The sequence below is a fragment of the Streptomyces sp. NPDC045701 genome, assembly GCF_056432045.1.
Map to the genome: position 1 here is coordinate 54,714 of NZ_JBWKJV010000020.1, position 55,807 is coordinate 110,520.

The 55,807-nt window shown below is 73.2% G+C and carries 53 protein-coding genes and 1 pseudogene (2 of these 54 only partly in view); 25 read left to right on the forward strand and 29 right to left on the reverse strand.

The window, feature by feature from the left end; translation table 11 throughout:
* On the reverse strand, nt 1-284 hold the 5' portion of the coding sequence (locus tag AC07DW_RS21135) for a GNAT family N-acetyltransferase (RefSeq protein ID WP_478859200.1). Its footprint begins 226 nt before the window's first position; only the first 284 of its 510 coding nucleotides appear in the window; its start codon is at nt 282-284; its stop codon lies off the left edge, out of view.
* 43 nt (nt 285-327) lie between these two features.
* On the opposite strand from AC07DW_RS21135, the pseudogene thpR reads away from it, so the two are divergent.
* Nucleotides 328-899: pseudogene (gene thpR, locus AC07DW_RS21140) on the forward strand (RNA 2',3'-cyclic phosphodiesterase).
* A 126-nt stretch (nt 900-1,025) separates the two neighbouring features.
* On the opposite strand, the gene AC07DW_RS21145 reads toward thpR, so the two are convergent.
* Both AC07DW_RS21145 and AC07DW_RS21150 read right to left on the reverse strand, forming a co-directional pair.
* Nucleotides 1,026-2,012 (reverse strand): aldo/keto reductase, encoded by a 987-nt coding sequence (locus AC07DW_RS21145; RefSeq protein ID WP_478859201.1) that lies wholly within the window; start codon nt 2,010-2,012, stop codon nt 1,026-1,028.
* A gap of 111 nt (nt 2,013-2,123) precedes the next feature.
* Nucleotides 2,124-2,633: a MarR family winged helix-turn-helix transcriptional regulator gene (locus AC07DW_RS21150; RefSeq protein ID WP_478859202.1), complete on the reverse strand. Its 510-nt coding sequence runs from the start codon at nt 2,631-2,633 to the stop codon at nt 2,124-2,126.
* Between AC07DW_RS21150 and AC07DW_RS21155 the strand changes: the two genes are divergently transcribed.
* Complete coding sequence (locus AC07DW_RS21155) at nt 2,632-3,162, forward strand: carboxymuconolactone decarboxylase family protein (protein WP_478859203.1); 531 nt, start codon at nt 2,632-2,634, stop codon at nt 3,160-3,162. The genes AC07DW_RS21150 and AC07DW_RS21155 overlap by 2 nt on opposite strands.
* On the opposite strand, the gene AC07DW_RS21160 is transcribed toward AC07DW_RS21155, so the two are convergent.
* Complete coding sequence (locus tag AC07DW_RS21160; protein WP_478859204.1) at nt 3,149-3,637, reverse strand: MarR family winged helix-turn-helix transcriptional regulator; 489 nt, start codon at nt 3,635-3,637, stop codon at nt 3,149-3,151. The genes AC07DW_RS21155 and AC07DW_RS21160 overlap by 14 nt on opposite strands.
* 153 nt (nt 3,638-3,790) lie before the next feature.
* On the opposite strand from AC07DW_RS21160, the gene AC07DW_RS21165 reads away from it, so the two are divergent.
* Entirely contained in the window at nt 3,791-4,951 is a 1,161-nt protein-coding gene (locus AC07DW_RS21165) for an alpha/beta hydrolase family protein (RefSeq protein WP_478859205.1), read from the forward strand.
* Nucleotides 4,952-5,159: 208 nt separating this feature from the next.
* Here AC07DW_RS21165 and AC07DW_RS21170 read toward each other — a convergent pair whose 3' ends face one another.
* The 6 genes from AC07DW_RS21170 to AC07DW_RS21195 all read right to left on the reverse strand — a co-directional run bounded on the left by AC07DW_RS21170 (nt 5,160) and on the right by AC07DW_RS21195 (nt 9,654).
* Entirely contained in the window at nt 5,160-5,723 is a 564-nt protein-coding gene (locus AC07DW_RS21170; RefSeq protein WP_478859206.1) for a hypothetical protein, read from the reverse strand.
* 56 nt (nt 5,724-5,779) lie between these two features.
* On the reverse strand, nt 5,780-7,033 hold the full coding sequence (locus tag AC07DW_RS21175) for a DUF7224 domain-containing protein (protein ID WP_478859269.1): 1,254 nt from the start codon (nt 7,031-7,033) through the stop codon (nt 5,780-5,782).
* Between the two features lie 5 nt (nt 7,034-7,038).
* Nucleotides 7,039-7,767, reverse strand: coding sequence for an ATP-binding cassette domain-containing protein (locus AC07DW_RS21180; protein WP_478859270.1), 729 nt, complete (start codon nt 7,765-7,767; stop codon nt 7,039-7,041).
* Nucleotides 7,768-7,861: 94 nt separating this feature from the next.
* On the reverse strand, nt 7,862-8,230 hold the full coding sequence (locus tag AC07DW_RS21185) for a hypothetical protein (protein ID WP_478859207.1): 369 nt from the start codon (nt 8,228-8,230) through the stop codon (nt 7,862-7,864).
* 342 nt (nt 8,231-8,572) lie between these two features.
* Nucleotides 8,573-8,833, reverse strand: coding sequence for a DUF397 domain-containing protein (locus tag AC07DW_RS21190; protein ID WP_478859208.1), 261 nt, complete (start codon nt 8,831-8,833; stop codon nt 8,573-8,575).
* Nucleotides 8,830-9,654 carry a helix-turn-helix domain-containing protein gene (locus tag AC07DW_RS21195; protein ID WP_478859209.1) on the reverse strand — a complete coding sequence of 275 codons (825 nt, stop codon included), beginning with the start codon at nt 9,652-9,654 and terminating at the stop codon, nt 8,830-8,832. The genes AC07DW_RS21190 and AC07DW_RS21195 overlap by 4 nt, the downstream gene beginning before the upstream one ends.
* Nucleotides 9,655-9,736: 82 nt before the next feature.
* On the opposite strand from AC07DW_RS21195, the gene AC07DW_RS21200 reads away from it, so the two are divergent.
* A complete protein-coding gene (locus AC07DW_RS21200; RefSeq protein WP_478859210.1) occupies nt 9,737-10,147 on the forward strand; it encodes a hypothetical protein in 411 nt (136 codons plus the stop codon).
* Between the two features lie 423 nt (nt 10,148-10,570).
* Here the strand turns inward: AC07DW_RS21200 and AC07DW_RS21205 are convergent, their stop codons facing one another.
* Nucleotides 10,571-11,260 (reverse strand): GDSL-type esterase/lipase family protein, encoded by a 690-nt coding sequence (locus AC07DW_RS21205; protein WP_478859211.1) that lies wholly within the window; start codon nt 11,258-11,260, stop codon nt 10,571-10,573.
* Between the two features lie 59 nt (nt 11,261-11,319).
* On the opposite strand from AC07DW_RS21205, the gene AC07DW_RS21210 reads away from it, so the two are divergent.
* The gene (locus AC07DW_RS21210; protein WP_478859212.1) at nt 11,320-12,303 is read left to right on the forward strand and encodes a WD40 repeat domain-containing protein; all 984 of its coding nucleotides are present in this window, start codon (nt 11,320-11,322) and stop codon (nt 12,301-12,303) included.
* A gap of 49 nt (nt 12,304-12,352) precedes the next feature.
* Here AC07DW_RS21210 and AC07DW_RS21215 read toward each other — a convergent pair whose 3' ends face one another.
* Entirely contained in the window at nt 12,353-13,240 is an 888-nt protein-coding gene (locus AC07DW_RS21215) for a LysR family transcriptional regulator (protein WP_478859213.1), read from the reverse strand.
* Nucleotides 13,241-13,324: 84 nt separating this feature from the next.
* Between AC07DW_RS21215 and AC07DW_RS21220 the strand changes: the two genes are divergently transcribed.
* Nucleotides 13,325-14,185: a PhzF family phenazine biosynthesis isomerase gene (locus AC07DW_RS21220; RefSeq protein WP_478859214.1), complete on the forward strand. Its 861-nt coding sequence runs from the start codon at nt 13,325-13,327 to the stop codon at nt 14,183-14,185.
* A 14-nt stretch (nt 14,186-14,199) separates the two neighbouring features.
* Here AC07DW_RS21220 and AC07DW_RS21225 read toward each other — a convergent pair whose 3' ends face one another.
* The 3 genes from AC07DW_RS21225 to AC07DW_RS21235 form a co-directional block, all read right to left on the reverse strand.
* Complete coding sequence (locus tag AC07DW_RS21225; protein WP_478859215.1) at nt 14,200-14,805, reverse strand: class F sortase; 606 nt, start codon at nt 14,803-14,805, stop codon at nt 14,200-14,202.
* Between the two features lie 36 nt (nt 14,806-14,841).
* Nucleotides 14,842-15,618, reverse strand: coding sequence for a hypothetical protein (locus tag AC07DW_RS21230; protein WP_478859216.1), 777 nt, complete (start codon nt 15,616-15,618; stop codon nt 14,842-14,844).
* Between the two features lie 539 nt (nt 15,619-16,157).
* Complete coding sequence (locus tag AC07DW_RS21235) at nt 16,158-16,937, reverse strand: TetR/AcrR family transcriptional regulator (protein ID WP_478859217.1); 780 nt, start codon at nt 16,935-16,937, stop codon at nt 16,158-16,160.
* A gap of 87 nt (nt 16,938-17,024) precedes the next feature.
* Here AC07DW_RS21235 and AC07DW_RS21240 point away from each other — a divergent pair, with 87 nt between their 5' ends.
* Both AC07DW_RS21240 and AC07DW_RS21245 read left to right on the forward strand, forming a co-directional pair.
* A complete protein-coding gene (locus AC07DW_RS21240; RefSeq protein ID WP_478859218.1) occupies nt 17,025-17,996 on the forward strand; it encodes an ATP-binding cassette domain-containing protein in 972 nt (323 codons plus the stop codon).
* Entirely contained in the window at nt 17,993-18,823 is an 831-nt protein-coding gene (locus AC07DW_RS21245) for an ABC transporter permease (protein WP_478859219.1), read from the forward strand. Before AC07DW_RS21240 ends, AC07DW_RS21245 begins: the two co-directional genes overlap by 4 nt.
* A gap of 56 nt (nt 18,824-18,879) precedes the next feature.
* Here the strand turns inward: AC07DW_RS21245 and AC07DW_RS21250 are convergent, their stop codons facing one another.
* From AC07DW_RS21250 to AC07DW_RS21285, 8 genes are all read right to left on the reverse strand, one after another.
* Nucleotides 18,880-19,539: a DUF4360 domain-containing protein gene (locus AC07DW_RS21250; RefSeq protein ID WP_478859220.1), complete on the reverse strand. Its 660-nt coding sequence runs from the start codon at nt 19,537-19,539 to the stop codon at nt 18,880-18,882.
* Between the two features lie 205 nt (nt 19,540-19,744).
* Nucleotides 19,745-20,863 (reverse strand): phosphoserine transaminase, encoded by a 1,119-nt coding sequence (gene serC / locus AC07DW_RS21255; protein ID WP_478859221.1) that lies wholly within the window; start codon nt 20,861-20,863, stop codon nt 19,745-19,747.
* Between the two features lie 71 nt (nt 20,864-20,934).
* Entirely contained in the window at nt 20,935-22,185 is a 1,251-nt protein-coding gene (locus tag AC07DW_RS21260) for a cytochrome P450 family protein (protein ID WP_478859222.1), read from the reverse strand.
* A gap of 5 nt (nt 22,186-22,190) precedes the next feature.
* Entirely contained in the window at nt 22,191-23,408 is a 1,218-nt protein-coding gene (locus AC07DW_RS21265) for a cytochrome P450 (RefSeq protein ID WP_478859223.1), read from the reverse strand.
* The gene (locus tag AC07DW_RS21270) at nt 23,405-24,004 is read right to left on the reverse strand and encodes a GTP-binding protein (RefSeq protein WP_478859224.1); all 600 of its coding nucleotides are present in this window, start codon (nt 24,002-24,004) and stop codon (nt 23,405-23,407) included. The genes AC07DW_RS21265 and AC07DW_RS21270 overlap by 4 nt, the downstream gene beginning before the upstream one ends.
* Nucleotides 23,985-24,362 (reverse strand): DUF742 domain-containing protein, encoded by a 378-nt coding sequence (locus AC07DW_RS21275; RefSeq protein ID WP_478859225.1) that lies wholly within the window; start codon nt 24,360-24,362, stop codon nt 23,985-23,987. The genes AC07DW_RS21270 and AC07DW_RS21275 overlap by 20 nt, the downstream gene beginning before the upstream one ends.
* Entirely contained in the window at nt 24,359-24,766 is a 408-nt protein-coding gene (locus tag AC07DW_RS21280; protein ID WP_478859226.1) for a roadblock/LC7 domain-containing protein, read from the reverse strand. Before AC07DW_RS21280 ends, AC07DW_RS21275 begins: the two co-directional genes overlap by 4 nt.
* Nucleotides 24,763-26,394, reverse strand: coding sequence for a sensor histidine kinase (locus tag AC07DW_RS21285; protein WP_478859227.1), 1,632 nt, complete (start codon nt 26,392-26,394; stop codon nt 24,763-24,765). The genes AC07DW_RS21280 and AC07DW_RS21285 overlap by 4 nt, the downstream gene beginning before the upstream one ends.
* 168 nt (nt 26,395-26,562) lie before the next feature.
* On the opposite strand from AC07DW_RS21285, the gene AC07DW_RS21290 reads away from it, so the two are divergent.
* The 10 genes from AC07DW_RS21290 to AC07DW_RS21335 all read left to right on the forward strand — a co-directional run bounded on the left by AC07DW_RS21290 (nt 26,563) and on the right by AC07DW_RS21335 (nt 40,555).
* Nucleotides 26,563-29,355 carry an FAD-binding and (Fe-S)-binding domain-containing protein gene (locus tag AC07DW_RS21290; protein WP_478859228.1) on the forward strand — a complete coding sequence of 931 codons (2,793 nt, stop codon included), beginning with the start codon at nt 26,563-26,565 and terminating at the stop codon, nt 29,353-29,355.
* 110 nt (nt 29,356-29,465) lie between these two features.
* A complete protein-coding gene (locus tag AC07DW_RS21295) occupies nt 29,466-30,434 on the forward strand; it encodes an EamA family transporter (protein WP_478859229.1) in 969 nt (322 codons plus the stop codon).
* 78 nt (nt 30,435-30,512) lie between these two features.
* A complete protein-coding gene (locus tag AC07DW_RS21300; protein ID WP_478859230.1) occupies nt 30,513-31,301 on the forward strand; it encodes a TIGR03084 family metal-binding protein in 789 nt (262 codons plus the stop codon).
* Nucleotides 31,298-32,974: an acyclic terpene utilization AtuA family protein gene (locus AC07DW_RS21305; protein WP_478859231.1), complete on the forward strand. Its 1,677-nt coding sequence runs from the start codon at nt 31,298-31,300 to the stop codon at nt 32,972-32,974. The genes AC07DW_RS21300 and AC07DW_RS21305 overlap by 4 nt, the downstream gene beginning before the upstream one ends.
* On the forward strand, nt 32,971-34,569 hold the full coding sequence (locus tag AC07DW_RS21310; RefSeq protein WP_478859232.1) for an acyl-CoA carboxylase subunit beta: 1,599 nt from the start codon (nt 32,971-32,973) through the stop codon (nt 34,567-34,569). Before AC07DW_RS21305 ends, AC07DW_RS21310 begins: the two co-directional genes overlap by 4 nt.
* A 10-nt stretch (nt 34,570-34,579) precedes the next feature.
* A complete protein-coding gene (locus tag AC07DW_RS21315) occupies nt 34,580-36,490 on the forward strand; it encodes an acetyl/propionyl/methylcrotonyl-CoA carboxylase subunit alpha (protein ID WP_478859233.1) in 1,911 nt (636 codons plus the stop codon).
* Nucleotides 36,487-37,620 (forward strand): acyl-CoA dehydrogenase family protein, encoded by a 1,134-nt coding sequence (locus tag AC07DW_RS21320; RefSeq protein ID WP_478859234.1) that lies wholly within the window; start codon nt 36,487-36,489, stop codon nt 37,618-37,620. The genes AC07DW_RS21315 and AC07DW_RS21320 overlap by 4 nt, the downstream gene beginning before the upstream one ends.
* A 45-nt stretch (nt 37,621-37,665) precedes the next feature.
* Complete coding sequence (locus AC07DW_RS21325; protein ID WP_478859235.1) at nt 37,666-39,243, forward strand: 4-coumarate--CoA ligase family protein; 1,578 nt, start codon at nt 37,666-37,668, stop codon at nt 39,241-39,243.
* Nucleotides 39,240-39,977, forward strand: coding sequence for an enoyl-CoA hydratase family protein (locus AC07DW_RS21330; RefSeq protein WP_478859236.1), 738 nt, complete (start codon nt 39,240-39,242; stop codon nt 39,975-39,977). The genes AC07DW_RS21325 and AC07DW_RS21330 overlap by 4 nt, the downstream gene beginning before the upstream one ends.
* Entirely contained in the window at nt 39,965-40,555 is a 591-nt protein-coding gene (locus AC07DW_RS21335) for a TetR/AcrR family transcriptional regulator (protein ID WP_478859237.1), read from the forward strand. Before AC07DW_RS21330 ends, AC07DW_RS21335 begins: the two co-directional genes overlap by 13 nt.
* Nucleotides 40,556-40,620: 65 nt before the next feature.
* On the opposite strand, the gene AC07DW_RS21340 is transcribed toward AC07DW_RS21335, so the two are convergent.
* Nucleotides 40,621-41,721 carry a citrate synthase 2 gene (locus tag AC07DW_RS21340; RefSeq protein WP_478859238.1) on the reverse strand — a complete coding sequence of 367 codons (1,101 nt, stop codon included), beginning with the start codon at nt 41,719-41,721 and terminating at the stop codon, nt 40,621-40,623.
* 282 nt (nt 41,722-42,003) lie between these two features.
* Here AC07DW_RS21340 and pdxH point away from each other — a divergent pair, with 282 nt between their 5' ends.
* Complete coding sequence (pdxH, locus tag AC07DW_RS21345) at nt 42,004-42,633, forward strand: pyridoxamine 5'-phosphate oxidase (protein WP_478859271.1); 630 nt, start codon at nt 42,004-42,006, stop codon at nt 42,631-42,633.
* A gap of 813 nt (nt 42,634-43,446) precedes the next feature.
* Nucleotides 43,447-44,760: a PAS domain-containing protein gene (locus AC07DW_RS21350; protein ID WP_478859239.1), complete on the forward strand. Its 1,314-nt coding sequence runs from the start codon at nt 43,447-43,449 to the stop codon at nt 44,758-44,760.
* A gap of 50 nt (nt 44,761-44,810) precedes the next feature.
* On the opposite strand, the gene AC07DW_RS21355 is transcribed toward AC07DW_RS21350, so the two are convergent.
* A complete protein-coding gene (locus AC07DW_RS21355) occupies nt 44,811-45,578 on the reverse strand; it encodes an SIS domain-containing protein (RefSeq protein WP_478859240.1) in 768 nt (255 codons plus the stop codon).
* 154 nt (nt 45,579-45,732) lie between these two features.
* Between AC07DW_RS21355 and AC07DW_RS21360 the strand changes: the two genes are divergently transcribed.
* The gene (locus AC07DW_RS21360; protein ID WP_478859241.1) at nt 45,733-46,425 is read left to right on the forward strand and encodes an iron-dependent transcriptional repressor DtxR; all 693 of its coding nucleotides are present in this window, start codon (nt 45,733-45,735) and stop codon (nt 46,423-46,425) included.
* A gap of 575 nt (nt 46,426-47,000) precedes the next feature.
* On the forward strand, nt 47,001-47,870 hold the full coding sequence (locus tag AC07DW_RS21365; protein ID WP_478859242.1) for an alpha/beta fold hydrolase: 870 nt from the start codon (nt 47,001-47,003) through the stop codon (nt 47,868-47,870).
* On the opposite strand, the gene AC07DW_RS21370 is transcribed toward AC07DW_RS21365, so the two are convergent.
* The 3 genes from AC07DW_RS21370 to AC07DW_RS21380 all read right to left on the reverse strand — a co-directional run bounded on the left by AC07DW_RS21370 (nt 47,857) and on the right by AC07DW_RS21380 (nt 50,996).
* A complete protein-coding gene (locus tag AC07DW_RS21370; protein ID WP_478859272.1) occupies nt 47,857-49,455 on the reverse strand; it encodes a transporter in 1,599 nt (532 codons plus the stop codon). The two genes, AC07DW_RS21365 and AC07DW_RS21370, sit on opposite strands and share 14 nt — an antisense overlap.
* The gene (locus tag AC07DW_RS21375; protein ID WP_478859243.1) at nt 49,434-50,225 is read right to left on the reverse strand and encodes an ABC transporter ATP-binding protein; all 792 of its coding nucleotides are present in this window, start codon (nt 50,223-50,225) and stop codon (nt 49,434-49,436) included. Before AC07DW_RS21375 ends, AC07DW_RS21370 begins: the two co-directional genes overlap by 22 nt.
* A 93-nt stretch (nt 50,226-50,318) precedes the next feature.
* Entirely contained in the window at nt 50,319-50,996 is a 678-nt protein-coding gene (locus AC07DW_RS21380; protein ID WP_478859244.1) for a bifunctional DNA primase/polymerase, read from the reverse strand.
* A gap of 375 nt (nt 50,997-51,371) precedes the next feature.
* Between AC07DW_RS21380 and AC07DW_RS21385 the strand changes: the two genes are divergently transcribed.
* Nucleotides 51,372-52,754 carry a transcriptional regulator gene (locus tag AC07DW_RS21385; protein WP_478859245.1) on the forward strand — a complete coding sequence of 461 codons (1,383 nt, stop codon included), beginning with the start codon at nt 51,372-51,374 and terminating at the stop codon, nt 52,752-52,754.
* Nucleotides 52,755-52,896: 142 nt separating this feature from the next.
* Nucleotides 52,897-54,288, forward strand: a complete 1,392-nt coding sequence (locus AC07DW_RS21390) for a hypothetical protein (RefSeq protein ID WP_478859246.1) — start codon at nt 52,897-52,899, stop codon at nt 54,286-54,288.
* Nucleotides 54,289-54,364: 76 nt separating this feature from the next.
* On the opposite strand, the gene AC07DW_RS21395 is transcribed toward AC07DW_RS21390, so the two are convergent.
* Nucleotides 54,365-55,636, reverse strand: coding sequence for an ABC transporter substrate-binding protein (locus AC07DW_RS21395; RefSeq protein ID WP_478859273.1), 1,272 nt, complete (start codon nt 55,634-55,636; stop codon nt 54,365-54,367).
* A gap of 169 nt (nt 55,637-55,805) precedes the next feature.
* Here AC07DW_RS21395 and AC07DW_RS21400 point away from each other — a divergent pair, with 169 nt between their 5' ends.
* Nucleotides 55,806-55,807, forward strand: partial view of an SCO4402 family protein gene (locus AC07DW_RS21400; RefSeq protein WP_478859274.1) — a 2-nt sliver only. It continues 445 nt past the right edge of the window; a 2-nt sliver of its 447-nt coding sequence is all that appears in the window; the start codon is cut by the window's right edge — 2 of its three bases fall inside, at nt 55,806-55,807; its stop codon lies off the right edge, out of view.

The following is a 55,807-nucleotide window of genomic DNA, read 5'->3' on the forward strand; positions in this document are numbered from 1 at the left end:
CGCACGTACTGCTCCGGCTCGCCGGCGGGGGCCACGTCGGGCCCGGGGAACGGCGTCAGCGTGAGCGTCCCGGCCGGTACGCCGCCGATCTCGGCGATCCACGGCGAACCCTCCGTGACCGTCTCCCGCACCCGTCGCACGGCCCGGGGCTTCGACGACCACGGCTCGGTGCCCCACTGGGCGGTGATGCCGCGCGCGTTCAGCCAGACGACCGCGCTGTCCAGCATGCCGAGTATCGCGGGGACGTCCTCCGCCGTGCCCTTCCTGATCTCCACCGTGTCCATCGGCCGAGGATACGGGGCGGGTGGATCATGCCAGACTCGCGGTATGAGGCTTTTCGCCGCCGTACTGCCGAGCCGTGCGGCCGTGACGAACTCGGCGCCGAGGTGGACCTGCTGCGCGCCCTGCCGGGCGCCGGCGACCTGCGCTGGACGGGCCGTGCGGCCTGGCACTTCACGTTGGCGTTCATGGGCGAGGTGGACGACGCGCTGGTGCCGGAGCTGAGCGCCCGGCTCGCCCGCGCCGCGCACCGCACCGGCCCCTTCCCGCTGCGCCTGCGCGGCGGCGGCCGGTTCGGCCGGCGCGTGCTGTGGGCGGGCGCGGCGGGCGGGCTGGACGAGCTGCGGCTCCTCGCCGACCGCGCGGACGCCGCCGCCCGCCGCTCCGGCGTCCCGATGGACGAGCACCGCCGGTACCGGGCCCACCTGACGGTGGCCCGCAGCCGTACGGACGCCACGGACCTGCGCCCCTTCGTCGAGCGGCTGCGGGACTTCGAGGGCAGCCGCTGGGACGTGGCCGAGCTCGCGCTCGTCCACAGCGACCTGCCCGGCGGAGGCGCCGCGGGCCGGGTACCGCGCTACGAGACGGTCGGGTCCTGGCCGCTGGAAGGGGCCAGCTAACCTCGGAGCGTGGACCCGAAGACCCGTAACCGGATCATGGCCGGTGTGCTCGTGCTGATGTTCGTGATCGTCGCCGTGGCGGCCGCGCTCGGCTGACCCCGGGCGCGGCCGTCCGGTGACGCCGGGTCACCAGGCGAAGGCCTCCGGGGACGGACCCGTGCCCGGGAAGATCGCGTCCAGTTCCTTCAGGACATCGTCCGACAGCTCCAGCTCCACCGCCCGCAGCGCGGAGTCGAGCTGCTCGGCGGTGCGCGGCCCGACGATCGGCCCCGTCACCCCCGGCCGGGTGAGCAGCCAGGCCAGCGCCACCTCGCCCGGCTCCAGCCCGTGCTTGTCCAGCAGGTCCTCGTACGCCTGGATCTGGAGGCGTACGTCGGTGTCGGCGAGCGCGTCCGCCGAACGGCCGCTGGTGCGGCGCCCGCCCGTGGCCTCCTTCTTGATCACCCCGCCGAGGAGTCCGCCGTGCAGCGGCGACCAGGGGATGACCCCCAGGCCGTAGTCCCGCGCGGCGGGGATGACCTCCATCTCGGCGCGGCGCTCGGCGAGGTTGTACAGGCACTGCTCGCTGACGAGTCCGACCATGCCGCGCCGGGCGGCGGTCTCGTTCGCCTGGGCGATCTTGTAGCCGGGGAAGTTCGACGAGCCCGCGTAGAGGATCTTGCCCTGCTGGATCAGGACGTCGATGGCCTGCCAGATCTCCTCGAACGGCGTGTGCCGGTCGATGTGGTGGAACTGGTAGAGGTCGATGTAGTCGGTGTTCAGCCGCTTGAGGCTGGCCTCGACGGCCCGCCGGATGTTCACGGCGGAGAGCTTGTCGTGGTTGGGCCAGACCGGCCCTTCGGCCGCCATGTTCCCGTACACCTTGGTGGCGAGCACGACCTTGTCCCGGTCGCCGCCCCGGGCGAACCAGGAGCCGATGATCTCCTCGGTACGACCCTTGTTCTCACCCCAGCCGTACACGTTGGCGGTGTCGAAGAAGTTGATGCCCGCGTCGATGGCGGCGTTCATGATGGCGTGACTGCCGGCTTCGTCGGTCTGCGGCCCGAAGTTCATCGTGCCGAGGACGAGTCGGCTGACCTTGAGTCCGGTGCGTCCGAGCTGCGTGTACTTCATGGTCGTACAGCCAACGCCTTGGAGCGCGCTCGAAGCAAGGGGGCGCCGGGCACGGCGCGGGCGGTCGCGTGTCGGTCGCGGGGGTAGCCGGAGGTGCCGAGGGCTGGGCGGTCACGCCCCGCCCAGCCACCCCGCCGCGTCGAGCCGGAAGGCGTCGGCCGGGACGACGGTCCGCAGCGCGGCCTCCATGTCCCGGACGCGGTCGGCCCCGAGGGTGTGCGCCCAGTCCGCCCGCAGTTCGTCGAAGATCGCGGCCGATCGGGCCAGGGCGTCCAGGCCGCGCGGGGTGAGGCGGACCAGCTTGCGGCGGGCGTCGGCGGGGTCGTCGGCGCGCTCGGCGTACCCGAGGGCCACGAGCCGGTCGACGGTCTTGCCGGCCGCCTGCTTGGACACGCCGAGCCGCCGTCCCACCTCGCTGGCGGTCGCGCCACCGACCCCGACGGCCTGCATGGCGAACCCGTGCGCGGGGCGCACGTCCGGGTGGCCCTGGCGGGCGAGTTCGGTGTGCAGCCGGTCGATCAGGGTGCGGAAGCCCGCGAAGAGGAGCAGCGGCAGCTCGTGGCCCCGGCCGTCACCCTTGCCCAGATCGACAACCTGGTTTACCTTTTTGTCGTCAACCATGTTGTCCATCTTAGGAGCGGCCGTGTTCACCGACCACACCCTGGAGACCGCCCCGCCGGCCGCCCGTCCGGTGATGGAGGCCGTCGCCCACCGCATGGGCGGCCACGTCCCGCCGGCCGTCGCCCGCATGGCGGCCTCACCGGAACTGCTGGAGGGCTTCATGACCCTGACCGCCATGTTCGACCGCACCACCCTGGACCCGGTCGCCCGTGAGACGGTCGTCATGACGGTCGCCACCCGCAACGGCTGCCAGGTCTGCCTCGACCTCCACACCCGCAAGCTCCGAGCCCTGGGCGCGGACCCCGCCGTCGTCGCCGCCCTCCGCGACGGGAGCCCGCTGCCCGACGAACGCCTCGACGCCGTACGGCGGTTCGTCGACGTCGTGTACGCCACGGCGGGCGCGGTCCCCGACGGCGACCTCCGCGCCTTCCTCGCCCACGGCTACACGGAACGCAACGCCCTGGAGGTCGTCATGGGCATCGGCGCGTACACCATGTCGACGTTCGCCAACCGCCTCACGCGGGCGTGACCGCCGCGACGTTGTCGGCCATGCGGCGCAGCACCTTCAGCGCGGCGACGTACTCGTCGTCGGTGACGCCGTCGTGGAGCTGTGCCCGGATGCCGGTGACCAGCTCCTTGATCCGGGCCTTGGCGGCGCGGCCCTCGCCGGTGAGGTGGAGGCGCTCGTCTTCGTCGACGCGCAGCCAGCCCCGGTGGAGCAGGTGGTCGACGGCGCGGGAGGCGTCGTGCGGGGTGTCGGCCACGTCGGCGAGCGCGGCGGCGACCACCTCGCGGGTGACGTGGCCGCCGGCGTCCACCCGGTTGATCGTCCACCACATGGGCTGGGTGACGTCCACGCGGGCCATGGCGTCGCGGATGTGACGGGTGACGGCCCGGTGGACGACGCCGCTCCAGTAGCCGATGGGCTGCGAGGCGAGCTCGGCGTCGGTGGCCGCGGGGTTGGCGGGGTTCACGGGGGTGGGGACAGTCGGTGTCGTCGTCATGGGGTCGACCGTAGGACCTCGACCGCGATTGAGGTCAACGTTCTCAGGGTGGTTGTCGGCCGGTGGGTGGAGATCGCCGTACGTCCGGCGGCCGACCCCGTTCAGGCTGTGGGGGGACGCCCGGGGCGGGTCCCGCTGCCTAGCCTCGGCGGTATGAATCATCTGCCTCGCGGCGCTGCCGCTTTACTCGGCCTGTCTCTCGCCCTGCTCGGTACGGGCGTCGCCTCCGCCGCCCCGGCCACGCCGGTGGCCCCGGCCGCCGCCGAGGCGGCGCGCGTACGCCCGCAACTCCCGGTGCCCACCGGGGCGTACGCCGTCGGACGTGACACCCTGCACCTCGTCGACACCAGCCGGCCCGACCCATGGGTCCCCGAGGCGGGGGCGCGGGAGCTGATGGTGTCGATGTACTACCCGGCCCGGCCCGGCGGTGGCCGGACGGCCCCGTACATGACCAGGGGCGAGGCCCAGGCCTTCATCGACGACCGCGAACTGACCGACGTCGTGTCCGCCGCGACGCTCAGCGGTACCCGCACCCACGCCCGTCCGGCCGCCGCGCCCGTGCGCGGGACGTTCCCGCTCGTGGTGCTGTCACCCGGGTTCACCGTCAACCGCTCCACGCTGACCCTGCTCGCCGAGGAGCTGGCGAGCCAGGGGTACGTCGTCGCCGCCGTCGACCACGCCTACGAGACGGTCGGCACCGCCTTCCCCGGCGGGCGGCTCCTCACCTGCGTCGCCTGCGACAAGATCAAGCCGGGCGGGTACGGGGTGGTGCCCCAGGGCCGGGCGCAAGACGTGTCCTTCCTCCTCGACCGGCTCCTCGCCGGCAAGCACCCCGCCTGGCGGCACGCCCGCATGATCGACCGCGAGCGGATCGGCATGGCGGGGCACTCCATCGGCGGCGCCTCCGCGATGTCCACCATGGTGCGCGATCCGCGTGTCCTCGCCGGGGCCGACATGGACGGGTCCTTCATGGAGCCGGTACCGGCCCAGGGCCTGGACGGGCGCCCGTTCATGATGCTCGGCACCGGCGACGACGACCGCTCCTGGGTCCGCGACTGGCCCCTGCTCGACGGCTGGAAGCGCTGGATCAACGTCACCGGCTCCGGCCACTTCACCTTCACCGACACCCCGGTCCTCGCCGACCAACTGGGCCTCCTGTCCCCGGACGAGCCCCTGTCGGGCAAGCGGTCGCAGGAGATCACGCGCGCTTACGTGGCGGCCTTCTTCGACCTGCACCTGAAGGGCGTCGACCGGAAGCTACTGGACGGCCCGACCGCCGAGCACCCGGAGGTGGTCTTCCACAAGGAAGGCTGACCGAGCGGAATCCCTTGTTCCGCGCCTCGCTCCGACGCCGACCGTTGAGCCTGCTCAGGGAGCCCCACGCGAGCGAGCCCGACGAGGTGGCGGATCCCCAGAAATCGACGCTTCGGCCTCGGTCCTGATCAGCGACGTCACGGACGACAGGGAGAGGTGCCTCTACCCGTATCGGGTCCGAGGCACCTCTCCTGGCACAAGGGCTGTTTCACCGGCCTCTTCGCTTCACACTGATGCGCCTGGCTCGCCGACCGGCACGGGCACCAAGTAGATGCGCTGACACGCCGATACCGAAGAGGCAAAGGGCCGTGGCAACGGCGAGCGCTGAAGAGGCCTCGTGCAGGGGCCAGGTCCATGCAAATGGACGCCCGGTCGGCGCTAGCCCGACAAGCGCGCAGACCACCGGCACGGTCGCTACGGAAAGGGGTCCGTATCCGGGGCCGGCGAGCCGCTGGACGACAAGGCCGACTCCCAGATACCCCGCCAGGTTCCTGGCTACAGCGAAGGCCATGGGGAAGTCGATCAGGTAGTTCTCGGCGCCGGCGAGTACCGCCGCGGCGATACACGCCGCAAGGAGCATGCCAGCCCGGTATCGCTGCACCGGTCTGACGGCGATCGTCTGGTAAGCCTCCGGCACCTGGTTCACCGCGTGGAGCACGATGGCCGCGGGGATCACGGGGAGCACCAGCGGAATGGGGATGCCGTTGGCGACTCCAGAGAACAGCGACGGGATGGGAAGTGCCGACCCCGCGAGCAACGGGGCCAGGAGCATCGTCCCGACGAGAGTCGCCGCGCAGAGGAGTGCCAGGTGGGCGCGAAGCCACCACTTCACGAGGCATCCGCTCGTGGTGCCGTGTATGAGCCTGGAGCGAGGTCGGGTTCGACCGAGCAGTCACGTACCGCTCGCATGTTGCGTTCGTACCAACGATGTTGCGTATCGACCGGCAGTTGTCTGACCTGCTGGGAGAGTGCTACGGCCTGAGGGGACCAGCGGCTACGCAGGTCCGGTTCGGGCACGCCTCCGGTGAGAGCCAGCCAGGCGTAGATGACCGTGGCGGCCTCGCCCCCCGGGTACTTCGCTCCCGGCGAGAGGGCGCACGCAGGTGGTTCAGAAGGCAAGGGGCTGGTTGCAACGTTCGAAAGGACACTTGACTCGGACGGCCGGACTTCGCCGAACTCGATCTGCGACGCCGGTGTCACGTTCACGGTCTTCAGCCGTAGGCTGGCTTGTTGTGCCCAGCGGGCGATCTCCTCCTGTCGGCTGGACTGCTCGGGCCACAGGCAGACTGCGGGAGCAGTTCCAGTGCACTCGCGCAGTGCGGTGTCACGGGGCTCGTCGCCGTCGAAGTCCAGCGGGATCGCCAGGGTGAGGCTGACGGCCAGGGCGATTCCGAAAGTGCCGAAGGAAGCCAGAATGCGTCGAGATCTCTGCCGGAAGGTGGCAGTGAGTACGGCGGCAGCGATGATGCCGACGGCCAGCGTGACGGTGGCAGCCATGCTACGGGTCGAGGGGGCCGCGTCCAGGCCGCAGCACTCGATGAACCCCTGACCGTTAAGGTGCCGCAGCCAGGCCATGGAACCGAGTGCCGCGGGCCAGAATCCCCACACATAGCCGAAAAGCAACATGCACGCAGCTCCGAGGGTCCGCGGCATGCGGGCGCCGGCCAGCCAACCCAACGCCATGTGCGACAACACCACGACGTAGGCAGTGCCCAAGATGCCGAGACTCGGAAACCCTTGGCTCGGCGGCACGGCTACGGCATGGACTGCCAGCGAGGCGATAATTCCCGCCAGGCCGAGCACGGCCACGGGAAGCAGGTGCGGTCCCGCGATGGCAAGAAGGCCGCGCGCCGGTGCGAGGGCGAGGACGTCACCCTGCCGAAGTCGAGCGGATTCCCAGGCGGCAGCTGCCCCGCAGGCGGCGTTGACAAAGCCGAGTACCAAGGTGGACTGAGCGCTGACAGAAGTCCAGGAGGCGATTACGGAGTCCGTGTTCTGCGCTCCGATCCACACCAACACAGGTATCAGGACTATGGCGAGCCAAGGAGCGGGGCTGGTGCGGAGCAGGGTGACGACGCGCATATCGGTCACGCCTCCCCGCGCACGAGGCTGCGGTATGCGACCTCGGCACGTCGATCCGCCGGGGTGGAGGCCGGCGCCGTGGTGAAGAACGCGGGGACGCTGCCCTGGAAGACCGGGCTTCCTTGGTCGAAAACCACCACGGTGTCGTAGATATCAGCGAGATCTTCGGTCTGGTGAGTGGAGACGATGAAGTGCATCGATTCGGCGAGTTCGGCCAGCAGGTCGCGGAAGACACCGCGCTGCACCGGATCGAGGCCGGCGGTGGGCTCGTCCAACAGAACAACCTCCGCGCTGTGCACGAGGGTTTGAGCGATGCCCAGGCGCCGGAGCTGACCACCGGACAGTTCGTGACTTCCGCGGTGTCCGAGGTCGGCAAGGCGTACTCGTTCCAGTGCCCGCGCTGAACGGTCCCATGCCTCACTCCGGGACAGACCCTTCAGCCATCCCACGTAAGCCGCCTGTTCACGGACGGTCAAGGACGGAATGGGATGGACTTGTTGTGGGAGCCATCCCACTCGCTGCCGGTACTGACGTCGGGATCTCCCACGAGTGCCGTCCAGTCGCCCCAGGAGAACACTCCCCGAAGCTGGAACCAGCGATGTAGCGCCAATGGACAACAGGGTCGACTTTCCCGCCCCGTTAGGCCCTAGAAGGACTGTGCAACCTGGAGGGAACTGCATGGTCAAGGAATCCAGCACAGGTGAACCCGCTCGATAGGAGAACGAGCAGGCCATGTATTGCAGCGGCACGTGAGACCCCGAAGTGGACGGTGGAGAAACGGAGCCGGTGCGACCGGGCCGACGTCACGACTCCGGCCGCACCCACGCGTCAGTAGGCGACGACGACCTGGTTAACAGTCAGCGCAGCAAATGCGGTCGCCTCACCGTTGAGGTTCGAGTAGGTGAAATAGTACTTGCCTGCTGCCTTGTCGCCGTAGTAGACGGTATTGCAGGCGTTGTTTGCGCGGCCGACAACAGGGTCCGGCAGCCAGTCACGGTCCTGCTTCAACTGCAGGCCGGCGTAACGAAAAGTGCCGGCGGACACGGAGCAGCCGGAGAACCTGATATAGGTGGAAACACTATCTCTGTTGTTGTCGTTCCAACGGCTCGACTCCTTGCCCGTCAACCAGCCGCCGATGGAACTGCTCCAGTATCCCTCGGCATAGGCGGGTGCGGCGCCAAGGCTGACCGCTGCCACCGCCCCCATCGCAGCGGCAGTTATTTTCCGCGACTTACCCACAGTCCCCCCTCGCAGCGCGCCCCGGAAACCCGATGAGGTTTTCATAGGTCTGGGGGCGCGTGTCTGACGTTCAAGCGTGCTTCGTGAGTCCACTCTGTATAAAGAAGGCGGATGGTCGGGTCCGACTTCGATAGACTCGTCAAACCGTAGGGTCGTAAGACCGGCCTGAACAGATGTTCATCGTTATCGGCCAACTTTTCCTCAAGCTTGACCGATAAGGCATGGGCTGGTTCGGATGGGCGGTCCCGCACGACCAGTGCGAGATCCGCTGGCAGACATCTCTGGCGGGCCTCCGGCTTGTCAGCCAGCCTGGCCGAAGTGCCGGGAGGGCCCGTCCGATACGAAGGCCGACCAGGCGGCGGGGGAGAGGGTCAGGGCGGGGCGGGTCACGTCCTTGGAGTCACGGACGTGGACGATGTGGGGGCAGGTGGCCACCTCGACGCAGTTGCCGCCCTGGTCGCCGCTGTAGCTGGACTTCGTCCAGGCGAAGGCGATCTCGACGCAGGCGCCCTGCTGGTCACCGCTGTAGCTGCTCTTGAACCAGTTGAGGTCGCTTCTCATAGCTCTTGGGCCACCTGTTCGACGAGTTCGGCGGAGTCTTCCGGAGTGAGGGCCTGTGCCCGCAGAATGCCATAGCGCGCGAACACATCGCCCACGTCAGGCTGTTCGCTCAGGAAGTAGCGTCCACTCTGACCTTCGACGTAGACAAGCTGGCTCCGCCGCCCAGCTGTCTCCAGCAAGATGAATGGCCCGTTCAGCCCGGCGTGCGTGCGCCGCTCGTGCGGCATCACTTGGATCTCCACATTGCTCATCCGTGAGATGCCCAGCAGGTGCAGCAGGTTCTCCTTGAGGATCGCTGGTCCGCCAATGGGCCGGGTAAGCGCCGCTTCCTCAAGTACGAAGCTGACCAGCGGTGCGGGTCTGCGGTGGAACAGGCGTTGCCGTGCGATCCGCGCAGCAACCGAGGCCTCGATCTCATCGTCGAGTGGCGGGCACGCGCAGGCGAAGACTGCCCTGGCATAGGCATCGGTCTGAAGCAGGCCGGGAATCAGGTGGTTCTCGTACCAGTGGATGCCTGCGGCCTTCGCCTCCTCCTCCAGGTAATCCTCGAACCATGCCGCCACACCGCTCGCGGTGAGCTCCTTCGCGACCTCCAGCAGTGCACCTTGTGCACCAAGCAACTCGTCCGCCAGCTCGACAAAGTTGCCCCTCGGGCGGCGCTCGCCGCGCTCGATCATGGCCACCTGGGACTTGGAGTAACCGGTCTCCCGGCCCAGCACCTCCTGGGAGACCTTCGCCCGTTCGCGGTGGAAGCGCAGCAGCCTGCCGAACGCCTTCGCGGCGCCCGGAGTGCCGTTGTTGCCGATGTTGCCGATGTTCACGCCCGCCCTCCCTGGGTGCACAGTCCCGCACAGACGCCCTGTGGTGCTGGTCACGGTAGGACCGGACCGCGAAGCTGGCCGCATGAATCCGTGCAACTCACCCCATGGGGATACGTCCTGGATCCCCGCCTCCGGGCACGCCCTGCGGCATGCGGGCATCCACTTCGACGCCGTACGCGTCAGAGGGCTGTTCGGCGAGGAAGTGGCCTACATGCTCATGGAGTTCACGCACTTCGAGGCCGGGCCGATCGTCCGGGAGCTGGCGGGGGAGCGGAACATGTACTTCCTGCTGCCACCGCGGACGGCGGCCGGGTACGCGTGGCCGGCCGGGGCGCGGGCGTTGAGCCGGAGCGGGCGGAGTGCCGCGTTCGTGGGCATCCCCGCGCTCGTCGGGCTGACCTGGCCGCTGGACTGGAGGTCGCGGCCCACGGCGGAAGTGCCGTTCGTGGAACCGGACTTGTTGTACGAAATGGTGGGTCGTGCGCTACGGTGACCGCATCATCACGCTCTGTGTGCACACATGGAGCGGTCCCCGGCGGTGCGCCAACACCGTCCGAGGACCTTCACCACTAGTGGAGCTAGAGGTCCACCAGAAATGCTTCGGCATGCTATCGCGCCCGTTCGGCGCTTCACCAAGGTCTCGCACGATCTCGTACGGCACCGTCGCCTCGGCAGCGACGCGAAACTGCTGGTCATCTATGTGCAGGGGCTTCCCGAATCCGAGGCCGCGAAGCCGCTCGGCGAGCATGCCGACCATCTGGGCATGAAGCCCCGGGCCTTCCAGCGGGCCAAGGAAGAGCTGCTCGCGAACGGGTTCTTCCACCAGTGGCGCCGGCAGTGCGGCCGGGGCCGGTGGATCACCGACCAGCTCCTGTCCAACGTCACCCTCACGGGCGAGGGGGCGAACCGGCTGCGACTACGGGGTGCGCGGGGCGTACGGCCCGCCCAGCCCCCACGCCTGGTGCATCGCCGTCGCGAAGGCGGCGGCGAGCTTGTGCTCGCCGGACGGGCCGGGGTGCGTGCCGTCGTAGGTGTCGGTGGCGATGTCGTACGCCTCCGGCACCGAGGCCAGCAGCAGCGGGGAGCCCGGCGCGTCGAGGTCGGCCACCGCCTTGGCCAGCAGCTCGTTGAAGCGGGCGCACTCGGCGGCGAAGGGCGCGTCGTACTGGGCCCGCACGTTCGGGATCACGGGCAGCAGGACGGCCCGGACGTGCGGGTTCGCGGCGCGGGCCTCGGCGACGAAGGCACGGACGTTGTCGGACGTCTGGTCGCTGTTGGTGTAGAAACCGAGGTCTATCAGGCCCAGGGACACCAGCAACACGTCCGCCCCGGTCGTGGTGACCGCGTCGCCGATCAGCGGCGCCATGTGCAGCCAGCCCTCGCCCCAGCCGGACAGGTGCCTGCGGGCGGGGGCGGGGAAGGCGGGGTCGGCGTACGCGTGCGAGACGGCGGCGTCGGCGGTCGCCTCGTACAGCCCGGTGCGCGGGCCCACGATGCCGTACCGCCCGTGGAGGGTCGCTTCGAGGTGCTGCCACATCCGGTAGCGCCAGGTGTAGTCGCCGGCGCGTCCGATGGTCATGGAGTCGCCGACGAACATGAAACGCATGGGGGTCATCATCGCCGACCGGGGCTCTGGTGTGCGATGTGACCATGGACACTGGGGGCATGCGTTCGTTGCGTACGACCCTGGGGGCGGCCCTCGCCGCGGTGGTGCTGGCCGCCGCCCCGGCCATGGCCGAGGGCGAGGACGACGGGTTCACCGTCGAGGACCCCCGGATCACCGAGTCGAGCGGTCTCGCGGCGAGCCGGGCGCACCCGGGCGTCTACTGGACGCACAACGACCAGGACGGACCCCGTGTGTTCGCCGTCGACGGGAGGACCGGCCGCACCGTCGCCACCGTCACCCTGCGCGGCGTCGGCACCCCGCGCGACATGGAGGCCGTCTCGGTCGGGCCGGACGGCGCGGTGTACGTCGGCGACATCGGCGACAACCTCGACGGGTCGTGGGACCACGTGTGGATCTACCGCTTCCCGGAGCCGAAGCGACTGCGCGACCAGAGCGTCGACGCCACGCAGTACACGGTGCGGTACGCCGACGGGCCCCGTAACGCCGAGGCGCTGATGGTGCACCCGAGGACCGGGCGGGTGTACATCGCGTCCAAGCACGAGGACGGCGGCGGCCTGTACGAAGGGCCCGCGCGGCTCTCGGCGGGCGGCCCGAACGTCTTCCGGCGGGTCGGCGAGGTGCCCTGGGTCACGGACGGGGCGTTCTCGCCGGACGGCGGGGAGCTGGTGCTGCGCGGGTACTTCAGCGCGCGGGCGTACGCGTGGAAGGACGGGCGGCTCGGCGCCGAGAAGCGGCTGGACGCGCCGATCCAGCGGCAGTCGGAGTCGGTGACGTACACGGTGGACGGCAAGGCGCTGATGTACGGCTCGGAGGGCACGCGCAGCGAAGTGGTGCGGGTGCCGGTGGAGGAGGACGCGCGCCCCGCGCCCGGCCGGAGTCCCGGCGGCAGCGGTACGCCCGCCCCCGCGCCCCCGGGCGGTGACGGCGCCACCGGCGACGGCGACGCAACGGTCGGCGCGCTGGTGCTGGCGGGGGCCGCCGTGCTGGCCCTGCTGTGGCGGCGGGCGCGGCGCCGGGACTGACCTCGGGGCGCGGGGCGCAGGGGCGGCACCCGGTGGGGCGCCGGACCGGTCAGCCCGCGACGTGCCGTACCAGCTCGCGGGTGAAGGCCTCCGCGGCCGGGGCGACCCACCGCTTGCGGTGGCGGGCGAGCCGCAGGGGGACGTCGGGGAAGCGCGGGCCGCGCACCCGCGCCAGCCGCCCCTGCCGCAGGTGGTCCTCCACCGTCGTGAGCGGCAGCAGGGCCAGGCCGAGGCCGGCGGCGACGCAGCTGCGTGCCGCGTCGACGCTCCCGAACCGGGTGAGCCGGGGCCGGGCGCCGGGTACCGCGAGCAGCCGCCGCTCCAGGTCGTCGCTGTAGGAACAGCCCTGCTCCAGCAGGAAGAAGCTCTCCGCCGCGAGGTCCTCCCAGGACGCCGGGCGCGTGCGCGAGGCGAGCGCGTGGCCGGTGGCGCACAGGAGGGCCAGCGGTTCGCGGGCGATCGGCTCGGACACGACGTCGGGGAAGTCCGCCTCGTCCTCCAGCAGCAGGGCCACGTCGAGGTGGCCGGACCGCAGGCCCTCGACGCACCGCCCGGTGCCGGCGGGGTGGAGGTCGACGTCCACCTCGGGGTGGCGGGTGCGCAGGGCGGCCAGGACACCCGGCAGCCGGGTGGAGCACAGCGACTCGGGGGTGCCGACGACCACCTGGCCCCGTACGGCGCCGTCGCTCCGGGCCCCGGCCCGCAGCCGCACCACCGCGTCGAGGACGTTCTCGGCCTCCTCCAGCAGCCGCCGCCCCGGCTCGGTGAGCACCGCGCCGGTGGGGAGGCGGTCGAAGAGCCGGACCCCGAGCTCCCGCTCCAGCGCGCGGACCTGCACGGTCACCGTGGACTGGGCCAGGTGCAGCTCGCCGGCGGCGGCGGTGAAGCTGCCGGTGCGGGCGAGGACGGTGAAGGTGCGCAGCAGCCGGGTGTCCACCCGCCCAGGGTATGCGGGAGTCGCATGGGGATCATCGGAAACCATTGTTGGACGTGATGGCGCCGTGGAGGCCAGCATGGGCGCATGACCTCCACCGAATCGCCTCTGCGGTACACCGCGTTCACCAGCGACCCCGAGGGCGGCAACCCCGCCGGTCTCGTGCTGGACGCCGCCGGGCTCGACGACGCGGCGATGCTGGCGATCGCCGCCGGACTCGGGTACTCGGAGACCGCGTTCGTCACCCGCCGGGACGACGCCGCACGGCGGTTCCGGGTCCGCTACTTCAGCCCGCTGGCGGAGGTGGCGTTCTGCGGGCACGCCACGGTCGCGCTGGCCGTCGCGCTCGCCGAGCGGCTGGGCGCGGGCGACCTGCTGCTCGACACCCCCGTGGGCGAGATCCCCGTGGCCACCACGCAGGACGGCACGGGCACGGTCCTGGCCACGCTCACCAGCGTGCCCACCCACAGCCGGCCGGCCGGGAGCGCGGAACTGGACGCCACCCTGCGCGCGCTGCGCTGGTCCGCCGCCGACCTCGACCCGGACCTGCCGCCGCACGTCGCCTTCGGCGGCAACGACCACCTGGTCCTGGCCGCCGCCTCGCGCGAGCGCCTGGCGGACCTGGCGTACGACTTCGAGGCGCTGGCCGCGGTGATGCGCGAGCAGGGGTGGACGACCGTGAACCTGGTGTGGCGCGAGTCGCCGGAGCGCTTCCACGCCCGCAACCCCTTCCCCGTGGGCGGCGTCGTGGAGGACCCGGCCACCGGAGCCGCGGCGGCGGCGCTCGGCGGCTACCTGCGCACGCTGGGCCTGGTCACCGGGGAGACGACGATCGCGATCCGCCAGGGCGAGGACATGGGCCGCCCGAGCGACCTGCTGATCGGCGTCTCCCCGACCGACACCCGCACCCGCGTCACGGGCCGGGCGGTGCCGCTCGGCCAGGGATGAAAGTAACCCACTTGCTACGTTCCGGGCCGTGCGCTGATGACGAGGTTGGCGCGGTAGGCGTCGGCTTCGTCGTCCCAGTCGGCGCAGGTGATCAGGGTGAGGTGCGGCTGGGCGGTGGGCCCGTATATCGCTTGGGAGGGGAAGGCGTCCTTGGGGTGGACACGCAGGTCGGCGACGGTGAAGACGGCGTCGCGGCCGTCGCGGCGTTCGATGGTGATGCGGTCGCCTTCGCGCAGGGCCCCCAGGCCGTAGAACGCGGCGGGGCCGGTGGTGGAGTCCAGGTGGCCGGCCAGGATGGTGTTGCCGCGCTCGCCAGGGGCAGGGGAGCCGGTGTACCAGCCGGCGTGATCGGCGTCCGTGGGCATGGCGATCGAGCCGTCGCGGGCGATGCCCACCGGCTCCACGCGCGCGTCCAGTCCTATGCGCTCGGCGGTGACGCGGACGGGCTGGGACGGCGGCAGCACCGCTCCCTCCCCGCCCTCGGTGGCGGGTGGATGGGAGTCATGGTGGGTGCGGGCGGAGACCGGGGGCGCGGGTGGGGGCGCCTGGCCGGGTACGAACGCCAGGGCGAGCATCGCCAGCCCGGTGGCGGCGAAGGTGGTGGCCGCCGCGGTGCACACACCGCGACGGCCTGTTCTCCACGTGCCGGGCATGGACTACGGCTGGCGGTTGGCGCGGCGGCGCACGGCGTACGCTCCCGCAGCGGCAGCCAGGAGGGCGGCTCCGGCGGCGGCCGCGGTGGTGTCCATGGCGCTCTGGGTGCCGCCCTGACCGCCGTGGACGGCGCCCTTGGCGGCCATCTTCAACGGCCCGCACAGCGCGGGGTTGGTGGCCTCGGAGGGCAGCTTGGGGTCGAGGTCACTGGGGCCGAGGTTGTCGTCGTACTTGCCGTTGCCGTTGAAGTCGATGCCGTGCACGACGACGACACCGGTGCCCTCTCGCAGGCTCTTGGCGGCTTCGTCACTGAGGTGGACGGTGCGCTCGTAGTGGACCTTGTCGCCGACGGGGAAGCGGTCCACCGCGAGCCCGGAGGACGGGCTGGTGTCGCCGGTGGTGGTCAGCGAGGTGCCGATGGCGCCGTAGAAGGGGGCGCCGTCGGTGGTGTTCAGGAACACCTTGCCGTTGCGCTCCTTGGCGACCGTCTCGGGCGGGCAGACGCCCTTGGCGGCGATGTGGAAGTGCTGAGCGTGCGGGGCGCCGGCCAGCAGGCCGCTGTGCTTGACCGTGACGTGAGCCTTGTTGCCTTCCAGATGCACTATGGCGGTGCCCGACCCGGTCACCTTGTTGACCTTGAACGGGCTGAGCGTCGCGTGCAGCGTGATGTCCCGGTCATGGCCGTGGGAATCATCACCGGCCACGGCGGCGGGGGCCAGCGCCACGGCGGGCGCCAGGGCAGCCAGCGCGGCGATCGCGCAGGCGATCTTCTTCGTCATTTTCTCTCCACTGCGGGGACAGGCGCGGACATCAGTTCCCAGGGGAGCTGATCAGGGGCAGTTGTTGCCACCAACCGAAACGTGCCTTTCGACACGCCGGCCCGCCACCGCAGCCGGACCGCCGGGCGGCTCGTCCGCGTCGCGCGGGCAGCCGGCAAGCGGCTCCGGACCTGGAGCTATTCGGCCCAGCCACTGACTCCCGGACGGGTCGGGCGGTTGATCCGGATGAGGTAATCGAGGGCGGGGGCGGTCCGCCGGCCGGGTCCGACCGGGTGGAGAGCGCCTGTCGACGCGAACTGCCGTCCGTCGCACGTGAATGGCGGCGGCCGGCAGGCGCGGGACCTGGTGCACGTCGACGACGTCGCCGAGGGCACCTTGCGATCCCTCGCCGGACCGAGGGCCACTACGTGAAGCGGGTCGAGGCGTTCCGGCCGCAGCTCCGGACCGGCTCCGGCAGGCCGCTGCCGTCCGGGTGACCGGCGGGCGGCCGAGCCGGGTGAGCCGCCACACGTCCGCCACCGCATGGGCAGAGCCGCCGGCTACCCCTGTGCCGCTTCGGCCACCATCGCTTCGAATCCGCCCAGCAGGGCCCGCAGGCCGAATGCGAAGTGGTCGAAGTCGGGGGAGAAGGCGTCCGGGGAGAGCGCCGCCGTCAGGGGGTACTCGCCGGTTCTCATGGCGCGGTCGAGGTAGGGCTCCTGCCGGGTCCAGAACTCCTCGTCGCTGACGCCGGTCTCCTTTGCCGCCTCGACCGTCTCGGCCTCCATGCGCGCGACGCCGGCGACGAAGCTCTGGACGGCGATGATCACGGAGATGAGTTCGGGGTCGGTGAGGCCCATGCCCTTCAGGCCCGTCAGGGCGAGTTCCAGGCCGCGCAGGGCGCTGGGGCCGAGGACCGCGCGGGTCTGGTTGACCTTCAGCAGCCAGGGGTGGCGGCGGTGGAGGTCCAGTTCGGCGCGGGCCAGCGCGTCGACGGCGGCGCGCCAGTCGCGGGGATCGGCCGGCGGAGGTTCGCGCATCGCGCCGCGCACCCGGTCGAGCATCAGGTCCAGCAGCTCGGCCTTGCCGGGGACGTAGCGGTAGAGCGACATCGTGCCGACGCCGAGGTCGGCGGAGAGCCGTCGCATCGAGACGGCGTCCAGGCCCTCCGTGTCGGCGACCGCCACGGCGGCGGTGACGATCCGGTCGAGGGTCAGCCCGCGCTTCGGGCCCCGGGACGGGGGCTCGCCGGTTCCCCAGAGCAGCTCCAGGCTGCGGAGGATGTCGCCGCTCCCGCTGGTCGCCGCCGACTGGGCGGATGTCCTGTCACTGCTGCTCATGGCGTCAGCGTAAATCACTGGACGAAAACTGAGTACGCTGTACGCTCCTGTGGGTACGGTGTACTCGGTTTCGGTGGGAGGGGCGTCATGGACGACTGGGCGGTACGGGCCGATGGCCTGGAGAAGCGGTACGGGGAGAAGCGGGCGCTGGACGGGTTCGACCTCGCCGTGCGGCCCGGCACGGTCCACGGCCTCCTCGGCCCCAACGGGGCGGGCAAGACCACCGCCGTACGGGTGCTGGCCACGCTGCGCCGCTTCGACGGCGGCCGGGCCGAGGTCGCCGGGGTCGACGTGGCCCGCGACCCGCGCCGCGTACGCGCTCTGATCGGCCTCACCGGCCAGTACGCGGCCGTGGACGAGATCCTGACCGGTCGTCAGAACCTGGAGATGTTCGGCCGGCTGTTCCACCTCGGCGGGCGCCGGGCCCGCTCCCGCGCCGCCGAACTGCTGGAGCGGTTCGGGCTGACCGAGGCCGCCGACAAAGGCGTCGAGGGGTACAGCGGCGGCATGCGGCGCCGCCTGGACCTCGCCGCCTCGATGATCCTCGCGCCCCGCGTGCTGTTCCTGGACGAGCCGACGACCGGTCTGGACCCGCGCGGCCGCGGCGAGGTGTGGGACGCGGTGCGGGACCTGGTGGCGGGCGGGACGACGGTCCTGCTGACCACGCAGTACCTGGAGGAGGCCGACAAGCTCGCCTCCCGCGTCACCGTCATCGACCGGGGCCGCGCCATCGCCGACGACACGCCCGAGGCGCTGAAGGACCGGGTGGGGGGCGACCGCATCGAGGTCGTCGCCGTCGACCCCGCCGACCTGCCGCGCGTGGCCAAGGCCGTCGCCCGCGTGTGCGAGGGCGAGCCGCACGTGGACGAGCGGCAGCGCCGCGTCCACGCGCCGGTCGCCGACCGGGTCCTGGCGCTCACCGAGGTCGCCAGGACCCTCCAGGACGAGGGCGTACCGGTCGAGGACATCGGGCTGCGCAGGCCGAGCCTCGACGACGTCTTCCTGCGCCTGACCGGCCACGCGGCCGACGAGGAGAACAAGGAAGGAGCGGTCGCGTGACCACCTCGCTGGAGCCCCTCGCCGGGCGCGGACGGGCCTACTGGGCGCTCGCGGACTGCTGGAACGTGGTGCGCCGGACGCTCACCCACTACCGGCGCAAGCCCGTCCACATCGCCTGGCAGCTCGGCTTCCCAATCCTGTCGGTCCTGCTCTACGGGTACGTCTTCGGTGGCGCGATGAAGCCGCCGGGCGGCGGCGGGGCGGCCGACTACCGGGACTTCCTGATGCCGGGCATGTTCGTGATGACGATGGCCTTCGGGTTCATCAACACCGCGACCGCCGTGGTCACCGACGCCGACAAGGGCGTCATCGACCGGTTCCGCTCCATGCCCATGGCGCCCTCCGCGGTGGTCACCGGGCGCGGCGTCACCGATGCGATCATCGCCTGTGCCGAGCTGACCAACCTGGCGGCGACCGCGTTCGCGATGGGCTGGCGCTCGGACGGCGGGTTCCCCGGCGCCGTGGCGGCGTTCGGCCTGCTGCTCCTGTTGCGCTACAGCCTGACCTGGGTCGGCATCTGGCTCGGACTGCTGGTGCCGGATCCGGAGGCTGCGGGCGGGCTGTTCGCGGTCGCGTTCCCGCTCACCATGATCTCCAGCGTGTTCGTCCAGCCGGGCACGATGCCGGACTGGCTGGGCGCGGTCGCCGCCTGGAACCCGATCTCCTCCACGGCGGCGGCCACCCGTGAACTGTTCGGCAACCCCGGTGCCGGGGGCGGGAGCTGGGTCGAGCAGCACGCCGTGCTGATGGCGGTGGTGTGGCCCGTGGTGATCACGGCGGTGTTCCTGCCGCTCGCTGTCCGGCGCTTCCAGCGGCTGAGCCGGTAGCACCTGCCGGAGGGTGGGCCCGCGGAGGGGGTGCGGGCCCACCCGGTCACCGGGGCCTACTTCGGGCACTCCTTCCAGGCCAGCCGGTAGACCGTCCTGATGTCCCCGTCCGTGGAGTCCATGGCGATGAAGCTGTTGGTCCTCGCCGGGTCCGAGGTGCCGGCGCTCACCCGCAGTTCGGTGTTGATGTTGAAGTTGCGCTTGGCGCCGCAGGGCGCCCAGACCAGCTGGCCCCAGTCGGTCTGGTCGGTGGCCTGCCAGTTGTTGTCGTACGGGCCCTTGTACGGGTGGCTCTTCTGGGCAGTGTCGGGCGAGCCCTGGAAGTAGTAGGACGCCTTCTGCACGGCGGTGGCGCCCGGCTCCAGCTTGGCGTAGCCCCGGTAGTCGGCGCTCGCGACGGCGTAGGTGAAGCCGCCCGGGACGTGGACGATCAGGTTGAGCTGGCAGTTCTTGCGGAAGTCGGTGGGTGTGGACCCGACGCCCACCTGGGCGAGGTACTCGCTGTACGTCACGGTGAAGGCGGTGTTGTCCGGGGCCACGGCGACGGCGGCCGTGCCCTGGGGGCAGCCCGAGCCGTTGACGGTCGCGATCTCGATCACGATCTTGTCGGGCGGGGCGACGATACCCGCCGCCGCGGGGGTCGGGGTGAGGGTGGTCGCCGCCAGGGCCGCGGAAGCGGCGGCGGCGGCGTACAGGGCTCGGGGTCTTCTGGACATGGGTCTCCGATCGGTTGCCGGTCGAAGTGGGGGGTCCAACCGTGGATGTTGTGCACATGTCAACCACATCCGGTAGTGGTGCCTCCGGAGTGCTACGGATGGTAGGGACCGGCGAGGGCGCCCGATAGAGCGGTTATCGGCCGCGTACGGAAGGGCCCCGTTCCCATCGAATGGGAACGGGGCCCTCCTCGTGCCGGCCGACCGGCTACAGCTTCTCGATGACGTGGTCGACGCACGCCGTCAGCGCCTCGACGTCCGCCGGGTCGACCGCCGGGAACATCGCGATCCGCAGCTGGTTGCGGCCCAGCTTGCGGTACGGCTCGGTGTCGACGATGCCGTTGGCGCGCAGCACCTTGGCGACCGCCGCCGCGTCGATCTCGTCCGAGAAGTCGATCGTGCCGATGACCTGCGAGCGCTTCGCCGGGTCGGTGACGAACGGCGTCGCGTACTTGGACTCCTCGGCCCAGCCGTACAGCGTGCGCGCGGAGGTCGCGGTGCGGCGCACCGACCAGTCCAGACCACCCTGACCATTGATCCACTTCAACTGCTCGTTCAGCAGGAACAGCGTGGAGAGGGCCGGGGTGTTGTACGTCTGGTTCTTCAGCGAGTTGTCGATCGCGGTCGGCAGCGAGAAGAACTCCGGGATGTGCCGGCCCGACGCGTGTACCCGGGCGGCCCGCTCCAGCGCCGCCGGGGAGAACACACCGATCCACAGACCGCCCTCGGAGGCGAACGACTTCTGCGGGGCGAAGTAGTAGACGTCCGACTCGGTCACGTCGACCGGCAGGCCGCCCGCGCCGGAGGTCGCGTCCACCAGGACCAGCGCGCCCTCGTCGGCGCCCTCGACGCGCTTGATGGGCGCGGCGACACCGGTGGAGGTCTCGTTGTGCGTGAACGCGTACACGTCGACGCCCGCCTCGGCCGCCGGCTCCGGGTGCGTACCCGGGTCGGAGGAGATGACGGTCGGCTCGGCCAGCCACGGGGCCAGCTTCGCCGCCTTGGCGAACTTGGACGAGAACTCGCCGAACGTCAGGTGCTGCGACTTGTTCTCGATCAGCCCGTGGGTCGCGATGTCCCAGAAGGCGGTGGAGCCGCCGTTGCCCAGGATCACCTCGTAGCCCTCGGGGAGGGAGAACAGGTCACGCACACCGGCGCGGACCTCGCCGACCAGGTTCTTGACCGGAGCCTGGCGGTGGGACGTGCCCAGGAGGGAGGTGCCGGTGGCGGCCAGGGCGTCCAGCGCCTCCGTACGCACCTTGGAGGGGCCCGCGCCGAAACGGCCGTCGGCGGGCTTGATGTCAGCGGGAATCCGGATCTCAGCCACGAATCGGAGCCTATCCGCTCAGGGACACGGCCGAAGACCGTGTCCGTCCGATGAGACACCGGACGGCGGGCTCAGCGCCGGGCCGGACCCAGCCGGACGGGCAGCTCGAAGAGGTCGTTCTGCGTGACGACCGGCTTGTTGCGCAGCTCGGAGGCGGGCACCGCGAGCGTGAGGCCGGGGAAGCGCGCGTACAGCGCCGGCAGGGCCACCCCCGCCTCCAGCCGGGAGAGCGCCGCCCCGGGGCAGACGTGCGGCCCGTGGCCGAAGGAGATGTGCCGGTTGGGCGAGCGGGTGATGTCGAACACCCCGGCCGTCGGGCCGTGCTGCTCCTCGTCGCGGCCGATCGCCCCGTACGACACGATCAGCGCGTCCCCCGCGGGCAGGATCCGGTCGCCGACCCGTACGTCCTCGGTGGCGAACCGGATCAGGACGTGGGAGGTGGGGGTGGAGTACCGGAGGGTCTCCTCGACCACCGCGTCCCAGCCCGCCTCGCCGGAGCGGACGAGGGCGAGCTGCTCGGGATGCGCGGCCAGGTTGACGACGGCGTTGACGATCAGCGAGATGGTCGTCTCGTGCCCGGCCGCCACCATCAGCTGGAGGGTGGAGACGATCTCCTGGTCGGTGAGGTGGTCGCCGTCCTCGGACGCGGCGATCAGCGCGCTGGTCAGGTCGTCGCCCGGCTCCGCACGGCGGGCGGCCACCACCTTGCCCATCATCTCCGCCAGCTCCCCGAGGGTCGCCACGACCTCATCGGGCGGCGTCTGGGTGGAGAAGAACTTGTCGAACAGCACCTTCAGGCGCGGATGGTCCGCCGGGTCGATGCCCATCAGGTCGCTGATCACGTACATCGGCAGGGGGTAGGCGAACGCGGCCTTCAGGTCGACCGTCTCGTCCGGCCCGTGCGCGGCCAGAGCGTCCAGCAGGCCCTCCGTCAGCTCGGTGATCCGCCCCCGCATCAGCTCCACCCGGCGCGGGGTGAGCGCCTGCGCGACCAGCGCCCGCATCCGGCGGTGGTCCTCGCCGTCCACGGTCAGCATCGACCGGCCGGGGTTGGCCAGGCCGATCAGCGGCCAGTCCAGCGGTATCTCGCCGCGCCGCCAGGCGCCCCACACCTCGATGTCCTTCACCAGCCGCCTGTCGGTGAGCAGCTCGCGCGCCTCCGCGTGGCGGGTGACCGCCCACACCGGCACCCCGCCCGGCAGGATCACCCGGGCGAGCGGTCCGGCCGCGCGCAGCGCCGCGCTCTCGCCGTCGAGGTCGGTGACGAAGGGGTCGAGGGCGATGGGCTCGCCCGCGCCGGCTGCTTGGGCTGCTTCGGTCACGGGGATCACGGGGTGCCTCCGAGAGCGGGGGTCGGGGTGAAGGTCACGGGCAGGTCGGTCAGGCCGCGCAGCCAGGGCGACGGGCGCCTGGTCAGGGCGTCGGCCCCGGTCGCCAGGTCCAGGTCGGGCAGCCGGTCCAGCAGCACCTCGATGCCGGTACGGGCGATGACCTCGGCGATCTCCTGGGCGGGGAACGGGCAGCGGTGCTCGCCGTGCCCGAAGGAGAAGTGGGCGCTGTTGCCGCCGGTGAGGGCCGCGTTGTCGATGTGGACCTGCGGGTCGGCGTTGGCGGCGGCGAGGCCCAGCAGGAGCAGGTCGCCGGCCTTGATGTGCCGCCCGCCCAGGTGGGTGTCGCGCGACGCCCACCGGCCGGCCACGTTCTGGCTGGGGGTGTCGGCCCACAGCACCTCGTTCATCGCCTCGGCGACGCTGTGCCGGCCGCCGGACAGGGACGCCGCGAACCGGTCGTCGGTCAGCATCAGCCGCAGCGAGTTGCCGATCCAGTCGGCCGTCGGCTGGTGCCCGGCCGCCATCATGACCATCAGGTCCTGGGCCATCTCCTCGAGCGTGAAGCCGGACGGGTCGGCCAGCATGCGGGAGGCCACGTCGTCGCCCGGGTCGGTCCGCTTGGCGGTGAGGAGGCCGAATATCGCCTCGCCCAGGTGCCGTTGGCCGTCCAGCGCCCGTTCCCGTCCGTCGATCATGTCGTTGAGCGCGGTGACCAGGCCGGGGCCCTGCTCGTCGGGCACGCCGTAGATCTTCACCAGCACGCGGACCGGCAGCAGCATGGCGTACTGGGCGATCAGGTCGGCCTCGCCCTTGCCGCAGAACGCGTCGACGAGCCCGTCCGCGAACCCCTCGGCGTACCGGCGCAGGGTGAAGGGGTCGACCGACTCCAGGGCGGTCGCGATCATCCCGGCGCGCAGGCGGTGGCGTTCGCCGACCGTGTAGAGGATCGACGGCTGCTTGCGGCCGATCATCGGCAGCAGCGGCCAGTCGTCGGGGATGCGGTCCCACTGGTTCCACAGGTCGGAGTCCCGGCTGAAGAGCACCGGGTCGCCGGTGACCTGGTGCAGCTCGCGGTAGTCGAGCACCAGCCAGGCCGGGACGTCCCCGTCGAGGAGGACAGGGGCGACGGCTCCGTGCTCGCGCCGCATCTCCCGGTACAGCTGGGCGGGTTCGGTCTGGAACCGGGGCCCGGAGAGGGGTACGGGGGCGGTCATGTTCTGGTCTCCCGGAGGGCGTGCAGGCGTTGGAGGTGGGTGACGAGGGTGATCAGTACGTACTTGCTGGACGAGCGGTCGCGGGCGTCGCACTCGACCAGCGGTACGTGGTCGGCGAGATCGAGCGCCTCGCGGATCTCCCGCTCGGTGTGGGCCGGGCCGCCGAAGTCGTTGCAGGCGACGATGAACGGCATGCCGTGGTGTTCCAGGCGGTCGATCGCGTACCAGGAGTCGGCGAGGCGGCGGGTGTCGACGAGGACGACCGCGCCGAGGGTGCCGGAGAAGAGGCGGTCCCACAGGAACCAGAAGCGTTCCTGGCCGGGGGCGCCGAAGAGGTACAGGACGTTGTGCGCGTCGAGCGTGATGCGGCCGAAGTCGAAGGCGACGGTGGTGGACGTCTTGGTGTGGATCTGGGCGACGTCGTCGACGGCCTCGCCCGCGCGGGTCATCGTCTCCTCGGTGTTGAGGGGACGGATTTCGCTGACCGAGCGGACGAGGGTGGTCTTGCCGACACCGAAACCGCCGACGATGACGATCTTGAGACCGTTGTCGGCGGTGCTGGTGAGCGGTGTCCGTTCAGAGATTGCGGAGTCCAACGAGCACCTGCTCCAGGAGGTCGGGATCGGGGAGGCTGTACGAACCCGGCCGGTCGTCCGGTCCGGTCGTACGGGGGTGGCGGACGCTGATGCGGCCCGTGCCGAGCAGGTCGGCGAGGAGGATCCGCACGATGCCGACCGGTAGCGCGAGTTCGGCCGCCACCTCGACGACCGCCGCGGGGCGGCGGCACATACGGAGGATCGCGGCGTGCTCGGACTGCATGCCGGGCGCCGGGTCCGACTCCGCCACCACCAGGCTCACCAGGTCGAACGGCGCGTCCGGGGCGGAGCGGGTGCGGCCACCGGTGAGGGTGTACAGCCGGTCCGGGGACTCGTCCCTGTGGCTGCCGGGGGTCACGGAGTGCGGGGCTCGGCGTGCAGGTACTCGCCCAGCTGCTCGACGAGTTCGCTCATGTTGTGCCCGACCAGGCCGACGTCGGAGTCCTCCGCGGCGACCACCGCGAGGTGCGCGCCCTCGCCGGCCTCGACGATGAGCAGGACGCCGCCGTAGAACTCGGCCATCGCCGACCGCACGCCGCCGGTGCCGTCACCGAACTCCATGGACGCGCCGTGGGACAGGCTCTGGATGCCGGCCGCTATGGCGGCCAGCTGGTCGGCCTGGTCGACGGACAGCTCCGGCGTGCGGCACAGCTTGAGGCCGTCCCGGGACAGCACGAGCGCGTGCCGGGCCCCGGGCGTGCGCTGGAGGAGGTTCTCCAGGAGCCAGTTGAGCTTCTCGTCGGTGGTGGTACCGGTGGTCATCGGGAGGTGCCTTCCGTGGTGGTGCGTACCGCTTGGCGGAAGCTGCTGAAACGGGACGCCGACCGGGTCCGCGAGGCGGGATCGGTGGACTCGGCGGGGGTGGTGGGGGTGCCGTCGGGGTGGGCGGCGGCGAGCGTCTGGCCCCGGCGGCGCTTGGGGAGGCCGCCGGGCGAGCGCGTCGCGGGGTCTTCGGGGGCGCCGGCAGCCGGGGAACCGGCTTCGATGGCGCCGGCTCGCATGGCGCCGGCTTCGGGGGTGGCGAAGGGGGAGGCGGGGCGCTCGTGGACCGCGTGGGGTTCCTGGGGCCGGTCGGCCCGGTGGGTCTGCTGAAGTGCCCGGGACGGGAGGGACTCCGGGTGCCCGGCGGCGGGAGCGAGTGCCAGGGCGGGGGCCCGCGGGGGTGCCGGGGCGGGCGGGATCTCGCGGCGGGTACGGGCGATCAGTTCGTGCGGGATCATCATGAGCGCGCCGGTGCCGCCACGGGCCGACGGGCGGAAGGACACGGTCAGGCCGTGCTTGCGGGCCAGCCGCCCGACGACGGCCAGGCCCAGGCGCGTACCCGACAGGCCGGTCAGGTCGGTCCCCTCGGCGGGGTCGACGGCCCGCTCGGCACGGCGCAGCTGGACGTCGCTCATGACCAGGCCGCTGTCCTCGACGGTGATCACCAGACCGGCGGGGACCTCCTCGACGTACACGTGCACCTCGGCGGTGGGCGGGGAGAAGTTCGCCGCGTTGTCGAGGAGCTCGGCCAGCGCGTGCATGACGCCCTCGGCCGCGTGGCCGGCGATCGCGGCGTCGCTGGTGGTGTGGAGCCGTACCCGCTGGTAGCCGCCGATGCGGCCCATGGCGCCGCGCAGGATGGACTCGACCACGATCGGCTTCGCCCAGCGGCGGCCCGAGCGGGCGCCGGTCAGGACGGCGATGGAGTCGGCGAGGCGGCCCGCCTGGGCGGTGCGGTGGTCGAGGTGGAGGAGGTCGGTGAGAACGTCCTCGTCGGCGTGCCGGTGCTCCATCTCGCGGAGGTCGGCGAGCATGCTCGTGGCCAGCGCCTGCATGCGGCCGGCCGCGTTGGCGCAGGCGGCCACGGCGGCGGCCCGGTTGGTTTCGCTGCGCGCCGCCGCCGCGCGGGCGCGGTCGGCCTCGGAGCGGGCGCGCTCGGCCTCGGCGCGGGCCTCGGTGACGGCCCGGTCGGCCTCGGCGCGGGCCTCGGCGACGGCCCGGTCGGCCTCGGCGCGGGCCTCGGCGGTGGCGCGCTCGGCCTGGGCGCGGGTCTCGGCGGCGGTGCGGGCCGCGTCCGCGCGGGCCTCGGCCACGGCGCGGTCGGCGTCCGCCTTGATACGGCCGGCCTCCGCGCGGGCCTCGGCGAGCGTCCGGGCGGTGTCGGCGGCGCGGAGGGCGGCCTCGGCGGTGAGCGCGGCGGTCCGGTCGCGCAGCCGGCGCGCGGTGTCGAGGGCGTGGGCGGCGGTGGTGAGCGCGGCGGTCAGCAGCACGGCGACCACCGCCGAGCCCCACGCCAGCGGAGTCCGTACGGAGTCGGGAGCGACGGCCACCGCTCCCGCGCACAGGAGGCCGGTGACGGCCGCCGAGATCAGCAGGGTCGGCGCGGCCGGCCGGAGGGAGGGGCGCAAATCGTCAGTCCTCTGGGCGTGGGGGCATCTGGAGCCGTCAATTCCCGAACAATTCCGGGTCACTATAGGAGAATTGACGTTCACTTTGGGAACTTCCTGTGTGCTTTCTTGGCGAGATCCGGGCGGGGAACCGGGCCCCGGCGGCTCCGGCGGGGGCATCCTGGCCTCATGGGTGACCAGGTACGGGAGACGGCGGCCGTCGCGAGGGCGCTCCGGGACGCCGTGCGCGGCGACGTGGACTTCGGCGCGGCGGCCCGCGCCCTGCACACCATGGACGCGTCCAACTACCGCCGCGTCCCCGACGGCGTCGTGGCCCCCCGCGACGCGGAGGACGTGGCCGCCGCGCTGGCCGTGTGCCGTGAGCACGGCGTCCCGGTCGTCCCGCGCGGCGCGGGCACCTCCATCGCCGGGCAGGCGACCGGCACCGGCGTCGTACTGGACTTCACCCGGCACATGAGGGGCATCGCCGCGATCGACCCCGAGGCGCGGACGGCCGTGGTGCAGCCCGGCGTCGTGCTGGACCGGCTGCGCGACGCGGCACGCCCCTACGGCCTGACCTTCGGGCCCGACCCGTCGACGCACAGCCGCTGCACCCTGGGCGGCATGATCGGCAACAACGCGTGCGGGTCGCACTCCGTGGCGTGGGGCACGACCGCCGACAACGTGCGCGGCCTGTCGGTCGTGACGTACGGCGGCACCCGACTGCGCCTGGGCCCCGGCGGGCAGGGCGCGCCGGACGGGCTGGACCGGCTGGTCGGCGACCACCTGGCGGCCCTGCGCACCGGCTTCCCGCCGGGCCTGCCGCGCCGCATCTCCGGCTACGCCCTGGACGCCCTCCTCCCCGAGCGCGGCACCGACCTCGCCCGCGCCTTCTGCGGCAGCGAGGGCACCCTGGGCGTGATGACGGAGGCGACCCTCCGGCTCGTCGAGTCACCGCCCGCCCGCGCCCTCGCCGTCCTCGGGTACGCCGACGAGAGCGCCGCCGCCGAGGCGGCGCCCGGCCTCCTGCCGTACGGCCCGCTCACCGTCGAGGGCATGGCCGAGGACCTGGTGCGCGACCCGGCCGCCCGCGCCGCCCTGCCCCGTGGCGGCGCCTGGCTCTTCGCCGAGACCGGCGGCGCGACTCCCGCCGAGGCCCGGGCGCGGGCGGCCGCCCTGCTCCGGGCCGCCGACGCCCTGGACGGCGCCGTCGTCACCGACCCCGGCCGGCGCGCCCTGTGGCGGGTGCGCGAGGACGCCGCCGGGACCGCGACCCGTACCGCCGGGGGCACCGAGGCGTGGCCCGGCTGGGAGGACTGCGCCGTCCCGCCCGCCCGCCTCGGCGCGTACCTGCGCGACTTCCGCGCCCTGCTCGCCGCACACGGGCTGCACGGCACGCCCTACGGGCACTTCGGGGACGGCTGCGTCCACGTCCGCATCGACTTCGACCTGGTCACCGACGGCGGCGTACGGCGCTTCCGGCGGTTCTCCGAGGAGGTCGCCGACCTGGTGGTCGCCCATGGCGGCTCCCTGTCCGGCGAGCACGGCGACGGCCAGGCGCGCGCCGAGCTGCTGCCGAAGATGTACGGGGAGGAACTGGTCGCCCTCTTCGGGAGGTTCAAGGACCTGTGGGACCCGGCCGGCGGCATGAACCCGGGCGTGCTCGCCCGCCCCGCCCGCCTCGACGAGAACCTGCGGTTCGCCGTCCTCCCGCGCGAACGCGTGGACGTCGCCTTCGGCTACCCGCGCGACGGCGGCGACTTCGCCACCGCCGTACGGCGCTGCGTCGGCGTCGCCAAGTGCCGGGTGGAGGGCCCGAACCAGGGGCCGGCGGTGATGTGCCCGTCGTTCCGGGCGACGGGCGAGGAGCGGCACTCCACGCGCGGCCGGGCCCGGCTGCTGCACGAGATGCTGGCCGGCGAGGTGGTGACCGGCGGCTGGCGGTCGCCCGAGGTGCGGGACGCGCTGGACCTGTGCCTGTCGTGCAAGGGGTGCCGCGGCGACTGCCCGGTGGGGGTCGACATGGCCACGTACAAGGCGGAGTTCCTGCACCACCACTACGCGGGCCGGCCGCGCCCGGCCGCCCACTACACGATGGGCCGCCTGCCGGGGTGGCTGCGCCTCGCGGCCCCCTTCGCCCGGGTCCTCAACGCCGCCGCCCGGGTGCGCCCGCTCGCCGCCCTCGCCAAGCGGGCGGCGGGGATCGCGCCGGAGCGGGACATCCCGGAGCTGGCGGCGGAGACGTTCACCCGCTGGTTCCGGCGGCGGGGGAGCGCGGCCGGGGACCTGGTCCTGTGGCCCGACACGTTCACCGAGCACCTGAGCCCCTCCGTGGGCCGCGCGGCCGTCACCGTCCTGGAGGCGGCGGGGCTGCGCCCGGCGCTGCCGCCCGGCCGGGTGTGCTGCGGCCTCACGTACGTCTCCACCGGCCAGCTCGACCGGGCCCGGACCGTCATGCGCCGCACCCTCGACACCATGGACCCAGCCCTCGGCACACCCGTGGTGGTCCTGGAACCGAGCTGCGCCGCCGCCCTGCGGACCGACCTGCCCGAGCTGCTCCCCGACGACCCCCGCGCCCACCGCCTGGCCGCCTCCGTGCGCACCTTGGCCGAGGCGCTGGAGGAGCACGCCCCCGACTGGCGGCCCCCGCGCCTGGACCGCCCGGTCACCGGCCAGACCCACTGCCACCAGCACGCGGTCCTCGGCGACGCCGCCGACCGCCGCCTGCGCGCCCGCGCGGGGCTCGCCGGTGACCTGGCCGGCGGCTGCTGCGGCCTGGCCGGCGACTTCGGCTTCACGCGCGGCCACTACGACGTCTCCGTGGCGTGCGCGGAGGACCAGCTCCTCCCGGCCGTCCAGGCGGCCGGCCCGGCCGCCGAGGTCCTCGCTGACGGCTTCTCCTGCCGCACCCAGCTGCACCAGCTGGCGGGGGCGCGGGCCAGGCACCTGGCGGAGCTGCTGGCGGAGGGGCTCGGGGGCTGAGGGCGGCCCGTACCGTGGAAGGGTGGGTTCCGCTCCTGCTGGTGCAGTATGTTGGACCACGAGTCCAATGAGCAGTACCTTGCCGAAGAGAAAGTCGTGAGGGTCCCGGTGTGAACGACGCCGCCCGTACGGATGCCGCCACCCGTACCGCAGACGCCTCCGCCGTCGCGCTGCCCGAGGCCGCCGCCGCGCACCCGGACGCCGCCGCGCGGCCGGGCGGTCCGGCGCGGAAGGGCCGGCGGGCCTCGCTCGGTCCGGTGGCGCTGGTGGTGGCCGGCGGGCTGTCCGTGCAGTTCGGGTCGGCGATCGCCGTGCTGCTCATGCCGCGTGCCGGGGCGCTCGGGGTGGTCACCCTCCGGCTGATCCTGGCCGCCGTGGTCCTGCTGGCGGTGTGCCGCCCCGCGGTGCGCGGGTACACCCGGGCCGACTGGGGGACGGTCCTGGCGTTCGGCGCCGCCATGGCGGGCATGAACGTGCTCTTCTACCAGGCCGCCGACCGCATCCCGCTGGGCGCCGCCGTCACCCTGGAGGTGCTCGGCCCGCTCGTCCTGTCGGTGGTCGCCTCGCGCAGGCTGGTCAGCCTCGTGTGGGCCGGGCTGGCGCTGGGCGGCGTGCTGCTGCTGGGCGGCGGCGGGTTCGACCGGCTCGATCCGGCCGGGGCGGTGTTCGCCCTGGCGGCGGGCGCCATGTGGGCCGCGTACATCGTCTTCAGCGCCCGCACCGGGCGGCGGTTCCCGCAAGTCGACGGGCTGGCACTGGCGATGGCCTTCGGCGCGGTGCTGACCCTGCCGCTGGGTATCGCCGAGGCGGGGTCCAGGCTGCTGGTGCCGTCGACGATCGGGCTGGGTCTCGCGGTCGCGCTGATGTCGTCCGTCCTGCCGTACACCCTCGAACTGCTCGCGCTGCGCCGCCTTCCGGCGCCCACCTTCGCCATCCTCATGAGCCTGGAGCCGGCCATCGCGGCGACGGCCGGGTTCCTCGTACTGCATCAAGCCCTTTCGGTCACCGACGCACTGGCGATCGCCCTGGTCATCGCGGCGAGCATGGGCGCGGTGCGGTCGCAGATGGCGAAAAAGTAAAGCAATCATGCTTGCTTGTTTCTTGGGGCGCTGCCATGCTCCGGGGCACGCACTGCCGTGTCCCGGAGGGAGCGCCCCGTGTCCGATGCCCTGCTGGATGACCTGCGCGACGAGAGCGAGGAGCTCGACCGGCTGGTCGCGGACCTGAGACCGGACGGCTGGGTCACCCCCACCCCCGCGCCCCGCTGGACCGTCGCCCACCAGATCGCCCACCTGGCCTGGACCGACGCCGCCGCCCTGCTCGCCGTCACCGACCCGGACGCGTTCCGGGCGTGCGCCGGGGAAGCGCTCAAGGCCCCGGACACCTTCGTCGACGACGGGGCGGAAGCGGGCGCCGCCGCACCGCCCGGCGCGCTCCTCGCCCGCTGGCGGGACGGCCGCGAACACCTCCGCGCCGCCCTCGCCGCCGCCCCCGCCGGAGCCCGCTTCCCCTGGTACGGCCCGCCCATGAGCGCCGCCTCCATGACGACCGCCCGCCTGATGGAGACCTGGGCGCACGGCCGGGACGTCGCCGACGCCCTCGGTGTCACCCGCCCCCCGACCGCCCGCCTGCGGCACGTCGCCCGGATCGGCGTACGCGCCCGCGACCACGCCTACGCGAACCGGGGCCTCACCCCGCCCACCGGGCCCTTCCGCGTCGAGCTGACCGCACCGGACGGCACCGACGTGTGGGCGTACGGGCCCGAGGACGCGCCCCAGCGGATCACCGGCCCCGCCCTCGACTTCTGCCTGCTGGTCACCCGGCGCGCCCACCGCGCCGACCTCGCCCTGCGCGCGGAAGGGCCCGACGCCGACCGGTGGCTGGACATCGCGCAGGCCTTCGCCGGACCGGCGGGCCCCGGCCGCCCGGCCAGGGGGACCGCGTGAGGCGCCCGCTGCGGATCGGCAACGCCTCCGGCTTCTACGGCGACCGCTCCGACGCCGTGCGCGAGATGCTCACCGGCGGTGACCTCGACGTCCTGACCGGCGACTACCTCGCCGAGCTGACCATGCTCATCCTGGGCCGCGACCGGCTGAAGGACCCGGGACTCGGCTACGCCAAGACCTTCCTGCGCCAGATGGAGGAGGGCCTCGGGCTCGCCCACGACCGGGGCGTGCGGATCGTGACCAACGCCGGCGGCCTCAACCCGGCCGGACTCGCCGACGCCCTGCGCGCCCTCGCCCGGCGCCTCGGCCTGCCGGAGGTACGCGTCGCGCACGTGGAGGGCGACCAGCTCCCGGTGCCGGAAGGGGCGCTGACGGCCAACGCCTACCTGGGCGGCGGGGGCGTCACCGCGTGCCTGCGCGCCGGGGCGGACGTGGTGGTGACCGGGCGGGTCACGGACGCGGCGCTGGTCAGCGGGCCGGCGGCGTGGTGGTTCGGGTGGGGGCCGGAGGAGTACGACCGGCTGGCGGGCGCGGTGGTCGCCGGGCACGTCCTGGAGTGCGGCACGCAGGCGACGGGCGGCAACTACGCGTTCTTCACCCGCCACGACGTGCGCCGCCCCGGCTTCCCGCTCGCCGAGGTCCACGAGGACGGCTCCGCCGTCGTCACCAAGCACGACGGCACCGGCGGGGTCGTCGACACCGGCACGGTCACCGCACAGCTGCTGTACGAGACGGCGGGCGCGCGGTACGCGGGGCCCGACGTGACCGCCCGGCTCGACACCGTCCGCCTGGACCCGGACGGCCCCGACCGGGTGCGGATCTCCGGCGTGCGGGGCGAGGCGCCGCCCCCGGCGCTGAAGGCCGGGCTGACCCGGCTCGGCGGCTGGCGCAACGAGGTCGTGTTCGTGCTGACGGGACTCGACATCGAGGCCAAGGCGCGGCTGGTGCGCGAGCAGTGGGAGGCCGCCCTCGCGGTGCGGCCCGCCGAGGTGCGCTGGGAACTGGCCCGCACCGACCGGCCGGACGCCGCCACCGAGGAGACGGCCAGCGCCCTGCTGCGGCTGGTCGTCCGGGACGCCGACCCCGACACGGTGGGCCGGACCGTGAGCGGCGCGGCCGTCGAGCTGGCCCTCGGCAGCTACCCCGGCTTCCACGTCACGGCCCCGCCGGGCAAGGGCGCGCCCTACGGAGTGTTCGAGGCGGTGTACGTCGACCCCGGCAACGTCACGCACACCGCCGTGCTCCCGGACGGCGAGCGGGAGGTGATCCCGGCGGCGGTGCGCACAAGGGCGCTGGAACCCGTGCCCGGACCGCCCCTCCCCGAGCCCCTCCCGCCCGGCCCGGTGCGCCGCGCCCCGCTCGGGCTGGTCGCCGGGGCCAGGAGCGGCGACAAGGGCGGCGACGCCAACGTCGGGGTGTGGGCGCCCACCGCCGAGGCGTGGCGCTGGCTCGTCCACGCGCTGACCGCCGACCGGCTGTGCGACCTGCTCCCGGAGGCGCGCGGCCTGCCCGTCGCCCGGCACGTCCTGCCGAACCTGCGCGCGCTGAACTTCACCGTCACCGGCCTGCTCGGCGAAGGCGTCGCCGCCCGGGCCCGGTTCGACCCGCAGGCCAAGGCGCTGGGCGAATGGCTGCGCGCCCGCCACCTCGACATCCCGGAGGCCCTGCTGTGACCGTCCTCCCCACCGCCCTCGACACCGCCGGGCCCGACTACGCCGCCCACCGCGAGGCCATGCTCGCCAAGCTCGCCGACCTGGAGGCGGAGCACGCCGCGGCGCTCGCCGGCGGCGGCCCGAAGTACACCGGCCGGCACCGCGGGCGCGGCAAGCTCCTCGCCCGCGAACGGATCGAGCTGCTGCTCGACCCCGACGCCCCGTTCCTGGAGCTGTCGCCGCTCGCCGCCTGGGGCAGCGACTTCCCCGTGGGCGCGTCGATCGTCACCGGCATCGGGGTCGTCGAGGGCGTCGAGTGCCTGATCACCGCCAACGACCCGACCGTACGCGGCGGCGCGTCCAACCCGTGGACGCTGAGGAAGGCGCTGCGCGCCAACGAGATCGCGTACGCCAACCGCCTGCCCTGCGTCAGCCTCGTCGAGTCGGGCGGCGCCGATCTCCCCTCCCAGAAGGAGATCTTCATCCCCGGCGGGGCGCTGTTCCGCGACATCACCCGGCTGTCCGCCGCCGGGATCCCGACCGTCGCGGTCGTCTTCGGCAACTCCACGGCCGGTGGGGCGTACGTCCCCGGGATGTCCGACCACACGGTGATGATCAAGGAGCGGTCGAAGGTCTTCCTCGGCGGTCCGCCGCTGGTGAGGATGGCCACCGGCGAGGAGAGCGACGACGAGTCCCTCGGCGGCGCCGGGATGCACGCGCGCGTGTCCGGTCTCGCGGACCACTACGCCGTCGACGAGGCGGACGCGATCCGCCAGGCCCGCCGGATCGTCGCCCGCCTCAACCACCGCAAGGCGCACCCCGATCCCGGCCCGGCCGAACCCCCGAAGTACGACCCCGAGGAACTCCTCGGGATCGTGCCCGGCGACCTCAAGGTGCCCTTCGACCCGCGCGAGGTCATCGCCCGGATCGTCGACGGCTCCGACTTCGACGAGTTCAAGCCGCTGTACGGGCCGTCGCTCACCACCGGATGGGCGTCCCTGCACGGCTATCCGGTCGGGATCCTGGCCAACGCCCGAGGGGTGCTGTTCTCCGCCGAGTCGCAGAAGGCGGCGCAGTTCATCCAGCTCGCCAACCAGCGGGACATCCCGCTGCTCTTCCTGCACAACACCACCGGCTACATGGTCGGCAGGGAGTACGAGCAGGGCGGCATCATCAAGCACGGCGCCATGATGATCAACGCGGTGAGCAACTCGAAGGTCCCGCACCTGTCCGTCCTCATGGGCGCCTCGTACGGCGCCGGGCACTACGGCATGTGCGGCCGGGCCTACGACCCCCGGTTCCTGTTCGCCTGGCCCAGCGCCAAGTCCGCCGTCATGGGCCCCGCGCAGCTCGCCGGCGTCCTGTCGATCGTCGCCCGCGCCTCGGCCGCCGCCAAGGGGCAGCCGTACGACGACGAGGGCGACGCCGCGCTGCGCGCCATGGTGGAGCGGCAGATCGAGTCCGAGTCCCTGCCGGCGTTCCTGTCGGGGCGGCTGTACGACGACGGCGTCATCGACCCGCGCGACACCCGCACCGTCCTCGGGCTGTGCCTGTCGGCGATCCACACCGCCCCGGTCGAAGGCGCGCGCGGCGGCTTCGGCGTCTTCCGGATGTGAGGACCACTCCATGATCTCTTCTGTCCTTGTCGCCAACCGGGCCGAGATCGCCCGCCGCGTCTTCCGCACCTGCCGGACGCTCGGCATCGGCACGGTCGCGGTGTACGCGGACCCCGACGCCTCGGCGCCACACGTCCGCGAGGCCGACGCGGCGGTACGGCTGCCGGGCGCGGCGCCCTCGGACACGTACCTGCGCGGCGACCTGATCGTGGAGGCCGCCCTCGCGGCGGGCGCCGACGCGGTGCACCCGGGCTACGGGTTCCTGTCGGAGAACGCCGGCTTCGCGCGGGCCGTCACCGACGCGGGCCTGACGTGGATCGGCCCGCCGCCGAAGGCCATCGACACCATGGCGTCCAAGACGCGGGCGAAGGGGCTGATGGCGGCGGCGGGCGTGCCGCTCCTGGCCCCCGTCGACCCGGCGGCGGCCACCGACGCGGACCTCCCGCTGCTGCTCAAGGCGGCGGCGGGCGGCGGCGGCCGGGGCATGCGGATCGTGCGCGACCTGGCAGCCCTGCCGGGCGAACTGGCGGCGGCGACCGCCGAGGCACGGTCGGCGTTCGGCGACGGCGAGGTGTTCGCGGAGCCGTACGTCGAGCGCGGCCGGCACGTCGAGGTACAGGTCCTCGCCGACGCGCACGGCACGGTGTGGGCGCTCGGCACCCGCGACTGCTCGCTCCAGCGCCGGCACCAGAAGGTGATCGAGGAGGCCCCGGCGCCCGGCCTCGGCCCCGCCCTCCGCGCGACCCTGCACGCCTCGGCGGTGGCGGCCGCGCGGGCGGTGGGGTACGTCGGCGCGGGCACCGTCGAGTTCCTGGTCGCCGGGGAGCGGGCGTACTTCCTGGAGATGAACACCCGGCTCCAGGTCGAACACCCCGTCACCGAGGCCGTCTTCGGCCTGGACCTGGTCGCCCACCAGGTGCGGATCGCCGAGGGCGCCGCGCTGGGGCCGCGGCCCCCCGAGCCGCGGGGCCACGCCGTGGAGGCCCGGCTCTACGCCGAGGACCCGGCCCGCGACTGGGCCCCGCAGACCGGCGTCCTGCACGCGCTGGACGTCCCACCGGGCGAGGGCCTCCGCGTCGACGCCGGGTACGGCGCCGGCGACACCGTCGGCGTCCACTACGACGCCATGCTCGCCAAGGTGATCGCCCACGCCCCCACCCGCGAGGAGGCCGTCCGCAGGCTGGCCCACGCCCTGGCGCGCGCCCGGGTGCACGGACCGGTCACCAACCGGGACCTGCTCGTGGCGTCGCTGCGGCACCCGGACTTCGCGGCCGGGCACCTCGACACCGGGTTCTACGAGCGGCACCTGCCCGCGCTGACCGCGCCCGCGCCCGGCGAGGCGGAGGCCGCCGTCGCCGCCGCCCTCGCCGCCGCGTCCCGCCGCTCCGGGCGCTTCGGCGCCTTCCGCAACGTCCCGTCGCAGCCGCAGACCGCCCGGTACGGCGACCACGAGGTGCGCTACCGCCCCACCCGGGACGGCGGGTTCACCGTCGCGTCGCACCCGCACGCGCGCGTGGTGGACGTCTCGCCCGGGCGCGTGAGCCTCGACGTGGGCGGCGTCGTCCGGCGCTTCGCGGTGGCCGCGTACGGCGACGGCACCGTGCACGTGGACACGCCGGGCGCCGCTTACCGGCTGACCGCCCACCCCCGGTTCACCGACCCGGTCGAGCGCGCCGCTCCCGGCTCGCTGCTCGCGCCCATGCCCGGCACCGTCGTCCGGGTCGCCGGCGTCGAGGCGGGCGACCGCGTCGAGGCCGGGCAGCCGCTCGTCTGGCTGGAGGCGATGAAGATGGAGCACCGCGTCACCGCTCCCGCCTCCGGCACGCTCACCGCGCTCCACGCCGTCCCCGGCCGCCAGGTCGAGGTCGGAGCCCTGCTCGCCGTCGTAGAAGAGTCGCCCGAAGAGGAGACAGAGCAATGAGCACCGTCGTCGAGACCGAAGAGCACACCGCCCTGCGTGCCGCCGTCGCCGCCCTCGGCCGCCGCCACGGACGCGAGCACGACCGCGAGGCCCTGTGGCGGGAGGCCGGCAAGCTCGGCTACCTCGGCGTCAACCTGCCCGAGGAGTACGGCGGCGGGGGCGGCGGCATGGCCGAACTGTCCATCGTCCTCGAAGAGCTGGGCGCGGCGGGCTGCCCGCTGCTGATGATGGTCGTCTCGCCCGCCATCTGCGGCACCGTCATCGCCCGCTTCGGCACCGACGGGCAGAAGGCCCGCTGGCTCCCCGGCCTCGCCGACGGCACCCGCACCATGGCGTTCGGCATCACCGAGCCCGACGCGGGCTCCAACTCCCACCGGATCACCACCACCGCCCGCCGCGACGGGGACGGCTGGGTCCTCACCGGCCGCAAGGTGTTCATCTCCGGCGTCGACATCGCCGACGCCACGCTCGTCGTCGGGCGCACCGAGGACGCCCGGACGGGGAAGCTCAAGCCCTGCCTGTTCGTCGTCCCCCGCGACACCCCCGGGTTCGTGCGGCGGCGGATCGACATGGAACTCGACGCCCACGAGAAGCAGTTCGAGCTGACCCTCGACGACGTACGGCTGCCCGGCGACGCCCTGGTGGGCGAGGAGGACGCCGGGCTGCTCCAGCTGTTCGCCGGGCTCAACCCCGAGCGGATCATGACCGCCGCGTTCGCCGTCGGCATGGGCCGGTACGCGCTCGCGCGGGCCGTCGCGTACGCCGGGGAACGCCAGGTCTGGAAGGCCCCCATCGGCGCCCACCAGGCCATCGCCCACCCGCTGGCCCAGTCCCACATCGAGCTGGAGCTGGCCCGGCTGATGATGCGCAAGGCCGCCCACCTCTACGACGCGGGCGACGACACCGGCGCCGGCGAGGCCGCCAACATGGCCAAGTACGCCGCAGCCGAGGCGTGCGTCGCGGCGGTCGACCGGTCCGTGCACACCCTCGGCGGCAACGGCCTCACCCGCGAGTTCGGCCTCGCCTCGCTCATCACCGCGTCACGAGTGGCACGCATCGCTCCGGTCAGCCGGGAAATGATTCTGAACTACGTGTCCCACCGGACCCTGGGCCTGCCCAAGTCGTACTGACTCGTACTGACCCCGGCGCCGGCAGTCGTACCGACAGGAGCCGTGATGGTGTTCCACAGCGCGTACGCGGACGTCCCGACCGTTTCCCTCCCCATCCACGACGCGGTACTGGCCGGGCCGTCCGCCGCGCACCCCGACGAGGTCGCCCTCGTCGACGGGGCGGGCGACCTGACCCTCACCTACGGGCAGCTCGACACCTACCACCGGCGGGTCGCCGCCGCGCTCGCCGAGGCGGGGCTGCGCAAGGGCGACGTCCTCGCCCTGCACAGCCCCAACACGGTCGCCTACCCGGTGGTGTTCTACGCCGCCACGCGCGCGGGGGCCGCCGTCACCACCGTCCACCCGCTGGCCACCCCGGACGAGTTCGCCAAGCAGCTGCGGGACTCCTCCGCCCGCTGGATCGTCACCGTCTCGCCGCTCCTGCCCGCCGCGCGGCGGGCCGCCGAGCTGGCGGGCGGCGTCGCCGAGATCTTCGTCTGCGACGAGGCCCCCGGGCACCGGTCCGTCCTGGACATGCTCGGCTCCACCGCCCCCGAACCGGCCGTCACCATCGACCCGGACGAGGACCTCGCCGCCCTGCCGTACTCCTCGGGCACCACCGGCGTCCCCAAGGGCGTCATGCTCACCCACCGTTCCCTCGCCACCAACCTCGCCCAGCTTGAGCCGACCATCCCCCTGGGCCCCGGCGACCGGATCCTGGCCGTTCTGCCCTTTTTCCACATATACGGGCTGACCGCCCTGATGAACGCCCCCCTGCGGCAGGGCGCCACCGTCGTCGTCCTGCCCCGCTTCGTACTCGACCAGTTCCTCGGGGCGATCGAGCAGCACCGCATCAACGCCCTGTACGTCGCCCCGCCGATCGTCCTGGCGCTCGCCAAGCACCCGGCGGTCGAACGCTACGACCTGTCCTCCCTGGAGTACGTCGTCAGCGCCGCCGCCCCGCTGGACGCCCGCCTCGCCGACGCCTGCTCGGCCCGCCTCGGCCTGCCACCGGTGCGCCAGGCGTACGGGATGACGGAACTGTCGCCCGGCACGCACGTCGTGCCCCTGGACGCCACCGACCCCCCGCCCGGAACGGTGGGCAGGCTGCTGCCCAACACCGAGATGCGGCTGCTGTCCCTGGACGACTCCGCCAAGGACGTCGCCCCCGGCGAGGAGGGCGAGATCGCGATCCGGGGCCCGCAGGTCATGAAGGGCTACCTGGGCCGCCCCGACGCGACCGCCGCGATGATCGACGCCGACGGCTGGCTGCACACCGGGGACGTCGGGCGGGTGGACGAGGACGGCTGGCTGTTCGTCGTCGACCGGGTCAAGGAACTGATCAAGTACAAGGGTTTCCAGGTCGCCCCGGCCGAGCTGGAGGCGCTGCTGCTCACCCACGAGTCGGTCGCGGACGCGGCGGTGACGGGCGTGTACGACGAGGACGGCAACGAGATCCCCAAGGCGTACGTCGTCCGGCAACCCGGGGCGAACGACCTGAGCGGCGACGACATCATCGCCTTCGTGGCGGGGAAGGTCGCCCCGTACAAGAAGATCCGGCGCGTCGAGTTCATCGACGGCGTGCCGAGGGCGGCGTCGGGAAAGATCCTCCGGCGCGAACTGAGGGAGCGGGAAGGCGCATGACGAGTCTCGTCACCACCGCGCACGAGCGGGGCATCACCACCCTGACGCTGGACTCTCCGGACAACCGCAACGCCCTGTCGGCGCGGCTCGTCCGGGAGCTGGCGGGAGCTCTGGAGGCGTGCGGCAAGGACCCGGCCGTACGGGCGGTGGTGCTCACCCACGCCGGGTCCACGTTCAGCGCGGGCGCCGACCTGAAGGCGCCGCCCAGCCCGTACACGTTCGTGGCGCTGCTGCGGGCGATCGTGGAGCTGCCCAAGCCGGTGGTGGCCCGGGTCAATGGGCACGTACGGGCCGGGGGGCTCGGCCTCCTCGGGGCGTGCGACATCGTGGCGGCGGGGACGGGCGTCGACTTCGCGCTGACGGAGGTGCGGATAGGGGTGGCACCGTCGGTGATCTCCCTGACCCTGCTGCCCCGCCTCGACCCCCGGGCCGCCGCCCGCTACTACCTCACCGGGGAGCGGTTCGACGCGGCCGAGGCCGCCCGGATCGGCCTGGTCACCGTGGTCGGGGAGGACGTGGACGCGGCGCTCGCCCCCGTGCTGGACGGGCTGCGCCGGGCCTCCCCGCAGGGGCTGGCGGAGGCCAAGAGGCTGGTCACGGCTAGTGTGCTGGAGAGCTTCGAGCGCGACGCGGAGGACTTCGTGCAGCGCTCGGCCTCGCTCTTCGCCTCGGCGGAGGCACGCGAGGGGATGACGGCCTTCATCGAACGACGGGACCCCGCATGGGTGGTGTGACGACTGCCGCGAAGGAGCCGAAGCAGGACCGCAGCCGGGCCACCCGGCAGCGGCTCCTCGCGGCGGCGGTGGCCTGCCTGGCGGAACACGGCTGGGCGGGCTCGACCGTCTCCGTCGTCGCCGAACGCGCCGGCGTCTCCCGGGGCGCGGCGCAGCACCACTTCCCGACGCGGGAGGACCTGTTCACGGCGGCGGTCGAGTACGTCGCCGAGGAACGCTCCCAGGCGCTGCGCGCCCTGCCCGGCCAGGACCGCGCCGCGGTCGTCGCCGCCCTGGTCGGCCTCTACACCGGCCCGTTGTTCCGGGCGGCCCTGCACCTGTGGGTGGCCGCCTCCGACGAGGAGCAGCTGCGTCCCCGGGTGACCGAGCTGGAGGCCCGCGTCGGCCGCGAGACGCACCGCATCGCCGTCGAGCTGCTGGGCGCCGACGAGTCCCGCCCCGGGGTCCGCGAAACGGTCCAGGGCTTCCTGGACATGGCGCGCGGCCTGGGCCTGGCGAACCTCCTCACCGACGACTCCGGGCGCCGCGAGCGGGTGGTGGCCCAGTGGGCGGCCCTGCTGGACGAGGCGCTCGGCTGAGCGGTGGAACGGACGACGGCGCCGCCCCTTCGCGGGTGCGGCGCCGTCGGCGTACGTGACCGGCGTCAGCCGGCGATGTCCTCGTACCCGGCGACCTCGTGCGGGCCGCGCGGGCCGGGGCCCACGTACCGCGCCGAGGGCCGGACCAGGCGGCCGGTGCGCTTCTGCTCCAGGATGTGCGCCGACCAGCCGGCCGTGCGGGCGCAGGTGAACATGGACGTGAACATGTGCGCCGGGACCTCCGCGAAGTCCAGCATGATCGCGGCCCAGAACTCCACGTTCGTCGCCAGGACGCGGTCCGGGCGGCGGTTGTGCAGCTCCTCCAGCGCCGCCTTCTCCAGGGCCTCGGCGACCTCGAAGCGCGGCGCGCCGAGCTCCTTGGCGGTGCGCCGCAGCACGCGGGCGCGCGGGTCCTCGGCGCGGTAGACGCGGTGGCCGAAGCCCATCAGGCGCTCGCCCTTGTCGAGGGCCTGGCGGACGTAGGCGCCGGCGTCCCCGGTGCGCTCGATCTCCTCGATCATGCCGAGCACGCGGGACGGCGCTCCGCCGTGCAGCGGGCCCGACATGGCGCCGACGGCACCCGACAGGGCCGCGGCCACGTCCGCGCCGGTGGAGGCGATGACGCGGGCGGTGAAGGTGGAGGCGTTCATGCCGTGTTCGGCGGCGGACGTCCAGTACGCGTCGACGGCCTTGACGTGCTTGGGGTCCGGCTCGCCGCGCCAGCGGATCATGAACCGCTCGACGACCGATTCGGCCTTGTCGATCTCGCTCTGCGGGACCATCGGCAGGCCCTGCCCGCGCGCCGACTGGGCGACGTACGACAGCGCCATGACGGCGGCGCGCGCCAGGTCGTGGCGGGCCTCCTCCACGTCGATGTCGAGGAGCGGCCTCAGGCCCCACACGGGCGCCAGCATGGCGAGCGCCGACTGGACGTCGACGCGGATGTCCCCGGAGTGCACCGGGATCGGGAACGGCTCGGCGGGCGGCAGGCCGGGGTTGAACGCCCCGTCGACCAGCAGGCCCCAGACGTTGCCGAAGGAGACCTGGCCCACCAGGTCCTCGATGTCGACGCCCCGGTAGCGCAGGGCGCCGCCCTCCTTGTCCGGTTCGGCGATCTCCGTCTCGAACGCGACGACTCCTTCGAGTCCGGGTACGAAGTCGGACATCAGGCGGCTCCTCGTGAGGTGTGCGACAGGTCGGGGTGTCGTCCGGGTGGTGCGGTGATGCCCCGTAAGGCTGGTGGTCATCCTCACCGTCGTAGGGAGGGAACAGTGACCCAGCCCAAGAGTCTGTCGGGTTCACCCGATGCGGGGAAGCGTGACATCCGGCACACTCCGCCGAACCGGTCAGGAAGATTAGTGGCACGCGGTGCCGGGCAGACTGGGCGGCTACGGCAGGATGGCCCTGTGGCAGACGCTCTCGATCCCGCAGCTCTCGATCCGGCCGACATGCGCGAGCAGTACCGCACCGCCGAGTTCCTGGAGGCGGACCTCGCGGCCGAACCGATGGAGCAGTTCGCCCGGTGGTTCGCGCAGGCCGCCGACAGCGACGCGATCACCGAACCCAACGCCATGATCGTCTCGACGGCCACGCCCGACGGCCGGCCCTCCGCGCGGACGGTACTGCTGAAGCACTACGACGAACGAGGGTTCGTCTTCTTCACCAACTACGGCTCCCGCAAGGGCCTGGAGCTGGAGACCAACCCGTACGTCTCGCTCCTCTTCCCCTGGCACCCCGTCGCCCGCCAGGTGCTCGTCACCGGTACCGCGAGCCGCGTCGGCCGGGACGAGACGGCCGCCTACTTCCGCACCCGGCCGCACGGCTCCCAGCTCGGCGCCTGGGCGAGCGAGCAGTCCTCGGTGATCGCCTCGCGCGCGGAGCTGCTCGCCCGGTACGAGGAACTCGCGGCCCGCTACCCGGAGGGCGAGCAGGTGCCCGTCCCGCCGCACTGGGGCGGGTTCCGGATCGACCCCGGGACGGTCGAGTTCTGGCAGGGCCACGAGAACCGCCTGCACGACCGGCTGCGGTACGTGCGCGAGGGCGGGGCCGCCTGGCGGATCGAGCGGCTGGCGCCGTAGGCGTTCCCACGAGAAGTCGACGGCAGCGAGCGGCGGACCGCCCGCCACCAGCGCGTACTGGACGAACAGCGCCCCGCGCCGCGTCCGGTGGCCCACCGCGTCCCCGGGCAGGCACATCGCCCACAGTCCCACCAGCCCCGACGGGCTCAGGGACCACATGGCCAGGTCCTTGAGGGGCCGCTGACGCTCACCAGGTAGGCGATCCCCAGCAGCGCCGGTCCGGTCCCCGCGGAAGACGCGTACGGCCTTCGTGCCGGGCGCGAAGGGGTGCCGGCGGGGTCGCGGGCCGCCTCGCGGGCTTCGATGGCGTCGGGGTTGTCCGTACGGCCACCCCGCGCGGCGGCCGGCGGGTTCGGCGTCGGCGCCGGTACTCAACCTCGCACGCGTGTGCGTACCCGGACCGGTTCCCGCCCCCGGCCCGCGCGCCGTCCGGACCTCGGCCCCGCGCCGTTCGCCCCGGGCACGCAGAAACCCGCGGGCTCTGGCTCTCCTGACGGAGAGGCCGGCCGGATGTGCCGGCGAACCCGCGGGTCGGTGACTGCTTGGGATTGCGGCAGGAGGCCTGCCGACATTGCACAGAGTGCGACGACGGGCCTCAGCCCGCAGTCACCTCACGCATCCGAAAAGAAACCACTTCCGGATCACCTCCTTTCCTCGTGTGCTCCACACCCTAGAAAGCCCCGGCCGCGCCCCACAACCGGTTTTTCGCACCGGGTGATTTCCGGGAACCGGCTGTGCTCTGGGTCACGTTCCAGTTGAATGGCCGGTGGCGTGCACGTGCACGTGAGTACACGTCCTGCAGGGGGTGCCGGGATGAGTGCGTCCAGGAGCGAGACCGCCAAGGCTCTGGGGCCCGGGGCGGAGCTGCTCGCCGCGCTGCTCGACGGGATGGACGCCGCGCTGTGCGCGTTCGACGCCCACGGGGTGATCACCCACTGGAACCGCGAGGCCGAGCGGATCCTCGGGTGGAGCGCCGAGGAGGCCGTCGGGCGCACCGGGTTCGCCGGGTGGGCCGTGCGCAGCGCCGACGCCGACGACGTCCACCGGCGTCTGATGGCCGTCATGGACGCGCCCGGCCGTCAGGTGAACGAGTTCGCCCTCCTCCGCAAGGACGGCGGGCGGGTGCTGGTGCGGACCCAGTCGGCCGGGGTGCGCGGCGCGGACGGCGGGCCGGCCGGGGTGTACTGCGCGTTCAGCGAGGTGCACGCCCAGATCGACCTGGAGCGGTCGATCGCCCTGAGCGAGGCCCTCTTCGACGACGCCTCCTGGGGCGTCGTCCTGGTCGACGTGGACCTCCGCCCCACCGTGGTCAACGCCCACGCCGCACGGGCCCTGGGCGCCTCCCGTGCGTCGCTGCTGGGCCGGCCGCTCGGGGAACTGGTCGTGCAGGGCGTGGAGGAACTGGAGGGCGCCCTCCATCACGTACTGGCCGAAGGGGCGCCCCGGGCGCTGGTCGAGCTGTGGGTGACGCTGCGGACGCCGGAGGGGGAGCGGCGGCGCTGCTGGCGCAGCGGTTTCCTGCGGCTGGCGTCCCCGCTGGCGGAGGAGCCGGTGCCGCTGGGCATCGGGTGGCTGTTCCAGGACGTCACCGACGCGAAGCTGGCGGAACAGGAGGCCGACCGGCTGCGGTTCCGCACCAGCCAGCTGCACCGGGCGGGCAACGCGGCGGCGGAGTGCGAGGACCCGATGGAGGCGGCGGTCGTGCACCTGGACTTCGCGCTGGCCGGATTCGCCGACCACGCCCTGATGGACCTGGTCGAGGGCGACCGCCTCGTGCGGGCCGCCGCCTCCCCGACAGGTGCGCCCGGGCCGGTGGCCCGCCCGGCCGGCGCCGGGATCCCGGTCCGGTACGCGGCCGGGCACCCCGCCCTCCAGGCGGTGGACCGGGCGGGTTCCGTGCGGGCGAGCGCCTCGTCGGAGGCGTGGGCGGCCGAGCGCCAGTGGCCGCGGGAGGCGGCGCACGCGCTGTGCGCGGTGCTCCGCAGCCGGGGCCGGACGCTGGGCGTGGTGACCTTCCTGCGCTCCGGCAACCGCCCGGCCTTCGAGCGCCCGGACGCGGTGTACGCCGAGAGCGTCGCGGCGCGCGTGGCGGCGGCGGTCGACCTCGCGGGCACGGCCGGCGGCTGAGCGGCGGCCGGCCCCCGGGGAGCGGGCGGCGGTGCGACCGGAGCGGGTGCCTAGTGGCGGAAGAAGATCCGGTCCGCGTACTCGCTCATCACCCGGCCGTTCCACTCGTGGCCGCCGTCGACGTTGCCCGAGCGCAGCAGGGGAGGTTCGATGCCTCGTGCCACCAGGGCCTCGGTGGCGGCCGCCATCACCGCCTGCATCAGGGCGCTGGTGACGACCGTGGACGCCGGGGCGAACGGCGCCTCGACGCCCTCATGGGTGAGCTCCGCGTCCCCCACGGCGATCTTGGAGTCCAGGACGACGTCGCAGTGGTCCTTGAGGAAGGTGCCCGACACATGGCGGGGCTTCGTCTCGCGCGCGTACGCCACCGACGTGACGCCGATGACCTTCAGGCCGAGCGCGCGGGCGTTCATCGCCATCTCGACGGGCAGGGCGTTGCGACCGGACAGCGAGACGACGATCAGCACGTCGCCGGCCCTGGCGGGCGAGGAGTCGAGGACCGCGCCGGCCAGGCCGTCCACCCGTTCGAGGGCGGATCCGAGCGTGGCGGGCATGACGTCGACGCCGACGACGCCCGGTACGGCGAGCAGGTTCACCAGCGCCAGCCCGCCGGCCCGGTAGACCACGTCCTGGGCGGCGAGCGAGGAGTGGCCGGCGCCGAACGCGAACAGCCGGCCGCCCCCGGCGACCGTGTCGGCGATGGTCGCGCCGGCGGCGGCGATCCGCGGCGCCTCCTCCTCGCGCACGCGCTGGAGCAGGGCGATGGTGGCGTCGAAGAACCGGTCGGCCAGCTTGCTCTCACCGCTGGTGTCAGGCATGGCGTCGGGCCCCTTCTCTCCGTGTCGCGGATCACGTTGCGGTCTGGACCATTGCTCTGTCAATACCGGGGGTCGTCCACGGCGCGGCACGGTTGTCGGCGCCATGCGCAAGAATTGAGTCAGGGCCAGCGCACGAATATCTCGAGGGGCACGTATGTCCGGACTGATCGACACCACGGAGATGTATCTCCGCACCATCCTCGAGCTCGAAGAGGAAGGTGTGGTGCCCATGCGCGCCCGCATCGCCGAGCGGCTGGACCAGAGCGGGCCGACCGTCAGCCAGACGGTCGCCCGGATGGAGCGGGACGGTCTGGTGACCGTCGCGGGCGACCGGCACCTGGAGCTGACCGACGAGGGACGCCGCCTGGCCACGCGCGTGATGCGCAAGCACCGGCTGGCCGAATGTCTGCTGGTCGATGTGATCGGCCTGGAGTGGGAGCAGGTCCACGCCGAGGCCTGCCGCTGGGAGCACGTGATGAGCGAGGCGGTCGAGCGCCGCGTGCTGGAGCTGCTGCGGCACCCCACGGAGTCTCCGTACGGAAACCCGATCCCGGGTCTGGAGGAGCTGGGCGAGGAGGCGGGGACCGAGGCGTTCCTGGACGAGGGCATGGTGTCGCTGGCCGAACTGGACGCGGGCCCGGAGGGCAAGACCGTGGTGGTGCGCCGGATCGGTGAGCCGATCCAGACGGACGCCCAGCTGATGTACACCCTGCGCCGCGCGGGCGTGCAGCCCGGTTCGGTGGTGAGCGTCACGGAGTCCGCGGGCGGGGTGCTGGTCGGCAGCAGCGGTGAGGCCGCGGAACTGGGCGCGGACGTCGCGTCGCACGTCTTCGTCGCCAAGCGCTGACCCCCGGCCCGGGGGCGCCCACCCCGCCGGTGGGGGCGGGAAGCGGTCCCCGGCTTCCCGGGAGGCCGCGGGCCGGGCGCAGTGCGGGGGAGCCGCCGTCGGTGCCGCAGGCCGCCGCGGGGGGCCGTCCGGCACGGCTCCGCCCGGGCGGGATCCCGCCCACGAGGGGGCGGAACGCGCTTTCGAGCGGAATGGCAGCGCACGGGCAGCCGCCGTGCCAGTCTTGGCCTGAGGCATATGACCTGAGTGGGCGGCGGCCCAGGCTCCGCGCCCGGGGAGGGAGCAGGTTGATGCGCCCGCCCGGACGTCCTGAACAGCGCGAGAGCCCCGGCGCCTCGCGACGCCGGGGCCCGGCCTCCCCTGTGTCGACCCGGAGCCCCGAGCTCTCAGGGTCTTTCCCCTCGGACCCTTTTCCCCGAGCGGTCCGCCTCCCGATGAAGATCTCCCCTCGGCGACGGCCGCCAATCCTGGAGCCGGGTCACTCGAACGAGCGGTGTTGCGGGCGGGAGCCCTTTTTTCGAATGCAAGTTCGATAGTCTGGCTCGCGCACGTGACAGAAGGGGGTGTCAGGACACATGGTGCGACGCATCGACCTGACCGGAGCCGACGGCTTACGCCTCGCCGCCTGGGAGTTCGCCGACCCGCCGAAGGACCGGCCGGCCGGTGACGCCGACCAGGCGCCCGGGGTCCTCCTCCTGCACGGCCTGATGGGCCGCGCCGCGCACTGGGCCCCGACCGCGCGCTGGCTCTCCGAGCGGTACCGCGCGGTCGCGCTCGACCAGCGCGGGCACGGGCGCAGCGCCAAGCCCGCCGAAGGCCCCTTCACCCGCGAGGCGTACGTCGCCGACGCCGCCGCCGCGGTCGAGCAGCTCGGGCTCGCCCCGGTCACCCTCATCGGCCACTCCATGGGGGCCCTGACGGCCTGGCAGCTCGCCGCGGAGCGCCCCGACCTCGTACGGGCCCTGGTCATCTGCGACATGCGCGCCTCCGCCCTGGGCGCCGCGTCGCAGCGCGAGTGGGAGGACTGGTTCCGCTCCTGGCCGCTGCCGTTCGCCACGCTCGCCGACGTACGGAGGTGGTTCGGCGAGGACGACCCCCGGGTGGAGCGCCCCAACCCGGCTCGCGGCGCGTTCTTCGCCGAGGTCATGGCCGAGGGCCCGGACGGCTGGCGGCCCCTGTTCTCCCGCCGCCAGATGCTCACCTCCCGCGAGACCTGGGTCTACGACGCCCACTGGGACTCGCTGGGCCAGGTCCGCTGCCCCACCCTCGTGGTCCGGGGGCTCGACGGCGAACTGGGCCGCGCGGAGGCCCAGGAAATGGTCCGGGTCCTTCCCCAGGGGCGGTACGCCGAGGTCCCGGACGCCGGCCACCTCGTCCACTACGACCAGCCGGAGGGCTGGCGCGCCGCCCTCACGCCCTTCCTGGAGGAGGTCAGCCCTTGCTGACCGCCGCCAGGATCTCCGGGAGCCGGTCCGCCGTGCGCGGTGCGGCAACACGCAGGCCCGCCCAGGCCAGCAGCGCGCCCCAGGCCGCGCCCAGCACCAGGAGCAGCAAGCGCCCCGCCATGTCCGCGTCCGTCACGTTCAGCCAGATCGTGAGGGCGATCGGCGGCGCGCACAGCAGCGCCGCCGTGACCATGCCGCCCGTGAGGGAGATCCACGCCAGCCCCGCCTGTCCCGGTGCCACGTTCTTGAACCCGCTGTCCTGCGGAATCGAGTACGGGAAGAGGGACGACGCCACCGCGCCCGTCCCCAGCATCGCGCCCAGCACCCCGAACGACAGCCCCAGCGCCTCCGGCAGCGTCCGCCAGTCGCCCAGCACCGCGGCGGTGACCGTGGTCACCACCACCACGAACGGCAGGGTGATCACCAGCAGGGCCAGGGCACGCCCCCGCAGCTCCACGTAGGCGTCGCGCGCCGAGGAGATCGTCGTCGCGACCATCCAGAAGGCCGAGGTGTCCTGGCCGAACTGGTTGTACATCAGGATGCCGAGCATCCCCGCCGCGAAGCACGCGAAGTACACCGACCCGGTGCCCTGCAACGCGTTGAACAGCGGCACGATCAGCCCGATCGCCAGCGACGTCACCCACGCCGCCTTCGTCCTGGGGTCGCGCACCACGTACCGCAGACTCCGCGCCACCACCGTGCCGGTCCGCCCCTCGGGCCACAGCCACCCCGGGGTACCCGCCCGCGACGGACGGGAGGCCGCCGCCAGGGTCGAACCGTCCGGCGCCGTCATCAGCCGCACCAGGCTGCGCCGCCAGGCGTACAGCAGCGCCCCCAGCGCGGCCACCGACAGCAGCAGGCCGGCCACGGCCTCCCCGTACGCACCCTCGCCCGCCGAGCCGACCGCCGCGACCGCCGACGCGGGCGGGATCCACCGCACCACCTCCGCCACCGGGTCCAGCGCCGACAGACCGCCCGCCCTGCCGAGCCGCTGCGCCCCGAAGTTGACGACCTGGATGCCCACCGCGATCACCAGGCCGCTCAACACCGCCAGGTCCCGGCCCTTGCGGGACGTCAACAGCCGGACGTTCGCCGCCGCGACCGACCGCGCCAGCGCCACGCACACCAGCAGCACCAGCGGGACGGCCACCACCGCCACCACCGCCGCGAACGCCCCGCGCGCCAGCGCGACCGCCGAACCGGCCGCCAGGCACAGCGTGAACAGCGGCCCGATCCCCACCAACGACGACACCAGCAACGCCCGCACCAACGGCCCCGGCTGCAACGGCAGCATCACCAGCCGCGTCGGATCGAGCGTCTCGTCCCCGCTGGGGAAGAACAGCGGCATCACCGCCCACCCCAGCGCCAGCAGCCCCGTCAGCAACACCGTGACCGTGACCGCGTGCGCGCTGCCCCGCAGCAACACCAGCCCCAGCAACTGCCCTGCCGCGAACAGCAACGCCAGCACGGCGGACGCCGCGTACGCCGCCGTGCGCCCGGCCGACTGCCGCAGACCATTGCGCAGCAACGACACCTTGAGCCGTACGAGCACCCCGGTCGGCGTCACCGGCCACCGCCCAGCCAGTCCAGCGACTCGCCCGCGTCCCGGCCCCGCGCCCCCACCAGCTCCAGGAACGCGGCCTGCAACGACGGCGCATCGCCCCGTACCTCGGCCAGCGTGCCCTGCGCCCGGACACTGCCCGCCGCCATCACCGCGACCCAGTCGCAGAGCGACTCCACCAGCTCCATCACATGGCTGGAGAACACCACGGTCGCACCCGAGGCCGTGTACCGCTCCAGCACCCCGCGGATCGTCTGCGCCGACACCGGGTCCACGCCCTCGAACGGCTCGTCGAGGAACAGGACCTCGGGATTGTGGAGGAGCGCCGCCGCGAGGCCGATCTTCTTGCGCATCCCGGTCGAGTAGTCCACGACCAGCTTGTTCCGCGCCCCCGCCAGGTCCAGCACGTCCAGCAGTTGGGCCGCCCGCTTGTCGACCTCGTCCCCGGGCAGCCCCCGCAGCCGCCCGGTGTACGCGAGGAGCTCCCGGCCCGACAGCCGCTCGAACAGCCGCAGCCCCTCCGGCAGCACACCGATCCGGGCCTTGACGGCGGCCGGATCGCGCCACACGTCATGCCCCACCACCTCGACCCGGCCCCGGTCGGGACGCAGCAGCCCCGTCACCATCGACAGCGTCGTCGTCTTCCCCGCCCCGTTGGGACCCACCAGCCCGATGAACCGGCCCGCCGGAAGCACCAGATCCACCCCGGCGACGGCGATCTGCTCGCCGAACCGCTTCCACAAACCCTCGACCCGCACCGCCGGTGCGAGCCCCTCCGCCACTTGGTCCGGCATGGTCACTGCCTCCCGTAGTCCCCGTGAAACACGGGACCAGCCTACGGACGCGCCGGCGCGCGCGGAGGGGTCGCGACCGGCAGTCAGCGCCGGTCAGGCCTGCCGGGTCCGGGCATCGGCGGCCTCCCGGGCGCAGGCGTACGCCAGCGGGCAGATCAGCTCCTCCACGTCCGGCAGCCACCGGTTCGCCGGTGTGGGGTGACGCGCCCACTGCACCGCGCCGCGCCCGCCCACGCGGGTCGGCGGAGCGGCCACGTACATCCCCTCGCCCCGTGCCACCAGGTCGATACCGCTCGGCGACCACCCCAGCTTGCGGACCAGGTCCGGCACCTTGGCGGCGGCGCCCGGCAGGACGAAGAACATCGTCCGGCGGTCCGGGGTGCAGGTGACCGGGCCGAGCGCCAGGCCCATCCGCTCCATCCGCGCCAGCGCCAGGCAGCCCGCCGCCTCCGGGACGTCCAGCGCGTCGAACGTGCGGCCCGTGGGCAGCAGGATCGACGCCCGGGGCTGCTTCCCCCACAGCCGGCGCGCCGCCACGGCGCTGCCGGTCGCCTGCGCCGCCCAGTCCGGACGCGCCGGGTGCGCCCCCGGCGCGGGACAGGCGGTGTCACCGCACGAGCACCGCTCCGTGCCCTCGACCGCCTCCAACCAGGTACCGGGGAACACGTCCCAGTGCCGGTCCTCCGCGTACCGCACGGCGCTGTCCAGCAGTTGTTCGCCGCGCTGCTTGGGGATCTGTGCGGCTTCCGTGACTCCGATGGTCTCTTCCACGAAAGAACTCAACTCCCCACCCCACCGGGGGTTACGGGGCGCGGGAAGGGAGGCCGAGGAGCATCGATTCGGCATCCGGGGCGCATGGAAGCACGGACGGGGGCGCGCATGAGCGCCGGGTGCGGAGCCCGGGTAGCCACTGTCGGGGGAGGTGGGAACACCGCGGTCTCCCGCCATCGCACGACCTGTCGGTCTTCGTCGGCACATGGTGCGGGACCAGCCGCTCCGGTGCCTTCCACCCACTTCGGTAACTGTGCGTGCCCTTCCTCATGGTTCCTCGGTTTCGTCAGTGTTCGCAGGTCAACTTCTGCATTCTCCGCATATCAGCCGGGCAGTGATCAGCAGACCTGATCACCGCGGCAACAGGGGGTAGTCATGGCAGCGAGGCCGCTCGTCGCCCGTCAGCCGAACGAACGGCTGCAGGCTCTCATCCAGGAAGCAGGGTGCTCCAACGCCGGGCTCGCCCGCCGGGTGAACATGGTCGGGCAGGAGCGCGGACTCGACCTGCGGTACGACAAGACGTCGGTGGCCCGCTGGTTGCGCGGCCAGCAGCCGCGCGGACGGGCGCCGGGAATCATCGCCGAGGCGCTCGGCCGCAAGCTGGGGCGGACCGTCACGATCGACGAGATCGGCATGGCCAACGGCAAGAACCTCGCGTCCGGCGTGGGCCTGCAGTTCTCGCCGACCGTGCTCGGCGCCGTCGAGCAGGTCTGCGAGTTGTGGCGCAGCGACGTGGGGCGGCGGGACTTCCTGTCCGGTTCGACGGTGGCCGCCTCGGCGCTGGTCGAGCCCAGCCGGGACTGGCTGATCACGGGCGCCGACCCGCAGGTCGCCCGGCAGGCGGGTTCGCGCGTCGGGACGGCGGACGTCGAGGCCGTGCGGGCGATGACGGCGGCGCTGGTCGAGCTGGACCACCGGTTCGGCAGCGGGCACGTGCGGCCCGTGGTGGTGCACTACCTGAACAGCGTGGTGTCGGGGCTGCTGTCCGGCTCGTACCGGGACACCGTGGGCCGTCAGCTCTTCGCCTCGGTGGCCCGTCTGACGGAGCTGGCCGGGTACATGGCGGTGGACACCGGGCAGCCGGGTCTGGCGCAGCGGTACTACATCCAGGCGCTGCGGCTCGCGCAGGCGGCCGGTGACCGCGGGTACGGCGGGTACGTACTGGCCGCGTCCATGAGCCACTTGGCGGCCCAGCTCGGCAACCCGCGGGAGATCGCCCAACTGGCACGTGCGGCGCAGGAAGGGGCGCGGGGGCACGTCCCGCCGCGGGCGGAGGCGATGTTCCTGGCGGCCGAGGCGCGCGGGCACGCCCTGCTCGGCGATCTGCGCACCTGCCAGGAGGTGGTGGCACGGGCGGTGGCCGCGATGGACCGCTGCGACCCGGAGTCCGGTGACGAACCGGCGTGGATCGCCCACTTCGACCGGGCGTACCTGGCGGACGAACTGGCGCACTGCTACCGGGACCTGGGCCGGCCCGAGGAGGCGGCGCGGGCGGCGACCGAGGCGCTGGACGGGCATCCCGTGACCCGGGCGCGGCGGCGCGCGATCGGCCTGCTGCTACTGGCCACGGCGCAGGTCCAGCAGCGGGAGGTGGAGGCCGCCTGCCACACCGGCACCCGTGCGGCCGAACTGCTGGGCACCCTGCGGTCGTCGAGGGGCGCGGAGTACCTGGACGACCTGCAGCAGCGCCTGGAGCCGTACGCGAACGAGCCCGCGGTGCGGGAGTTCGGTGCCCGGCTGGAGCTCCAGGCCGCCTAGGCGCCACCGTGCGGCCCGTCTCATCAGCGCCGTGGGGGAGGTTCTTGTTACTGCCGCCACACACGTGTGCGCGGGCTCCTCGTCACCCGGTAGCGTGAGCCGACGCTTCCGTAGGTTTACAGGTTCACACGTAGGAGTCCCGGTGACGCAGAGCGGACAGGGCCAGGAGCCGCACCTTCCCGCGGCGAGGCCCGCGCACGAGGGTGTCGTGCTGCCCGCCGAGGGCACTGAGGCCTGGGGCGCGGCAGACGCCGGGCCGTCCGGGGGCCGGCCGTGGGGCGGCTCCTGGGGGCCCCCGGACGGGCAGCAGCAACCCCTGCCGCCTCAGCAGCCGGGCGCGTACGACCAGCAGCCCCCGGCGTACCAGCAGCCCCAGCAGCCGTACCAGCACCAGCACCAGCCGTACCAGGCGCAGGCGCCTCACCAGCCGTACCCGCAGGACCAGGGGTACGGGGCCGCCGCCCAGCCGCTGCCGCCCGAGGCCCCGTCGGGCGGCGGCGACGCGGACGCCACCCAGTACCTCCCGCCGGTCGCCGCTCCGGGCGCGGGGCCGATGCCCATGCCCGCGCCGGTGCCGCCGGAGAGCCCGGCCGGGCCGACGCGGTTCCCCGGCACCGGTCCGGCCGCCGCCGCCGGCGACGGGGACGCCACCCAGTACCTCCCGCCCGTCCCGCCGCAGCCGTCGGGCGCGCCCTTCGGGATACGCCCCGGGGCGCCCGGCGACCGGCAGCCGCCGGCCGAGTTCGACAGCCTGTTCCGCGACGACGCCGCCGCCACGCAGCACATGCCCCCGGCCGGGGCCCGGGCGCCGGGCCCGCAGGCGCACCGGCCGTACCAGGCGCCACCCGCGCAGCAGCCCCCGCAGCCCGCGCAGCAGTACCACGAGCCCGCGCAGCGCCGGTCGTCGAAGCTGCCGCTGATCGCCGCCGTCGTCATCGGGTGCACCGTCCTCGGACTGGGCGCGGGCGCCCTGCTCAGCGGGGGCGAGGACGAGCCGAGGGTCCCGACCGACAAGGCCGGTGTCGCGGCCGCCAGTTCGCCGACCCCCGGCGCGGGCACCTCGCAGGCCGCACCGGACCCGGCGAGGACGCAGGCGGAGGCTCTCGACAAGCTCCTCGCGGACAGCAACAACAGCCGCGAGGCGGTGATCCGTTCGGTCGAGAACATCAAGAAGTGCCAGGGTCTCGACCAGGCCGCCGCGGACCTGCGCGGCGCCGCCGGCCAGCGCCGGGAACTGGTGACCCGCCTCCAGGGCCTGTCCGTCGACAAGCTGCCGGACCACGCGGCACTGAGCGCCGCGCTGACCAGGGCGTGGCAGGCGTCCGCCTCGGCCGACGACCACTACGCGGCCTGGGCCGTCGAGGTCAAGGGCAAGAAGGGCTGCAAGGGCGGGAAGGCGCGCAGCACGGACGAGTTCGCCCGGGGCAACCGGGCGAGCGGCGAGGCGACGACCGCCAAGCAGGAGGCCTCCGGGCTCTGGAACGGCATCGCGGGCACCTACGGCCTGACCCCGCGCCAGCCGGCCCAGCTGTGAACCGGCGGTCCTGAGCGCGGCGAGACACCCTCGGGGGGTGTCTCGCCGGTCACGCCGGGCTCGTGGCGCCTGCCGGCTAGTGGGCGGCGGCCTCGCGGAGTGTGGGGCCGACGTCCACGAAGCCTTCCTTCTGCGCCACCAGCCGCCCCTCCCGGACCACTTGGAAGGTGACCTCGCTGTTGATCGCCCTCGGGGTGCCGGGCGTGCCGAGCATGTCCTCCCAGCGCCAGCGCAGCGGCGGGGTGAGGCCGCCGGTGTCCACCCGCACCCCGCGGTGGAGTGCCTGGCCGATGAGGCCCGGGGTGACCTTCTGGTCGCCGAGCGATTCGACGACCTCCCTCAGGACGGTGTACGCGATCCAGGTGGTCTGGACACCGGTGTCGGCCGGGTCGATCCGGTTGTCGGCGAAGGCGTGCTCCCGGAGCACCTGCTTCATCGGCTCCCAGCGCGGGTCGCCCGCGTCCGGGTACCAGCCGGTCAGGTAGGCCCCCTCGAAGGGGCCGTCCGCGCCACCGGTGCGGTCGATCAGCGGCTGGTCGACGCTGCCGAGGACGGAGGAGACCTTGACGTCCTTCCCGTCGGCGGGGAGCCGGCGGAAGGAGTCGAAGAAGTTCGCGGTGTGCTCGCCCAGCGCGGCGGTGACGCAGCCGCCCTTCTTCCCGGCCTTGTCGCGGGAGCGCCGGGCCTCCTCGGTGTACTCGCCGGCGTCGTCGGCGGCCGGGATGTCGGCGGCGGTCCGGTGGTGCCCCTGGGCCAGGCCGGTGTTGAGGATCCGCGGCAGGTCGGCACCGGTGAGGGTGTCGGGCCGGACGAGGGATACGCGGTCGCACACGTCGGCGAGCTGGATGCCGTTGCCGGCCAGCAGCGCGGCCTGGCCGCCGTTCACGGGGTAGGAGACGGGGCTGCGGAACTCGTCGTCCGTGAGCCCGTACCCACCGATGTACGGGATGTTGGCGGCTTCCAGCGGAGGCATGAAGGCACGGCCGTTCTGGCTGTACGAGCCGACGACGGCGACCACGCCCTCCTGGACGGCGCGCCGGGCGCACGCGGCGGCGGCCATGGGCTCATTGCCCTCGTTGCAGGTGAGCACCCGCAGCTCGTGACCGTTGATGCCGCCCCGGGCGTTGACCCAGCGGGCGTACGCCTGCCCCATGGCCGGCATCCCGGGCATGTTGGTCGCGCGGGTGTTGTCGGGTGCCCAGGTCATGACGGTGATGGGTTCCCTGGAGCCCCCCGTGGCTCCAGGGAGGACCCCGCACCCGGCCAGCAGACAGGCCGAGCCGAGCACCGCCGCGGTCCTGAGGAGGGAGGGGGAGGAGGGAAGGCGTCGCCTGCCTTTACCGGTCATGGGCATGCACAATTCCGCCCCATGGGTAACGCGGCAGTGAGGGCGGTGCAACGCTGGGTGACACCGAGGTGAATTGCGGGGGCCGGTCCGCGGGGTGTGCGGGGGAACGTACGATCGAAACGTGTCAGCTTCCGTGAACTCTTCCCGTCGCGGCCGTCGCTCCTCCACCAT

Coding starts and splice junctions, on each gene's coding strand:
- AC07DW_RS21145 (WP_478859201.1), bottom strand. CDS start 2,012: ATGAAGTACACGCAGCTCGGACGCACCGGACTCAAGGTCAGCCGACTC.
- AC07DW_RS21155 (WP_478859203.1), top strand. CDS start 2,632: ATGTTGTCCATCTTAGGAGCGGCCGTGTTCACCGACCACACCCTGGAG.
- AC07DW_RS21150 (WP_478859202.1), bottom strand. CDS start 2,633: ATGGTTGACGACAAAAAGGTAAACCAGGTTGTCGATCTGGGCAAGGGT.
- AC07DW_RS21160 (WP_478859204.1), bottom strand. CDS start 3,637: ATGACGACGACACCGACTGTCCCCACCCCCGTGAACCCCGCCAACCCC.
- AC07DW_RS21165 (WP_478859205.1), top strand. CDS start 3,791: ATGAATCATCTGCCTCGCGGCGCTGCCGCTTTACTCGGCCTGTCTCTC.
- AC07DW_RS21170 (WP_478859206.1), bottom strand. CDS start 5,723: ATGCTCCTGGCCCCGTTGCTCGCGGGGTCGGCACTTCCCATCCCGTCG.
- AC07DW_RS21175 (WP_478859269.1), bottom strand. CDS start 7,033: ATGCGCGTCGTCACCCTGCTCCGCACCAGCCCCGCTCCTTGGCTCGCC.
- AC07DW_RS21180 (WP_478859270.1), bottom strand. CDS start 7,767: ATGGCCTGCTCGTTCTCCTATCGAGCGGGTTCACCTGTGCTGGATTCC.
- AC07DW_RS21190 (WP_478859208.1), bottom strand. CDS start 8,833: ATGAGAAGCGACCTCAACTGGTTCAAGAGCAGCTACAGCGGTGACCAG.
- AC07DW_RS21200 (WP_478859210.1), top strand. CDS start 9,737: ATGAATCCGTGCAACTCACCCCATGGGGATACGTCCTGGATCCCCGCC.
- AC07DW_RS21205 (WP_478859211.1), bottom strand. CDS start 11,260: ATGCGTTTCATGTTCGTCGGCGACTCCATGACCATCGGACGCGCCGGC.
- AC07DW_RS21210 (WP_478859212.1), top strand. CDS start 11,320: ATGCGTTCGTTGCGTACGACCCTGGGGGCGGCCCTCGCCGCGGTGGTG.
- AC07DW_RS21220 (WP_478859214.1), top strand. CDS start 13,325: ATGACCTCCACCGAATCGCCTCTGCGGTACACCGCGTTCACCAGCGAC.
- AC07DW_RS21230 (WP_478859216.1), bottom strand. CDS start 15,618: ATGACGAAGAAGATCGCCTGCGCGATCGCCGCGCTGGCTGCCCTGGCG.
- AC07DW_RS21235 (WP_478859217.1), bottom strand. CDS start 16,937: ATGAGCAGCAGTGACAGGACATCCGCCCAGTCGGCGGCGACCAGCGGG.
- AC07DW_RS21240 (WP_478859218.1), top strand. CDS start 17,025: ATGGACGACTGGGCGGTACGGGCCGATGGCCTGGAGAAGCGGTACGGG.
- AC07DW_RS21250 (WP_478859220.1), bottom strand. CDS start 19,539: ATGTCCAGAAGACCCCGAGCCCTGTACGCCGCCGCCGCCGCTTCCGCG.
- AC07DW_RS21265 (WP_478859223.1), bottom strand. CDS start 23,408: ATGACCGCCCCCGTACCCCTCTCCGGGCCCCGGTTCCAGACCGAACCC.
- AC07DW_RS21280 (WP_478859226.1), bottom strand. CDS start 24,766: ATGACCACCGGTACCACCACCGACGAGAAGCTCAACTGGCTCCTGGAG.
- AC07DW_RS21290 (WP_478859228.1), top strand. CDS start 26,563: ATGGGTGACCAGGTACGGGAGACGGCGGCCGTCGCGAGGGCGCTCCGG.
- AC07DW_RS21315 (WP_478859233.1), top strand. CDS start 34,580: ATGATCTCTTCTGTCCTTGTCGCCAACCGGGCCGAGATCGCCCGCCGC.
- AC07DW_RS21320 (WP_478859234.1), top strand. CDS start 36,487: ATGAGCACCGTCGTCGAGACCGAAGAGCACACCGCCCTGCGTGCCGCC.
- AC07DW_RS21325 (WP_478859235.1), top strand. CDS start 37,666: ATGGTGTTCCACAGCGCGTACGCGGACGTCCCGACCGTTTCCCTCCCC.
- AC07DW_RS21330 (WP_478859236.1), top strand. CDS start 39,240: ATGACGAGTCTCGTCACCACCGCGCACGAGCGGGGCATCACCACCCTG.
- AC07DW_RS21335 (WP_478859237.1), top strand. CDS start 39,965: ATGGGTGGTGTGACGACTGCCGCGAAGGAGCCGAAGCAGGACCGCAGC.
- AC07DW_RS21340 (WP_478859238.1), bottom strand. CDS start 41,721: ATGTCCGACTTCGTACCCGGACTCGAAGGAGTCGTCGCGTTCGAGACG.
- pdxH (WP_478859271.1), top strand. CDS start 42,004: ATGCGCGAGCAGTACCGCACCGCCGAGTTCCTGGAGGCGGACCTCGCG.
- AC07DW_RS21350 (WP_478859239.1), top strand. CDS start 43,447: ATGAGTGCGTCCAGGAGCGAGACCGCCAAGGCTCTGGGGCCCGGGGCG.
- AC07DW_RS21355 (WP_478859240.1), bottom strand. CDS start 45,578: ATGCCTGACACCAGCGGTGAGAGCAAGCTGGCCGACCGGTTCTTCGAC.
- AC07DW_RS21360 (WP_478859241.1), top strand. CDS start 45,733: ATGTCCGGACTGATCGACACCACGGAGATGTATCTCCGCACCATCCTC.
- AC07DW_RS21365 (WP_478859242.1), top strand. CDS start 47,001: ATGGTGCGACGCATCGACCTGACCGGAGCCGACGGCTTACGCCTCGCC.
- AC07DW_RS21375 (WP_478859243.1), bottom strand. CDS start 50,225: ATGCCGGACCAAGTGGCGGAGGGGCTCGCACCGGCGGTGCGGGTCGAG.
- AC07DW_RS21385 (WP_478859245.1), top strand. CDS start 51,372: ATGGCAGCGAGGCCGCTCGTCGCCCGTCAGCCGAACGAACGGCTGCAG.
- AC07DW_RS21395 (WP_478859273.1), bottom strand. CDS start 55,636: ATGACCGGTAAAGGCAGGCGACGCCTTCCCTCCTCCCCCTCCCTCCTC.